Annotated in this window: 59 protein-coding genes (1 of these 59 cut by a window edge); 15 read left to right on the top strand and 44 right to left on the bottom strand. The window is 56.0% G+C overall.

The features are described 5' to 3' along the window. The 10 genes from KMP13_RS19185 to rpsM all read right to left on the bottom strand — a co-directional run. Positions 1-766: the 5' portion of a replication-associated recombination protein A gene (locus KMP13_RS19185; protein ID WP_215267618.1), read on the bottom strand. It extends 563 nt beyond the left edge of the window; 766 of the gene's 1,329 nt are visible here — the first part of the coding sequence; its start codon is at positions 764-766; its stop codon lies beyond the left edge, outside the window. A 16-nt stretch (positions 767-782) separates the two neighbouring features. After that, positions 783-2,177: a trypsin-like peptidase domain-containing protein gene (locus KMP13_RS19180; protein WP_215267617.1), complete on the bottom strand. Its 1,395-nt coding sequence runs from the start codon at positions 2,175-2,177 to the stop codon at positions 783-785. A gap of 164 nt (positions 2,178-2,341) precedes the next feature. Next, positions 2,342-3,424, bottom strand: a complete 1,083-nt coding sequence (locus KMP13_RS19175; RefSeq protein WP_215267615.1) for a 3-deoxy-7-phosphoheptulonate synthase — start codon at positions 3,422-3,424, stop codon at positions 2,342-2,344. A gap of 261 nt (positions 3,425-3,685) precedes the next feature. Beyond that, complete coding sequence (locus KMP13_RS19170; protein WP_215267614.1) at positions 3,686-4,288, bottom strand: YitT family protein; 603 nt, start codon at positions 4,286-4,288, stop codon at positions 3,686-3,688. Between the two features lie 131 nt (positions 4,289-4,419). Then, entirely contained in the window at positions 4,420-5,043 is a 624-nt protein-coding gene (locus tag KMP13_RS19165) for a YitT family protein (protein WP_215267612.1), read from the bottom strand. A 207-nt stretch (positions 5,044-5,250) separates the two neighbouring features. Then, complete coding sequence (locus KMP13_RS19160; RefSeq protein ID WP_215267610.1) at positions 5,251-6,402, bottom strand: sugar-transfer associated ATP-grasp domain-containing protein; 1,152 nt, start codon at positions 6,400-6,402, stop codon at positions 5,251-5,253. A 206-nt stretch (positions 6,403-6,608) separates the two neighbouring features. Further along, complete coding sequence (gene rplQ / locus KMP13_RS19155; RefSeq protein WP_215267609.1) at positions 6,609-7,031, bottom strand: 50S ribosomal protein L17; 423 nt, start codon at positions 7,029-7,031, stop codon at positions 6,609-6,611. Positions 7,032-7,171: 140 nt separating this feature from the next. Further along, on the bottom strand, positions 7,172-8,188 hold the full coding sequence (locus KMP13_RS19150; RefSeq protein ID WP_215267608.1) for a DNA-directed RNA polymerase subunit alpha: 1,017 nt from the start codon (positions 8,186-8,188) through the stop codon (positions 7,172-7,174). A 116-nt stretch (positions 8,189-8,304) separates the two neighbouring features. Further along, positions 8,305-8,694 carry a 30S ribosomal protein S11 gene (rpsK, locus tag KMP13_RS19145; RefSeq protein ID WP_215267606.1) on the bottom strand — a complete coding sequence of 130 codons (390 nt, stop codon included), beginning with the start codon at positions 8,692-8,694 and terminating at the stop codon, positions 8,305-8,307. Between the two features lie 15 nt (positions 8,695-8,709). After that, positions 8,710-9,078, bottom strand: a complete 369-nt coding sequence (gene rpsM / locus KMP13_RS19140; RefSeq protein WP_215267605.1) for a 30S ribosomal protein S13 — start codon at positions 9,076-9,078, stop codon at positions 8,710-8,712. 465 nt (positions 9,079-9,543) lie between these two features. On the opposite strand from rpsM, the gene KMP13_RS19135 reads away from it, so the two are divergent. Next, on the top strand, positions 9,544-9,918 hold the full coding sequence (locus KMP13_RS19135; protein ID WP_285895571.1) for a BLUF domain-containing protein: 375 nt from the start codon (positions 9,544-9,546) through the stop codon (positions 9,916-9,918). Positions 9,919-10,084: 166 nt separating this feature from the next. Continuing rightward, on the top strand, positions 10,085-10,516 hold the full coding sequence (locus KMP13_RS19130; RefSeq protein WP_215267603.1) for a BLUF domain-containing protein: 432 nt from the start codon (positions 10,085-10,087) through the stop codon (positions 10,514-10,516). Between the two features lie 25 nt (positions 10,517-10,541). On the opposite strand, the gene KMP13_RS19125 is transcribed toward KMP13_RS19130, so the two are convergent. The 3 genes from KMP13_RS19125 to rplO all read right to left on the bottom strand — a co-directional run bounded on the left by KMP13_RS19125 (position 10,542) and on the right by rplO (position 13,142). After that, positions 10,542-11,189: an adenylate kinase gene (locus KMP13_RS19125; RefSeq protein ID WP_215267602.1), complete on the bottom strand. Its 648-nt coding sequence runs from the start codon at positions 11,187-11,189 to the stop codon at positions 10,542-10,544. Next, positions 11,186-12,550 carry a preprotein translocase subunit SecY gene (gene secY / locus KMP13_RS19120; protein ID WP_215267601.1) on the bottom strand — a complete coding sequence of 455 codons (1,365 nt, stop codon included), beginning with the start codon at positions 12,548-12,550 and terminating at the stop codon, positions 11,186-11,188. Before secY ends, KMP13_RS19125 begins: the two co-directional genes overlap by 4 nt. A gap of 121 nt (positions 12,551-12,671) precedes the next feature. After that, positions 12,672-13,142, bottom strand: a complete 471-nt coding sequence (gene rplO, locus KMP13_RS19115; RefSeq protein ID WP_215267599.1) for a 50S ribosomal protein L15 — start codon at positions 13,140-13,142, stop codon at positions 12,672-12,674. A gap of 207 nt (positions 13,143-13,349) precedes the next feature. On the opposite strand from rplO, the gene KMP13_RS19110 reads away from it, so the two are divergent. Beyond that, the gene (locus KMP13_RS19110) at positions 13,350-13,781 is read left to right on the top strand and encodes an SMI1/KNR4 family protein (protein WP_215267598.1); all 432 of its coding nucleotides are present in this window, start codon (positions 13,350-13,352) and stop codon (positions 13,779-13,781) included. A gap of 318 nt (positions 13,782-14,099) precedes the next feature. Here the strand turns inward: KMP13_RS19110 and KMP13_RS19105 are convergent, their stop codons facing one another. Further along, a complete protein-coding gene (locus tag KMP13_RS19105; protein WP_215267597.1) occupies positions 14,100-14,645 on the bottom strand; it encodes a hypothetical protein in 546 nt (181 codons plus the stop codon). Between the two features lie 258 nt (positions 14,646-14,903). Beyond that, positions 14,904-15,119, bottom strand: a complete 216-nt coding sequence (locus tag KMP13_RS19100) for a DUF1127 domain-containing protein (protein WP_215267596.1) — start codon at positions 15,117-15,119, stop codon at positions 14,904-14,906. Positions 15,120-15,855: 736 nt separating this feature from the next. On the opposite strand from KMP13_RS19100, the gene KMP13_RS19095 reads away from it, so the two are divergent. From KMP13_RS19095 to KMP13_RS19075, 5 genes are all read left to right on the top strand, one after another. Continuing rightward, positions 15,856-16,389, top strand: coding sequence for a calcium-binding protein (locus KMP13_RS19095; RefSeq protein ID WP_215267595.1), 534 nt, complete (start codon positions 15,856-15,858; stop codon positions 16,387-16,389). 298 nt (positions 16,390-16,687) lie between these two features. After that, complete coding sequence (locus KMP13_RS19090) at positions 16,688-18,667, top strand: acyltransferase family protein (RefSeq protein ID WP_285895570.1); 1,980 nt, start codon at positions 16,688-16,690, stop codon at positions 18,665-18,667. A gap of 64 nt (positions 18,668-18,731) precedes the next feature. Next, positions 18,732-19,559, top strand: a complete 828-nt coding sequence (locus KMP13_RS19085) for a sulfotransferase family 2 domain-containing protein (RefSeq protein ID WP_215267592.1) — start codon at positions 18,732-18,734, stop codon at positions 19,557-19,559. Between the two features lie 52 nt (positions 19,560-19,611). Next, positions 19,612-20,937: an O-antigen ligase family protein gene (locus KMP13_RS19080; RefSeq protein ID WP_215267591.1), complete on the top strand. Its 1,326-nt coding sequence runs from the start codon at positions 19,612-19,614 to the stop codon at positions 20,935-20,937. A gap of 11 nt (positions 20,938-20,948) precedes the next feature. Further along, positions 20,949-22,148, top strand: a complete 1,200-nt coding sequence (locus KMP13_RS19075) for a polysaccharide biosynthesis/export family protein (RefSeq protein ID WP_215267590.1) — start codon at positions 20,949-20,951, stop codon at positions 22,146-22,148. Positions 22,149-22,234: 86 nt separating this feature from the next. Here the strand turns inward: KMP13_RS19075 and KMP13_RS19070 are convergent, their stop codons facing one another. The 8 genes from KMP13_RS19070 to KMP13_RS19035 form a co-directional block, all read right to left on the bottom strand. Next, entirely contained in the window at positions 22,235-23,077 is an 843-nt protein-coding gene (locus tag KMP13_RS19070) for a sulfotransferase family protein (protein ID WP_215267589.1), read from the bottom strand. Positions 23,078-23,102: 25 nt separating this feature from the next. Further along, complete coding sequence (locus tag KMP13_RS19065) at positions 23,103-24,137, bottom strand: acyltransferase family protein (protein WP_215267588.1); 1,035 nt, start codon at positions 24,135-24,137, stop codon at positions 23,103-23,105. After that, complete coding sequence (locus tag KMP13_RS19060) at positions 24,134-25,060, bottom strand: glycosyltransferase (protein ID WP_215267587.1); 927 nt, start codon at positions 25,058-25,060, stop codon at positions 24,134-24,136. The genes KMP13_RS19065 and KMP13_RS19060 overlap by 4 nt, the downstream gene beginning before the upstream one ends. Beyond that, the gene (locus KMP13_RS19055; RefSeq protein WP_215267586.1) at positions 25,057-26,079 is read right to left on the bottom strand and encodes a glycosyltransferase family 2 protein; all 1,023 of its coding nucleotides are present in this window, start codon (positions 26,077-26,079) and stop codon (positions 25,057-25,059) included. Before KMP13_RS19055 ends, KMP13_RS19060 begins: the two co-directional genes overlap by 4 nt. Further along, positions 26,079-27,269: a glycosyltransferase gene (locus KMP13_RS19050; RefSeq protein ID WP_251363959.1), complete on the bottom strand. Its 1,191-nt coding sequence runs from the start codon at positions 27,267-27,269 to the stop codon at positions 26,079-26,081. Before KMP13_RS19050 ends, KMP13_RS19055 begins: the two co-directional genes overlap by 1 nt. Further along, on the bottom strand, positions 27,256-28,311 hold the full coding sequence (locus tag KMP13_RS19045) for an acyltransferase family protein (protein WP_215267584.1): 1,056 nt from the start codon (positions 28,309-28,311) through the stop codon (positions 27,256-27,258). Before KMP13_RS19045 ends, KMP13_RS19050 begins: the two co-directional genes overlap by 14 nt. Positions 28,312-28,367: 56 nt before the next feature. Next, complete coding sequence (locus tag KMP13_RS21010) at positions 28,368-30,650, bottom strand: GumC family protein (RefSeq protein WP_215267583.1); 2,283 nt, start codon at positions 30,648-30,650, stop codon at positions 28,368-28,370. Between the two features lie 232 nt (positions 30,651-30,882). Then, on the bottom strand, positions 30,883-32,229 hold the full coding sequence (locus KMP13_RS19035; RefSeq protein ID WP_215267582.1) for a lipopolysaccharide biosynthesis protein: 1,347 nt from the start codon (positions 32,227-32,229) through the stop codon (positions 30,883-30,885). A gap of 81 nt (positions 32,230-32,310) precedes the next feature. Here KMP13_RS19035 and KMP13_RS19030 point away from each other — a divergent pair, with 81 nt between their 5' ends. Beyond that, a complete protein-coding gene (locus tag KMP13_RS19030; protein WP_353055733.1) occupies positions 32,311-34,413 on the top strand; it encodes a glycoside hydrolase family 16 protein in 2,103 nt (700 codons plus the stop codon). 67 nt (positions 34,414-34,480) lie between these two features. After that, on the top strand, positions 34,481-35,335 hold the full coding sequence (locus KMP13_RS19025; RefSeq protein ID WP_215267579.1) for a sulfotransferase domain-containing protein: 855 nt from the start codon (positions 34,481-34,483) through the stop codon (positions 35,333-35,335). 88 nt (positions 35,336-35,423) lie between these two features. On the opposite strand, the gene KMP13_RS19020 is transcribed toward KMP13_RS19025, so the two are convergent. The 14 genes from KMP13_RS19020 to rpmC form a co-directional block, all read right to left on the bottom strand. After that, positions 35,424-38,147 carry a S8 family serine peptidase gene (locus tag KMP13_RS19020; RefSeq protein WP_215267577.1) on the bottom strand — a complete coding sequence of 908 codons (2,724 nt, stop codon included), beginning with the start codon at positions 38,145-38,147 and terminating at the stop codon, positions 35,424-35,426. Positions 38,148-38,578: 431 nt separating this feature from the next. Then, positions 38,579-39,253 (bottom strand): sugar transferase, encoded by a 675-nt coding sequence (locus KMP13_RS19015; RefSeq protein WP_215267575.1) that lies wholly within the window; start codon positions 39,251-39,253, stop codon positions 38,579-38,581. Between the two features lie 453 nt (positions 39,254-39,706). Further along, positions 39,707-42,559 (bottom strand): family 16 glycosylhydrolase, encoded by a 2,853-nt coding sequence (locus KMP13_RS19010; RefSeq protein WP_215267573.1) that lies wholly within the window; start codon positions 42,557-42,559, stop codon positions 39,707-39,709. A gap of 435 nt (positions 42,560-42,994) precedes the next feature. Next, the gene (gene rpmD / locus KMP13_RS19005; protein ID WP_008559881.1) at positions 42,995-43,183 is read right to left on the bottom strand and encodes a 50S ribosomal protein L30; all 189 of its coding nucleotides are present in this window, start codon (positions 43,181-43,183) and stop codon (positions 42,995-42,997) included. Between the two features lie 12 nt (positions 43,184-43,195). Further along, entirely contained in the window at positions 43,196-43,774 is a 579-nt protein-coding gene (rpsE, locus tag KMP13_RS19000; RefSeq protein ID WP_215267571.1) for a 30S ribosomal protein S5, read from the bottom strand. A 154-nt stretch (positions 43,775-43,928) separates the two neighbouring features. Next, a complete protein-coding gene (rplR, locus tag KMP13_RS18995; RefSeq protein WP_215267570.1) occupies positions 43,929-44,288 on the bottom strand; it encodes a 50S ribosomal protein L18 in 360 nt (119 codons plus the stop codon). Between the two features lie 11 nt (positions 44,289-44,299). Then, the gene (rplF, locus tag KMP13_RS18990) at positions 44,300-44,833 is read right to left on the bottom strand and encodes a 50S ribosomal protein L6 (RefSeq protein WP_215267567.1); all 534 of its coding nucleotides are present in this window, start codon (positions 44,831-44,833) and stop codon (positions 44,300-44,302) included. 12 nt (positions 44,834-44,845) lie between these two features. Further along, on the bottom strand, positions 44,846-45,238 hold the full coding sequence (gene rpsH, locus KMP13_RS18985; protein WP_215267566.1) for a 30S ribosomal protein S8: 393 nt from the start codon (positions 45,236-45,238) through the stop codon (positions 44,846-44,848). Positions 45,239-45,250: 12 nt separating this feature from the next. After that, positions 45,251-45,556 (bottom strand): 30S ribosomal protein S14, encoded by a 306-nt coding sequence (rpsN, locus tag KMP13_RS18980; protein ID WP_153215346.1) that lies wholly within the window; start codon positions 45,554-45,556, stop codon positions 45,251-45,253. A gap of 20 nt (positions 45,557-45,576) precedes the next feature. After that, the gene (gene rplE, locus KMP13_RS18975; RefSeq protein WP_215267565.1) at positions 45,577-46,140 is read right to left on the bottom strand and encodes a 50S ribosomal protein L5; all 564 of its coding nucleotides are present in this window, start codon (positions 46,138-46,140) and stop codon (positions 45,577-45,579) included. Then, entirely contained in the window at positions 46,140-46,445 is a 306-nt protein-coding gene (gene rplX, locus KMP13_RS18970; RefSeq protein ID WP_215267563.1) for a 50S ribosomal protein L24, read from the bottom strand. The genes rplE and rplX overlap by 1 nt, the downstream gene beginning before the upstream one ends. 2 nt (positions 46,446-46,447) lie before the next feature. Continuing rightward, positions 46,448-46,816: a 50S ribosomal protein L14 gene (gene rplN, locus KMP13_RS18965; RefSeq protein WP_093325862.1), complete on the bottom strand. Its 369-nt coding sequence runs from the start codon at positions 46,814-46,816 to the stop codon at positions 46,448-46,450. A gap of 100 nt (positions 46,817-46,916) precedes the next feature. Further along, positions 46,917-47,147 carry a 30S ribosomal protein S17 gene (gene rpsQ, locus KMP13_RS18960; protein WP_215267561.1) on the bottom strand — a complete coding sequence of 77 codons (231 nt, stop codon included), beginning with the start codon at positions 47,145-47,147 and terminating at the stop codon, positions 46,917-46,919. Positions 47,148-47,159: 12 nt separating this feature from the next. Next, a complete protein-coding gene (gene rpmC / locus KMP13_RS18955; RefSeq protein WP_215267560.1) occupies positions 47,160-47,360 on the bottom strand; it encodes a 50S ribosomal protein L29 in 201 nt (66 codons plus the stop codon). A 421-nt stretch (positions 47,361-47,781) separates the two neighbouring features. Between rpmC and KMP13_RS18950 the strand changes: the two genes are divergently transcribed. Together KMP13_RS18950 and KMP13_RS18945 are read left to right on the top strand one after the other, a co-directional pair. Then, positions 47,782-48,162: a hypothetical protein gene (locus KMP13_RS18950; protein WP_215267559.1), complete on the top strand. Its 381-nt coding sequence runs from the start codon at positions 47,782-47,784 to the stop codon at positions 48,160-48,162. A 132-nt stretch (positions 48,163-48,294) separates the two neighbouring features. Next, entirely contained in the window at positions 48,295-48,624 is a 330-nt protein-coding gene (locus tag KMP13_RS18945) for a DUF2322 family protein (RefSeq protein WP_215267557.1), read from the top strand. Positions 48,625-48,795: 171 nt separating this feature from the next. On the opposite strand, the gene KMP13_RS18940 is transcribed toward KMP13_RS18945, so the two are convergent. Next, positions 48,796-49,419, bottom strand: a complete 624-nt coding sequence (locus KMP13_RS18940) for a sulfotransferase family 2 domain-containing protein (RefSeq protein WP_215267555.1) — start codon at positions 49,417-49,419, stop codon at positions 48,796-48,798. A 121-nt stretch (positions 49,420-49,540) separates the two neighbouring features. Further along, positions 49,541-50,161 (bottom strand): TIGR02466 family protein, encoded by a 621-nt coding sequence (locus KMP13_RS18935; protein ID WP_215267553.1) that lies wholly within the window; start codon positions 50,159-50,161, stop codon positions 49,541-49,543. Between the two features lie 155 nt (positions 50,162-50,316). Here KMP13_RS18935 and KMP13_RS18930 point away from each other — a divergent pair, with 155 nt between their 5' ends. Together KMP13_RS18930 and KMP13_RS18925 are read left to right on the top strand one after the other, a co-directional pair. After that, the gene (locus KMP13_RS18930) at positions 50,317-51,150 is read left to right on the top strand and encodes a DUF2189 domain-containing protein (protein ID WP_215267552.1); all 834 of its coding nucleotides are present in this window, start codon (positions 50,317-50,319) and stop codon (positions 51,148-51,150) included. A 54-nt stretch (positions 51,151-51,204) separates the two neighbouring features. Beyond that, the gene (locus KMP13_RS18925) at positions 51,205-51,681 is read left to right on the top strand and encodes a hypothetical protein (protein ID WP_215267551.1); all 477 of its coding nucleotides are present in this window, start codon (positions 51,205-51,207) and stop codon (positions 51,679-51,681) included. Between the two features lie 82 nt (positions 51,682-51,763). On the opposite strand, the gene rplP is transcribed toward KMP13_RS18925, so the two are convergent. The 5 genes from rplP to rplB are packed head-to-tail and all read right to left on the bottom strand — an operon-like array spanning position 51,764 to position 54,414. Beyond that, entirely contained in the window at positions 51,764-52,177 is a 414-nt protein-coding gene (gene rplP / locus KMP13_RS18920) for a 50S ribosomal protein L16 (protein WP_215267550.1), read from the bottom strand. Between the two features lie 12 nt (positions 52,178-52,189). After that, the gene (rpsC, locus tag KMP13_RS18915) at positions 52,190-52,906 is read right to left on the bottom strand and encodes a 30S ribosomal protein S3 (protein WP_215267549.1); all 717 of its coding nucleotides are present in this window, start codon (positions 52,904-52,906) and stop codon (positions 52,190-52,192) included. Next, on the bottom strand, positions 52,906-53,286 hold the full coding sequence (rplV, locus tag KMP13_RS18910; protein WP_215267548.1) for a 50S ribosomal protein L22: 381 nt from the start codon (positions 53,284-53,286) through the stop codon (positions 52,906-52,908). The genes rpsC and rplV overlap by 1 nt, the downstream gene beginning before the upstream one ends. A gap of 3 nt (positions 53,287-53,289) precedes the next feature. Then, positions 53,290-53,568: a 30S ribosomal protein S19 gene (rpsS, locus tag KMP13_RS18905; RefSeq protein ID WP_153215334.1), complete on the bottom strand. Its 279-nt coding sequence runs from the start codon at positions 53,566-53,568 to the stop codon at positions 53,290-53,292. A 3-nt stretch (positions 53,569-53,571) separates the two neighbouring features. Further along, the gene (gene rplB, locus KMP13_RS18900) at positions 53,572-54,414 is read right to left on the bottom strand and encodes a 50S ribosomal protein L2 (RefSeq protein ID WP_215267547.1); all 843 of its coding nucleotides are present in this window, start codon (positions 54,412-54,414) and stop codon (positions 53,572-53,574) included. 751 nt (positions 54,415-55,165) lie between these two features. Between rplB and KMP13_RS18895 the strand changes: the two genes are divergently transcribed. Further along, positions 55,166-55,453, top strand: a complete 288-nt coding sequence (locus KMP13_RS18895) for a hypothetical protein (protein ID WP_215267546.1) — start codon at positions 55,166-55,168, stop codon at positions 55,451-55,453. Positions 55,454-55,594 lie beyond the last annotated feature (141 nt).

The following is a 55,594-nucleotide window of genomic DNA, read 5'->3' as shown; positions in this document are numbered from 1 at the left end:
TGTAATGTTCATCACCGGATTTGTCGTATTTCGCCGCCCGTTTCATCAAGCGGCTCGACAGTTCTTCACGCCCCAGATCCGCGGCCGTGCGCCATGCAGCAACCTGTTCAATTAGATTAAGCAGCGCCCGCCCATCGCCATCTGCCATCGCGAGCAAAGCGCTGCGTGCATCTACAGTCAGCGGCAGGGCGCGGCCCAGTTCCGCCTCGGCGCGTAGGGTCAGATCTTCCAGATCACCCGTATCCAACCGCTCCAACACCAGAACCTGCGAGCGGGACAACACCGCCGCGTTCAGCTCGAAACTGGGATTTTCGGTGGTGGCCCCCACCAACAGGATGGTGCCGTCTTCCATATGTGGCAGGAACCCGTCCTGCTGCGCCTTGTTGAACCGGTGGATCTCATCCACGAACAACAGCGTGCCCTGCCCGTTCTGGCGGCGGATCTTGGCGGCCTCGAACACTTTGCGCAGCTCTGGCACGCCGGTGAATATAGCCGAGATCTGGACAAAATGCAGATCCGTCTCATCCGCCAGGAGCCGTGCGATGGTGGTCTTGCCCACACCGGGCGGCCCCCAAAAGATCAGCGACGACAGGGAGCCGGATGCGAGCATCACGCCCAAAGGTGCCTCTGGCCCCAACACCTGCGTCTGACCGATCACCTCATCCAGAGATTTCGGCCGCAAACGGTCCGCCAATGGGCGCGGCGGCTCGGGCCGGTCACGTTCAGGGATCCCTTCGGGGGGTGGGTTGTCAAACAGGTCTGCCATTGCGCACCATCATGGATCAGAGTCGGAAGCGAAGCACAACCCGTTGTCCACGGCGCATCAGTTCAACCTGCATCCAACGGGTCTTTTCCCGCAGCGCCCGGTCCACGTCCTTGGGGCGTTCAATCCCCTTTCCGTTGACCTGCACCAGAATGTCGCCGACCTGAATACCCGCGCGCGCCGCATAAGGACCCGGTGCCGTCACCACCACACCTGTCGCGGAAAAGGGCAAGCCCATACCGCTGACAACGGCTGGATTAATTCGCGCGATCTCTAACCCGGGAAAGACAGTGCGGTCCGCTAGCACCAATGCCTCGGCCGGGGGATCATTAGGGGCTGGCAGCAGCGCAACCTCAACCTCTTCGGCGACGCCATCCCGCACGCGGGTGAAGATGGCCGTCTGACCCAACCCAGCAACGCTCATACGAAACACCATTTCAGGAGGCGAATTCACCGGTTCGCCGTCCACCTGTGTCACCACATCACCCACCTGAAATCCTGCACGCATAAACGGGCTTTGCGGGTGCAGGTCGGAAATCATCATACCTTCCACCAGACCCAGACCCAGGCTTTCGGCAAGGTCCGCATCCATCGGCTGACCACTCATCCCCGCCCAGGGCCGTTGAAATGCCTCGGCACCGTCTTGGGCCTGACGAACAAATTCGCGCACCAGATTGGCGGGAATGGCAAAACCAATGCCGTTGGAGCCGCCAGACCGGCTGAGGATCCGCGTGTTGATCCCGATCAGATCACCGTTCACGTCGATCAAGGCACCGCCCGAGTTGCCCGGGTTAATCGGCGCATCGGTCTGGATGTAATAGCCGCGTCCAGCCCCCGTCGCAGTGCCGGATCGCGCAAGGCCCGAGATGATGCCCGAACTCACCGTCTGACCGACGCCAAAGGGGTTGCCGATCGCCAGCGCCAGCTCGCCCACCTCAACCCGGTCGCTGTCGCGCAGGGTCAAAAACGGCAGGTCTTCTGCATCATCCAACTGCAGGATCGCCAGATCCGAGGCCTCATCCGCCAGCACCACCCGCGCGTTGAACTCGCGCCGATCGGTGGTCACCACCCGAATTTCCGAAGCCGTGCCGACCACATGGTAATTCGACACCACATAGCCATCCGCCGACAGGATCACGCCAGACCCAAGCGAGTTCTGCACCCGTGGGCGGCGCTGTTGGCCAAACCCGCGAAACAGATCATCAAAAAACGGATCATTCATAAAGGGCGAGCGCACCTGCGTCTCGGTGATGATCTTGGCATAGATATTGACCACGGCCGGCGCGGCTTCCTTGACCAGCGGCGCAAATCCCAATGCAATCTCGGCCTGCGAGGCCGGCACCTGGGTCTCAGACCAAACAGGCGCAACACCTGCCAGAACAACGGCCAAGGCGGTCAAACACTTACGCAACATCACAGCTCCCCTAATATCGTGGCCCCAGATATGCTAAGCGCCGCGCCTGAATGCAAGGGGGAGACCCCGCAGCCTTTCCCAACAAAAAGAGCGCGCTTGTCAAAGCGCGCCCAAGGTGCCCCGGCTTACTAGGGGGGAGAAAAAACGTAGATCCACCTGATCCCTTACCCCGCCAGACGTGACACGGCGGCGCGGCGGGTGCGGACGGCTTGGGCCAGTTTGCGCAGCTCAACCTCGGTCGCGTCCCAGCCGATGCAGCCGTCGGTGATGGATTGGCCATAGGTCAGCTGCGACAGGTCGCCGTCTTTGGGCAGATCCTGACGTCCGGCCACCAGATGGCTTTCAACCATCACACCAGTAATGCGGGTATCACCGGCTGCGATCTGACCGCCAACATCCGCCAGAACTTCGGGCTGTTTCTCAGGGTCCTTGCTGGAATTCGCATGGCTTGCATCGATCATCACATGGCCGCGGATCCCGTCCTTTTCCGCGCGGCGACAGGTGGCATCCACCGAATCCGCGTCGAAATTGGTACCGCCGCCGCCGCGCAGGATCACATGGCAATCGGGGTTGCCTGCGGTGCCGCCAATCGCTGCCCGGCCAGAGGGCGCAAGCGCCATGAAATGATGCGGACGTGCCGCCGAACGCACAGCGTCAATTGCGATCTGTACATTGCCGCGGGTGCCGTTCTTGAACCCCACAGGGCACGAAAGGCCCGAAGCCATCTCACGGTGGATCTGGCTTTCGGTGGTGCGCGCGCCAATCGCGGCCCAAGCGATCAGATCGGCGATGTATTGCGGCACATGCGCGTCCAGGAATTCGGTTCCGACCGGCAGGCCCAAAGCGTTGATATCCTGGCACAATTGACGGGCGCGGTGCAGACCCAGATTGATGCGGAAGCTCTCATCCATGCCGGGATCGTTGATCATCCCCTTCCAGCCGCCAATGGTGCGTGGTTTCTCGAAGTAGACGCGCATAACGATCTCAAGCGCGTCGCCCAACTCGGCCCGCATCGGCGCCAGACGGCGGGCGTATTCCATCGCCGCCGGCACATCGTGGATCGAGCACGGCCCCGCCACAACCACCAACCGGTCATCGCGTCCATGCAGCACGTTTTGAATGGCGCGGCGGCTGTCGATCACCGTGGTCAAAGCGGGCGGCGTCGCGGGGATTGCTTCGGCCAACTCCTGGGGGGAGGCCAGTTCTTTCATCTTGGTGATCCGCAGATCCTGGGTTTGCTGTGTCATGTCGGGGCGTCCTTATTTCAGTGTGCGGAGCCTCGGGGACCTTGGGGCGGAAAACAAAAAAACCGCCTGCGGGTGCGAGGCGGTTTAGTGTGGATGTTGCGTTCTCTCTTAGGGTTTTAGAACGCGACAGATCCTCCGACCGCCATGTGGCGCGGATAATAAAAATACCAGAAGGTGGCGAAGGTCTGTGTCATGCCCGTGACGCTAGCGGAGATTCGCGGATCTGTCGACAGGAAATTTATCGTTTAAAATCAGCACCCCTTACGCGGTCGACTTGCCGCGCGTCTGGCTGATGTCGAAATTCCAGGCAATCAGCATATTGGTCACCGCTGCCCCCAGGAACGATACAATCAACAAATTCCACGGTAGAACAAAGGCCGCACCGAGGAAAATCGCCGCATCCACACACAGCTGAAACCACCCGGCCTTGAACCCGGTTTTCTGCTCCACCACCAGCGCCAGAATTGTGCCGCCGCCAGCGGATGCCTTGTGGCGGAACAGGGCGATCACCCCGATGCTGCCACAGGCGCCGCCAACGGCCGCAGCAATGATCGGCTCCAGACTGTCAAAGGTAATGAACCGCGCGAGTTGTGGCGCCAAAAGCGAGATCCCGACCACGGCGGCAATGGTGCGCAGGGTAAAACCCGGTCCGCGTTTGAACCAGGCCAGAACAAAAAACGGCAGGCTGACCAACAGGAACAACGCGCCAAAATTGAGGTTGGCCACATAGGACAAGAGCAGCGCCAAACCAGCCAATTGCCCGGTCACTAGCCCCGCAGATTTGAGGAACAGCATCGCCAGGGAACACATTAAAACGCCAAAGGAGATGCCTTGGACATCGTAAAACGAAATCGGAGAACGCATGATATGCCTCATGTTGAAACAGGAAGTCGGTGGGGGATAGGAGTAGGCTCTAGGTCTCTCCAAAGTGTTGACTTGTCAACAGTTGTCGGTGCTTTTCACCAATTATGCCGCAGATTTCCGCACGGCGCGCCTCAGGAACCGGCGTTGTCTTCGACCAACGGCCCGCCGCTGCGCGCCTGTCGGATGTCGAAATTCCAGATGATGATCAGGTTCATCAACCCCGCCGCCACAAAGGAGTAAAACACTTGCCCCGGCGCCAGAACAAAACAGGCCGCCAAAAAGATCAGAGCGTCGACGCCCAACTGCACCCAACCGGCTTTGATCCCGGTCTTCTCTTCAATCACCAGCGACAGGATCGACAGCCCGCCAGCGGATGCATTGTGGCGAAAGACCGAGAGCACACCGATGCCAATCAAGATGCCCCCCAACAGCGCCGCTAGGGGGCGTCCGTGGTCGGCGATCATCACCACACGGCCCAAGGCCTCCACCGCGAGGGAGATGCCGATGACAACGATCAACGTGCGAAATGTGAACACCCGCCCGCGCCTGCGCCAGGCCAGCACCAGAAACGGCGCGCTGACGGCAAAGAAAGTCACGCCAAAGTCCCAGGGCAAGACATAGGATAACAGCAAGGCAAGGCCTGCCGCCTGCCCAGTAACCAAACCGGCCGATGTCAGAAATATGATCCCAAGCGAACAGAGGATGATGCCAATCGTAAGCCCCTGTACGTCAAAAATTCCACGTTGCGCGGTCATGGCTGATCCTTTGGAGGAGGAGGATTAGGTCAGCATTGTTGATATTTACTTACCGGGCAGCGGTGGAGAGCTCAAGTGCCACTCTGATATATTCACGCAAGAATGTTTGTCAGAGGCCATGCTGCTGTTTAATTCAGCGCGCCGTTAAGACACGAAAGCCCCGCCTGGATGTCAGACGGGGCATATCGCGCGGCTCTTTGCGGGCAACTAGAACAGTCCAAACCGTTTTTTCTTTTGCGTCTTGCCGGGGCTCGCATTCAAATCGACGCCGCAACTTTGGAAGAACGCGCAGACCTCAGGGGTCAGCATACCGCGCCCACTGGCATATTGAGGCAGGTCAAAACCGCCGCCATAGTTCAGTTCAACCACCACCGGCCCGTCGGGTGTAATCGCGATATCGGTGCTTTGATAACGGATCGGTGCAAAGATCCGGGCGGCGCGTTCGTTCAACGCCCTCAGTTCTGACCAGAAAGGCAATTGCAGCCCCATCAACCCCGCCACTGTCGGATGGTCCTCCAGGAACTCTGTCTCTACCCCGCGCAGGGCCACGGTTTGGATGCGGCCCGTTTCTGGATCAATGTCGCAAGCCAGATTGCCCGGACGCCAAAACGCATCTGCGATATTGTCGCCCTGCGGTAGCTTGATCACGGCCATCGGGCAGAACACATCGTCTGCACGCACCATATTGACCATCCGAACAGTGGCCAAAGCCGAGGTATACGGCGCAAAGTCTGCGTGATTATTCAGACGGCGCTGAACAACATAGGCGTTGTTGCCCACAAACTCCGACAGGAAGCTGCCATAGCTCATTGGCGGATGTCCGACACAGGCTATCTCGGTCTCAGTCCACGCATCGATCCGAAACGCACCGAAACTGACCATACCGTCGATGATTTTGCAAAAGAGCCCCTCGCCCACGTATTTGCCCAGCATGGCGCGCAGCGCGTCTTCGGTGTTGATCACCTCAAGCCCCGGAAACAGGCGGGGGGTTTTGCCCAGAATGGCAACACTCTGCGGCACGGCCACGCCTCCGGCCTGCAAGAGCGTTGCCGCCACCAACTTGTCCTCGGCAGTGCCTGCCCAGGCTTGATTGTTGCAGGTATGGGTGATGGGCCAATGCAGGTCGTTGGAGATAAAACGGCTGCGTTCTTCCCCGCTGTGGCGGGCCATATCATACAGGCCGTTGCGGATGTATTCGACCATGTTCAACCGGCTAGGCGGGCGCGCCATCGCCATGAATTCTTTTTGAATCTTAAAGGCCGACTGGCCGGTTTTTCGTGCCGCATAGGCCAACAGCTCCTTTGGGGAGCTGTCACGGGCTTGTAAATAGGCGGACTGGTCTGTTTCGGCCATCGACATGGGGCAACCTCTTAAACGGGATCAAAGCAACGGTTTCGATTACTCGAATTTCAGAAACAGATTGACCCGAAATTGAGGACAAACTGTGACGTGTCATAGCAAAAAACAGGGCAAAAATCATAGCAAACGGGCAATCCAAACACGAAAAACCCCCACTCGGTCGAACCGAACGGGGGTCAAAGGTGACCTAGAAAAGGTCAGCGTCTTTATTCGTCAGCAGCAACTTCTTCTGCAGCCAGGCGGGCTTTGTCGCCTGCGCCTTTGGCGTCCAGATCGCGGTCAACGAATTCGATGATCGCCATCGGTGCCATGTCGCCATAGCGGAAGCCTGCTTTCAGGATACGGACATAGCCGCCCTGACGGTCTTTGTAGCGCGGGCCAAGAATCTCGAACAGTTTCTCAACATACTGTTCCTGCTTCAGCTTGGACGCGGCCTGGCGACGTGCGTGCAGATCGCCACGCTTTGCCAGAGTGATCATCTTTTCGATGATCGGGCGCAGTTCTTTTGCTTTGGGCAGGGTTGTTTTGATTTGCTCGTGCTCGATCAGCGAGCCGGCCATGTTGGAAAACAGGGCTTTACGGTGCTCATGAGTACGGTTCAGGCGGCGGTAACCACGTGCGTGACGCATTGTCTAAATCCTTATCTTGCGTTTTTGCTTTGTCAGGCAGCTGATGCGTGTCAGCCACTCACCTTGGGGCAGATGCCCATATTGTCCCCGGCCAACCCCGGGAATTTGTGAAGGGGGCCATTGGCCCCCCTCGGATTGGATTAGAAGCTGTCTTCGAACTTCTTGGCCAGATCTTCGATATTGTCCGGCGGCCAGTCCTCGACGTCCATGCCAAGGTGCAGACCCATACCCGACAGCACTTCTTTGATTTCGTTCAAAGATTTGCGGCCAAAATTCGGGGTGCGCAGCATTTCTGCTTCGGTCTTTTGGATCAAATCGCCAATGTAGACGATGTTGTCGTTCTTCAGACAGTTTGCCGAACGGACAGACAGTTCCAGCTCGTCCACCTTCTTGAGCAGAAGCGGGTTGAACTCGAGACCATCGTCTTCGTCCTGGCGGCCAGCAGATTCAGGTTCGTCAAAGTTGACGAAGATCGACAGCTGGTCCTGAACGATACGCGCAGCAAACGCCAGCGCATCATCCGGAGAGATGGAACCATCGGTTTCCAACTTCAGTGTCAGCTTGTCATAGTCCAGAACCTGGCCTTCACGGGTCGGTTGAACGTCATAAGAGACCTTCTTGACCGGTGAATAGATCGCGTCGATCGGGATCAGACCGATAGGCGCATCTTCTGGCTTGTTCTTGTCGGCAGAGACATAACCTTTGCCGGTGTTTACGGTCAATTCCATGAACAAATCCGCACCATCATCCAGGTGGCAGATTACGTGTTCACGGTTCAGAACCTCAATGCCAGCGGTTTCGGCGATGTCACCTGCGGTCACAACGGCCGGGCCTTTGGCAGAAATCGACAGGCGCTTGGGCCCTTCAACTTCCATCCGCAGGGAAACCTGCTTGAGGTTCAAGATAATGTCGGTCACGTCTTCACGGACCCCAGCAACGCTGGAGAATTCATGCAGAACGTTGTCGATCTGTACGCTTGTGATAGCAGCACCTTGCAGGCTGCTCATCAGTACGCGACGCAGCGCGTTGCCAAGCGTCAGACCAAAGCCGCGTTCCAGCGGTTCGGCGACGATCGTGGCTTGACGTGCGGGGTCGTTGCCTGGCTTAATTTCAAGCTGCATCGGCTTGATAAGCTCTGCCCAGTTCTTATGGATCATGCATTCCCTCCATTCCTGTCCACCCCCCATGTCCCAATAGGGGCGGACGCCCGAGGTTTATGTGAAGCGCGTCAGGGCCCCGCAAAACGCAGGACCCCAACAGGTTGTTATAATTATTATACGCGACGGCGTTTCGGCGGGCGGCAGCCGTTGTGGGCCATCGGGGTTACATCACGGATCGAGGTGATGTTGAAACCGATTGCCGCCAGGGCGCGCAGTGCCGATTCACGTCCAGAGCCAGGGCCCTGCACTTCGACTTCCAGGGTTTTAACACCGTGTTCCTGCGCTTTTTTGCCTGCATCTTCTGCAGCCATCTGCGCGGCGTAAGGTGTAGATTTCCGCGAACCTTTGAAGCCCATCGAACCAGCCGAGGACCAAGAGATTGCGTTACCCTGAACGTCAGAGATCAGAATTCTGGTGTTGTTGAACGAAGAGTTCACGTGAGCAACACCGGTGGCGATGTTCTTACGTTCTTTGCGCTTTGCGCGAGTCTTTTCACGAGCCATTGGTCGAACCCTCCCTTACTTCTTCTTACCAGCGATGGCCTTTGCGGGGCCTTTGCGGGTACGAGCGTTGGTGTGAGTACGCTGACCGCGAACGGGCAGATTACGGCGGTGACGCAGGCCACGGTAGCAGCCCAGGTCCATCAAACGTTTGATGTTCATCTGAACTTCACGACGCAGGTCGCCTTCTACGGTGTAGTTGGCGTCGATGTGCTCGCGGATGGCAAGAACTTCAGCGTCGGACAGCTCGTTTACACGGCGCGTTGCGTCGATGTTAACGGCTTCGCAGATAGCTTTGGCAGAAGTGTTACCAATACCGGTGATATATGTGAGGGCGATTGGTACCCGCTTTGCAGTCGGGATGTTTACGCCGGCGATACGTGCCACGTTATACGTTCCTTTTTCAGTTGCGGTTCCGTAGCTCCAGAACCTTTTTTCACAACATAAGCCCGAATGCGTCCTGCGTCCGGGCCTAACGAATCTCTGCTGGCTCTCCAAATGGATCCGAGTTGCCAGATCAAGATGATTCTCATTGAGGAATTCTGCTTAGGAGGTTCCGGATAGCCCGTCAAGGGCGAACTCTCCAGTGGGTTTTTTGAACCCAAAATCCCCAGATCGCAACTCATTTACCGATAGAACTGCTCACAAAGTGACATCACTTTCGAAAACATGAATGTGACGCCAATTAACGTCGGTTTTTCATTGAGCCGCAACACAACTTGCAGTAGTTCTACTCGACAGTAAGTAAGCTAACGAAGTTTTCTCGGTCCAACGGACGGTATTTAAGTGATTAGGTCGTTTTTCAAAGCAAAAGCACGATTTCCGATATTTTCGGTCAGTGACTTAGAGATTATGCGCACGGCAATGCGAAACAATGAGCGAGACGGTATTACCGGATATCTGCTGCGCGATAACAATACCTATTTGAATGTCGTCGAAGGGCCAACCGCGGCCGTAGAAGCCATGCTGCGCCGGGTGGCCAAGGATTCGCGCGCTTTTGATTTTCAGATTTTCTCATTGATGCCGACGCAGGAACGGCAGTACCCGGCCTGGTGCATGGGCTATCATGAACACGCAGAAAGCCAGGTTAAAGCCTGCCCCATAAATACATTTTTAGCGACGCCAGCGGCCCAGTCGGTGGGGCCGGTGTTGGAGGCGATGCAGATGTTGGGTTTGCGCCAAATTAGCAATGACCGGCGCGTAACGCAGCGCACAGCCAGCTCGTGACACTGATTTGATCGCACGGAACCGGCTGAAGGCGTGATGGGTCGCCGGAAAATCAAGGCATAAAGGTAAAGAATTGCCTATTGACAGGGCTTTGCGCATGAATTGCGGCACATGAATAGATTTAGCGTTACAGTAATGCGCAGTATCATATCTATAGTTGGTTCCAATGTTCTTTCGCCTTTTGTACCGGGCAAAGGCGAACTACCCGCCTTTTACCTTTCACGATCTGGAAATTCTGCGCACAGCATTTGCCCGAAACCCGAAGCTGGGCATCACCGGATTTCTGCTGCGCGGCGAGACAGAGTACTTTCAAATCCTGGAAGGTCCACGTGGGCAGGTCGAAACTCTGGCGGACAGTATTCGGGCTGATGGCCGGGTCTATTGCTATATTCCCATTTGGTCCGGCCCGGTTGACGTGCGGTTGTTTGGCCCTTGGACGATGGGGTTCCATGTCTTTGACAACCACGGCGATGGGCTGTTGCAACGTCTGTCCCGGCTCACAGACGACACGCCAACGTCCTTTAAACAGCAGGCCATTCGCGATGTGGCGCAATTGGCTTTGGACGAACACAAAAGGGCCGCCAATGGCAGCCCTTGATCGCAGTCAAACATGACGCTTTGGTTTATTTACCCAAAATCCAGGCGATAGATTTCTGTACATCGTCGATGGAGGCAAGCCCATCAATCCGCTGCAGCGTGCCTTTGGCGTAGTAGTAGCCGATCAGCGGTGAGGTCTTTTTGTAGTATTCCATCAGACGGGTTTTGAGGCTTTCCTCATTGTCGTCTGCGCGGCGCTTGACCTCGGTTGAGCCACAGTTGGAGCACGCCCCGTCTGCAGGCCAAGGTTTGGTGACATCATGATAGACCTCACCACAGCCACCACAGGTCGAACGGCCGGTGACACGCGCAACCAGCGCCTCGTCGTCGACTTGCATTTCGACCACGGCGTCCAGCTTGAGCTCCATTTCCAACAGCAGCTTTTGCAGCGCATCTGCCTGCGGCAGGGTGCGTGGGAAACCGTCAAAGATGAAACCGCCCTCAGAGCCTACCAGAAGCTTTTCGCGGATCAGCCCGATGACGATCTGGTCGGTGACCAGTTTGCCTTCGGCCATGATCGCGGCAACTTTCTTGCCCATTTCGGTCCCAGAGGACTGCGCATCCCGCAACATATCGCCAGTGCTCAGCTGCGTCATACCGCGCGTTTCAACCAGGTGACGCGCCTGCGTCCCCTTGCCCGCACCGGGCGGGCCCAAGAGAATAATGTTTGTCATCGACGTGCTGGTCCCCGTCTAGTCCGTTTTTTGTTTCGCCCACGCAGCTGGCTTTTCTCAATCAGCCCTTCGTATTGATGCGCCAGCAGATGGCTCTGCACCTGTTGGATCGTGTCCATAGTTACCGAAACTACGATCAGAACCGAAGTGCCACCAAAGTAGAACGGAATTGTAAACTGACTACGCAAAATCTCTGGCAAGAGACACACAATGGCCAGATAGGCGGAGCCCAGAACCAGAACACGGTTCACAACATATTCGAGATACTCAGCGGTCTTTGCACCAGGGCGGATGCCGGGCACAAAACCGTTCTGGTTCTTCAGATTATTCGCCACATCCTCGGGCTTAAACGCCACGTTGAAGGTGTAGAAATACGCAAAGAACACGATCATCGACACAAAGAACAGCAGGTACAGCGGCTGACCGGGGCCAAAGTTCGCCAGAAGCCAGGACATCACCGGACCCGTCGCCGCATCGGTTGAGAAGGTCGCGATTGTGGTCGGCAGCAACAGCAGCGAAGAGGCAAAGATCGCCGGGATAACGCCTGCTGGGTTCACTTTGACTGGCAAGTGCGAAGACCCACCGTCATAGACTTTCATGCCCACCTGACGGCGCGGATACTGGATATGGATCTTGCGCAGGGCACGTTCCATAAAGACCACGAACATGATGATCCCAACGACCATCAAGATGACCCCAACAATCACAGCCGGGCTCAGCGCGCCGGAGCGGCCAGAGGCAAAGAACTGTGCCAGCGCCGAGGGAACTTCGGCGATAATACCCACAAAGATGATCAGCGAGATACCGTTTCCGATGCCGCGGTTGGTGATTTGCTCACCCAGCCACATCAGGAACATGGTGCCGCCCACCAGGGTAATCATACAGGCAAGGCGGAAATACATCCCCGGATCAAAGGCGAGATCGCCCGATTCCAACGATACGGCCAGGCCATAGGCCTGAACGGTGGCCAGGGCCACGGTGCCGTAGCGGGTATATTGGTTGATTTTCTTACGACCCTGCTCGCCCTCTTTCTTGAGCTGCTCAAGCGCGGGGACCATGGAGGTCAACAACTGCACAATAATCGAGGCCGAGATGTAAGGCATAATGCCAAGGGCAAAGATCCCCATCCGTCCCAGCGCGCCGCCGGTGAACATGGAAACCATGCCGCCGATGCCCGCGCCTGCGGATTCCATAAATTGACGCAGGGCCGTTGCGTCGATGCCGGGGACCGGAATGAATGTGCCGAGGCGGTAAACAATCAAAAGGCCAATGGTGAACAGGATGCGATTACGCAGATCTGTGGCCTTGCCCAAGGCGGCCCAGCTGGTGTTCGCCGCCATTTGTTCAGCTGCTGATACCATGAAATTGGTCTCTTCTTGCAAAAACGCCGCCCAGAACCATTTCCCGGCTCGGACGGCGTGATGGAAAACTCAATGCCCTATGTAAGCGGCATTAACGCCGCTAACAAGGTCATAAGCCGGTTCACTCGGCCGCAGCCACGGTTGCTACAGTCAGAGCACCGCCAGCTTTTTCAACAGCCTCAACAGCAGCTTTGGAAGCGCCGGTGACCGAGATGGTTGCTTTTGCGGTGATTTCACCTTTGGCGAGGACGCGTACACCGTCCAGCTTGCGACGGATCAGACCGGATTCGATCAGAGTGTCTTCGGTGACGTTTGCAGCGTCCAGCTTGCCCGCGTCGATGAATTTCTGGATCAGGCCCAGGTTCACAACGGCAAAAGACTTGCGGTTCGGTTTGTTAAAGCCACGCTTTGGCAAACGTTGGTACAAAGGCATTTGGCCGCCTTCGTAGCCGTTGATCGAAACACCCGAACGGGATTTCTGACCTTTGATACCACGGCCACCCATTTTACCTTTGCCAGAACCAGGACCACGGCCCACACGGGTCCGTTTCTTGGTGGCGCCGGGATTGTCGCGCAATTCATTCAGTTTCATATCGCTTCTCCATTGCCGGATGTGACCCTTAGAAGCGTACCCAGGTCAACCACGGCTTTTCTTGCTTGTTGATTCTGCGGTGTCGGGACACCACCGGGGGCGTATAGACGGGATGCGGGATTGGATCAAGGTCTGTGGGTTGCAAAGATATTTGACTGATTGTTCGGCCCCGCTCATGATGGACCCCTATTTCCAGAAAAGTGCTTTATGATGCATTCACTTGAAAAGCTTCAGACAGCCTGGGGCACACAGGGTTACTCGCCCACACAGGTGCCCGACGCGGACTTGGCTGCGCTTGAACAGGCTATGAATTTCGGTTTTCCCAAGAGTTATCGCGGTCAGGTGGTTGCCTTCGGCCTTCCGCGAATCAAGACAAAGCTTTGGGACTGGCTGACAGATCGCGAAGATACTGCAATTGCACGATATGGATTCACCCTGGCTTTGATGTTCAAGCCCTCGCCACCGCATCTGAGTAATTTTTTTACACCGAACGAGATACAGGAAGCACTATCTTGGCGCGATCTTGGTCTGCCAGAGCATCTATTGCCCTTTGCCTATGACAGTTCTGGAAATTTGTTTTGCTTCGTCCTGACTATTCTAGGCGCGTCACCCGGCGCACAATCACCGGTCTATTACTGAGATCACGATTTTCAGGACGTCAGTAAGCTGGCGAAGACGTTTGATCGTTTTGTCAGCCTTTACCTGCCGCGGGGCGCATGGCTGTGACCCGCGACGCCCTCTGGGAGCGCGCGGTCTGTTCCGGTGATGCTGTGCCGTTGATCCGAAGCGCTGTTAATAATGGGAGGCGGCGCCGCCGGGTGGATGGTGGGATGGGGTCAACCATCGCAAAAGACGTCTTTTGACATCCCGACGTGCCAAACCGGGATCCGTATCCGATGACCGGGGGTGTCAGGCCCGGTCGATGTTCATGAACACGCCTACCCTAGTCGTGGCACTTTAATACTTGGAAAAGCCTGCGCGCGCATAGGACGCAACGGGTGGTTCGCGCATCTCCTGCACTAGGCTCAACGCGTTTTCCTTGCACTGACAACACACACACCAGTTTGAGTGACTGGCCAGATCCTGCGTCGGCTCGGCGGTGTACCAGACACCATCAATGCCAATGCGCAGACATTGCGAACAGCGCGTCAGGTCATTTGCGGCATAGGACACCAGTTGTGGTGGCGAGGCATTGCGGCGCTCCGGATCGTGGGCAACCAAAAGCCCGCCCTGCTGCAACGGTTCAATACGCATGCGGAAATGCGAATTTTCGCCTATCCCGTCCAGTTGATACGGCAATGTGATGTCTCTCCGCTTGCTGCGCGCCAGAAAGAACATCGCTCGCAGGAACCTTTGCGTCTCATCCCCGACCACAAACTCCCAAATCGGCCTGTACCGAATGGCTTCAAACATATTGCCCGGAACATTCGCGGCTGCCGACAACGCATCCCAATTGTTGCTGACCGCCACAAACCGGTCATTCACGTCTAACTCATACCACATAATGGCCTCTCCCAATCCAAGTGTAGATTTACACGGATTTCGAGAGCTGCAAATAGTACCGAAGTTGTTTAATGTGTAAATTGTGCAATTTATGGCTGTTTTACTTATTTACCAACCAGTTTTCAACGACTTAAGCGCCGCAGGATGGTCAAAAAGAAACGCCCTAGCGATGAACCAGGGCGCATATGCCAAAGCTTGTTTTGGCAGACGTATATAAGGTCAGCGCTAAGGCGCACGTTTATCCCGTTTCTACAGGTCTTAACCTTTGAGTGCAGCGTGTTCACGTGCGATAGCTGTGACGTCAGAGCGGCGAATTCCGATGTCATCCAACTCGCGATTGGTGAGCGACTGCAGCTCACGACGCACTTCGTTATAGATGCGCCGCTTTGCGATAAAAGCGGAGATCTGATCGGCAACAGCTTGAAAACGAGAAACTGGAGCAGCGGTGTTTGCATTAAAGATTGCAGTGGTCATTGTGACTTACCTTTCGTTTCAGGCCCGGACCCGTTCCGGCGCCTCGCGTCAGGCTCCCTAACTGACATTTACAATGTAGCCGTCACCTCTAGCGCTAACAATTGTCACTTCGGACTGCCCGTTATGCACCTGCAGCATAGTTAAGTACACGCTTTTTTCACTTTCGCAGGGGGCGCCAATAGTCAGGGTGGTTCAGCTCAAGTCACTCGGCTCTCATTTGATCGGACCATGTGCCCAAGATGTTCCGACGATTCTTCAAATGCGCCCTAAATGATACTTTCAAACCGCGCCAAGTCGCGATAAATCACACACACGACGTTCGATTTACCCATGTTCTGCAGCCTGCCCATTGCCTGGTTGCTTCCAACGCGCGAATTAGCAGTTCAGATAGAAAACTGCCTAAAGAATACACATTTCAAAAAAATGAAATGGTTAGCGCAAAACCATGGGAACAATCTATTGCCTTTCCCCTAGATTATTTCTACAAGCTGGCTAAATCGGGCGGTTTTACGGCCGTATTGCGAGAAATTTGTGACATATTCGGTTTTTGAGTTATTTCCCGCCACTATTAACGATGCCCCAACGCAAAGCAGAGTCCGCTTTGCGACTACGTATTTTTATGAAGCCCCTTTACGATAGAATTTAAAAAAGATAATTGAATACTGTTATAAGTGAAAACAGCGCAGATTCGCGCTAACTTGTAATCAATTTGTTGAGTTTGCTTGGGGGCAAAAAAATGACGATTATCACTTCAGACAACGGCGACAACATCATCGTCGGCAACAACGACGACTCCGCTGTAAATGGCGCGGGCGGCAACGACGTAATCCTGGGTGCTGGTGGAGACGACTACTCCAAAGGCGGCACAGGTAACGACTTCGTCAAAGGCGGCACAGGCGATGATACCCTGTCCGGCGGCGAAGGCAACGACACTCTGTCCGGCGGTGACGGCGGCGACAAACTGGCGGGCGGCGAAGGCAATGACCGTCTGGCTGGCGGTAACGGAGAAGACACGCTGTACGGCGGCGAAGGCAACAACAAGCTCTTCGGTGGCGCAGACGCAGACACATTTGTGTTCGGCGACGAAAGCACCGGCGACAACCGCATCATGGACTTCGACATCCTCGAAGACATCATCCGCCTGGAAGACGGTATCTCCGTTCTGGAAATCACCGACACAGCAAAAGGTGCAGTCATCGAACTGGACACCGGCGGAGAAATCCTGGTTGCAGACGTAACCGCGTCCGACCTGGAAGCATTGTTCGCCTAAGCGACACTGTTGCACAGAATGTGCGATGCGAGCCCCTCCTTGAACAAAGGGGGGGCTTAAATTTTGCCTATAACTGACGCTTGCAGCGCCGCAGAAAGGCGCGTATTTCAGCACCGATCGCGCTGGCGTGATAATTCTTCGGCAGATGTCTTAATTTCGTCAGCTTAGCCCGTTAACCCGCATAACGCGGCCCGTTTTACGCTCTATATTGGCTCCAGAATCAGTTTTCCCGGTGCCGGTCACGTTAACCCAGGTCTCTTTTTTACGATGACGACCATATCAAAGCGTTTTGCAACATATGTCTAACCCGAACCACGCCCTCGCCTATCGGCCGGAAATTGATGGCATGCGTGCTATCGCTGTTGTGTCGGTCATGATCTACCACCTCAAGATCTCGATCGGCGACACGACGCTGCTCAAAGGTGGGTTCCTTGGCGTTGACCTGTTCTTTGTCCTGTCGGGTTTCTTGATCACCCAGATTTTGATCCGCGAGTTCAACACCTCGGGTTCAATCAGCATCAGCCAGTTCTATTGGCGGCGGGCCAAACGGATTTTGCCGCCCTTGTTGGCCGTGATGCTGGTCTCACTGCCAGCCGCCTGGATCATCCTGCTGCCAAGCGAGTTGGAACGGTTCTCCCTATCACTGTTGAGCGCGCTTGCCTTTATCAGCAATGCGTTCTGGTTCTTTGAGTTGAGCGAATACGGGGCGCAATCCGGCCTATTGCAACCGTTTCTGCACACTTGGAGCCTGGCGATCGAAGAACAGTATTACATTGTTTTTCCACCACTTTTGATCCTGTTGATGCGCCGTTGGTCGCTGCGGTCTGCGCTATGGGTCATGGTTGCCGCCGCGTTGATCTCGCTCGTTGCCTCGGAAGTGCTGACCGAACTTCATTCGTCCTTGTCCTTTTATTCGCCAACCAGCCGAGCTTGGGAATTGTTGGCCGGCTCCATTCTGGCTGCACTGACCCTTTTGAACCCAACGGCGTTGCTTGGCGGCGTGTTGCAACGGATTGTGCCCGCCCTGTCGCTGGTGGTGTTTTTCGCCTGTCTGCTGACCTTTGATCTGGCCAAGCTGCCACATCCGGGCATTCTGACCCTGCCCGTTATCCTGGCCACCTGCGGTATGATCTGGTTCATGAAGCCCGGCGATCCGGTGACGGATGTGCTCGCATCGCGGCCTGTGGTCTATATCGGCAAACTGTCTTATTCGCTGTATCTGTGGCATTTCCCGGTCTTTGCCTTTGGCCGGTTGACCACACTCGGCTCGCCGCCGTTGTCTGACATGGTGCTTTGGGTTTTGGTGACCTTTGTCCTGTCGATCGCCAGCTATTATCTGGTGGAAAAACCGTTCCGGTTCAACGTGGCGCCGAAACGGTTTGCTCTGGCGCTCTGTGCTGCGCTGTTGCCGATTGTTGGGGGCATGGCCTTGATCGCCACCGGGAGCCTGTCGCAGACCGGTCGTATGCAGGCCCTCGCCGCGCTGTATGGTCAAAACGAGATGGACAATACCGTTCTGGCCAAGGCGACCTGGGGTCCGCTGGATGTGTTGACCCCGGATGAGGAGATCGGATCCTGGAACGCGCTGCGCCCATCAAACCATGAAAAAACCGGCCTTTGGTTCAAACGCGATGACAGCCGCAAGATGCTGATCATTGGCGACAGCCATTCCAAAGACCTGTTTAACGCGGTCACTTCAAACAGCGATCTGTTCCCGGAGTTTGAATTCGCGCGCTTCAATCTGCATCGCAAATCCCTGCAGGAAGATCTGGCGACCTTGGTCCAGACGCCGAATTTTGCGGCAGCGGATGTGGTAGTCATCGCTCCGCGATACTACCGTGAATACAAAGGGGCCGTGACCACGATCCTGGCTGCGGTCAAACCAAGTGGCAAAGATGTGGTCTTGCTGGGCCCGACAGCTGAATTTGACGTTGGCGGTGCACAGCCATTGTTTGATTGGTATCTGCAAAAAAGTGGTGCTGATGCCAATCTGGCCGATTTGAACGCGCTTGCCCCCAAGTTTGAGGACCCAGGCGTGAAACTGCGCGAAGAGACATTGCGCGAGATGGCCACGGAAGCACAGGTCACATTCTATTCGCGCCGGGACTTGATGTGCTCTTCCGCGCCAAAGTCCTGCACGGTTGTGACACCGGATGGGCTAAAGGCGATGTATGATGACACCCATTGGACGCTGGCGGGCGCAAAACTGTTTGGACAACGCGCCGCCGAAGCCGGATGGTTTTCGACCGAGCTGACGAATTTGACCCCAACCCAATAGAGCGTAACACCTGCGCGCCCCGCCGTTGGCGGGCGCAGGTTTTGAATAGTACAGGAACTACCACATGGCACGTAAAGCCCCGTTCAAAGAGCGTCTGACCCGACGGTTGTCCATTCTGGAGGGGCGCACACGCCGGACACTCCCCAACGCGGGGCCAAAACATCCGAGCGTGTATTTTCACATGCCCAAATGTGGTGGCACCTCCCTGTCTGAGGCCATGTACGCCACGGTGCCGTTCAATCATCGCATTGGGGTGATGGACGCGGTGTCGACTCGCCGCGCCGCCGCTATCAAACATTTCGGCAAGGACGACGCCTTTTTGTGCCATGAAGATATCGAAGCTGGTCAGCTGACATTTGATATGCGCGAAGACATGTTGTTGCAGCATATGGCCTGGGACACCAAGTTGATCCATGGTCACTGCCTCTGGTCTGAGAAGGCACATGAGTATTTTGGTGATACCTATAAATACGTGACCCTGATGCGGGACCCTGTTGCGCGTATGATCTCCAACTTCCGGATGACCCAACGGGCCGGTTTGGTGGGCAAGGACGTCGACGAATATCTGGAAAGCGACATCGCCCGCCGCCACGCGCAGGTGTTCCTACGCTACCTTTATGGTAAGAACGATATCGCCGCTGAGGACACGCAAACCGCAACAGAAACAGCAAAAGAGCGCCTGTCGTACTTTGCCTTGGTGGGCTTTCTTGACAACACGGACGCGTTCTTCGCAAGCTACAAGGACATCTTTGGTGTGACGTTGCGCATGGCAAAGCTGAATGCCGCGCCCAGCAAAAAGCCGGATTACACTGAAACGCAGCTTGACCGGTTCCGCGCGCTTTGTGCGCCTGATCTGGAGATCTTTGAATTTGCGAAGACCCTTAACCCGTGAATGTCGCCCTCATTTCTGCCAGATGCAGCACAGCCGGAGCTGACGCTTACGGATGAGCCTCGCTGCTGACATCATGCGCCAACCTGTGCCAAAATCGCAAAACCGCGCCGGGGCGTTTTGGCCCTTTGTGGATATGAGCCTGCTGTTTCTGGTGGTTCTGGCCAGTTCGGATGCCTTGGTGCATCTGGGATTTGGTCAGTCCCTGGTCTGGCTGTTGTGTTATGCGGTGACGCTTATGCGCGTGACCATGATGTGGCCAGTGATTTTCGAGATGTTGATGCGCAATCGGGTGATTTTGATCTACCCGGCGGCCTGTCTGGCCTCTGTTTTGTGGTCCTATACGCCGACCACAACGCTGTCCGGGGCCATCCAGATCTGCATGACCTTCCTGATCGCCGCCTACTTGGGCTGGCGCTATTCGCTGGAGGTGTTGGTCAAAACCGTCGCCTGTATTCTGATCGTCACCGTTGTCCTGTCGTTGATGCATTGGGCGACCGGGATTTTTCCGTGGCGCGTCTATAGTGATGCGGGCGGATTGGTGGGGGTCTTCTCCCACAAGAACATGCTGGGCCAGCGCGCCCTGTTCTGCGTGATTGCCATCATTGCCATCTTGATGATGCCGAAATGGCGCGCCTCTGGGCGGTTAAAGCTCTATGTGGCCGGCGGGCTGATGCTGACGATTATGGCCTTGTTCTTGTCGCGCTCCATGACTTCGGTTCTGCTGTTGTTTCCGGCTTTTGGGATGATGATGTTGTTTTGCCGCCGCCATGTTCCGCAGCATGTCTTTGTCGTTATGTGCACACTGGTTTTGGCTGCCGTGGCGCTTGGCCCCATCGCAATGAGCCTTGCCGGCATTGATCTGGTGAACGAAATTCTGGGCGCTGTTGGTAAGGACGCGACACTGACGGGACGTACGGAATTGTGGCACGTCGCCATGGAAGTCAGTCAGGAATATCCACTGTTTGGCGTCGGCTATGGTGCCTTTTGGCAAGCGCCCGAGTTCTCTTATCAACGGCTGTTGACCCAACATGCCGGTGCGGTAACCAGCGTGTCGTTCCACAACTTCTTTTTGGAGATCCTCGTGGGGACCGGCGTATTGGGTGCCATCGGTATCTTGGCCTTTGTCGGTGCCACCTTGCGTCGACTGATCACCCATCTGCGCGCCACCGGATCTGTGTCTTCGGCCTGCGGGCTGGTGTTCTGGTTCGCAATTATCTTGACTTCGCTTCTGGGCCCATCCTTGTATCGAGGCCATGAATTCATGTTTGTGTTGATGGTGATGTTCTTTGTCTCAGCCCAGGAAGACCTGATCGTGTCTGCCCGCCCCCGTCCCAAAGGGGCCCCGGTCGACGTTAATAATTATCCCCAGGATATCTAAATACGAGTGCCATGACCCAGAAACTTTTGAAAATCGCTTTGCTTGCCACTTTGGGCCTTGGATCTGCCGCCGCTGCGCAGAATTACCAGCTGACCATCGGCGACCGTCTGATCCTTGACTACAATTTTGTCGACAAGCCCAAGGAAATGGTGATCGACCTCGACGGCAACATTCGCTTGTCGGAACTGGGCAGTCTGACCGCGAATGGCCAGACGCTGGACGAGGTGGAAGAGCTGATCGAAAACCGGATGCTGGAAAGCGGGTTTTCTGGCATTCCTACCGTGTCGCTGGAAATCCAGGAATATGCACCGGTTGTGGTCACAGGCCTCGCGGAAAAGGGCGGCCAGTTCCAGTTCTTCCCCGGAATGACCGTTGGCGTCGCGCTTGCCATGGCGGGCGGCAGCAACAGTTTGCAGGCCTCTGGTCCGCAGGCCGAGGTGGCATCGATGGCCGCACAACGCAGATCGGTTGACTTTGCCAGCCAGATCGCAGCCACCGCCGTGCAGATCACACGTCTGATTGCAGATCGCGACGACAGCCCCCTGCCCCTGGTGATGGCGTCCACCCTGCGTGAGATCATCCCCGTATCGGATGCAACCAACCTGACGGCCCATCTCGAAGGGGAACAGGCGATTTTGGTCAATAATCGCGCCGCAGCACAGGAGTTGTTGGCGCAATGGGATAAGACGCTCGCCGATGGGCAAGATCAGATTGACCTGCTGGATGAACGTATCGTGCTCAAACAGGACCTGATCGAACAGCTGGAGATCGAGGTCGAAAAAACCAATGCCTTGAAACAACAAGGCCTTGCGACAAACACGCGTACGATCACAGCGGTCCAACGCCTAGCAGACGAGCGTGAAGATTTCCTGGCGCTGCAAACCACTAAGCTGACAATTGCCCGCGCGATTTCCCAGACCGAAATCAACCGCGCCAATTTCCTGAGCAGCCGCAAAAGCGACATTCTGGAGAGCCTGCAGGCGGCGCGTATCCGTATGGACTTCCTGCAGCAAAGCTATCGGCTGACGCTCAACGAAATGGCTATTCTTTATGGCAGCATCGACAACCTGTCTGCGGTCACCGGCGGCCCGGGTTTGAGCTTTGCTCTGGGCGGACCTCGCGCTGACAGGATCACTGCATCCGAGATCACCGAGGCAACCCCCTTGTTCCCCGGCGACATTCTGGTTGTCAAAACCGAGATTGGCAGCTGACGTCCAACCTTATCTAGAACCGAAAAAGAGCGCCTCATCTGGGCGCTCTTTTTTGTTGCGTCGATCAGCGGTCTATCTGGCGGGGATCACACCAGCCATTTGGAGAAATCTCTGCCGGTCAGCGCGCGGAACTGGTCGATATCGGTTGTCAGATCGGATTTCATCGCCTCCATCAGCGTGTCCGGAAACTTTGGTGGCTGGCGTTGTTTGCCACGCGCCAGCATGCCGCGCACTTTGTCGCGCATTTCACGTGAGACAAGCGCCGCCACCTGTTTGCCCAGCGGAGATTGCACAAACCGCAAGACCGGAGCCGGGATCTTGGACAGCTCATTACTGTCGTTTTGCGCGCCCAGATCGCTGATCTGCTGTCTGCTGACACCCACATGGTCAAAAACCTGATCCATCACCACCTGTGGGTCGGTAATCAGATCGTCGAAATCCAGCACCAACACCGCCTCTTTGGGGTAATATTCGTAAAACGCCTCAAGCTGGCGGGCATAATGGCTGGCGTCCATGATGTGGCTGTATTCATGCGTGCCGTGAAAGCTTTCGGGCTCCGCGTCCAAGGTGCCCAAAATGTAGCTGTGCTTGAACTGCGACACCGCTCGTTTCACCGGATCGCGCACGATATAGATCAGTTTGGCATCAGGAACCAATTGCGCCATACGCTCGGGCACGCCAGGGAAATCACGCGATTTGGTGTAATTCGGGCTCGCCTCGCCACGCACCTTGTCCTCACCGGTGAACTGCGCAGCATACCAGTTCAACCCGTTTTGCCAGGTCTTCTCTTCGACAAAGAAATCCGTCTCTTTGTCGCGTGACATGTCCACATCCGGATGCAGGTCCAAATAGCGGTACAGCGAGGTTGTCCCCGATTTCATCGCGCCGATGATGATAAAATGCGGCAGGGTCAGTGTGGTGTCGGTCATTTCACAAATCTCATCTCTGGGCGCATCACGTGCTGGCACGCGCCGTCAGTTTCGGCTTGAACGCATTCATCAGGGGTTTTTCCACATAGGCATGCACCACCACGCCGACCAAGGTGACCAGACAGGTGATCAAGGCGAGCATGGCAAGGGGGGGCAAAACCTCATGCACGCCGGCTTTGCGCAGGGCCACAGCGGCGATTGTCATTGTCGGCATATGCACCAGGTAGATCGAATAGGACGCATCCCCCAGATAGGCCAACCAACGCGGGGCAGGCAGCTCCGCTCTGGCAAGGCCCAGGATGACCAGCGTCGCCGACAGACCGTATCCCAGTGGGATCCAGTCTTTGGGCAGCGCCAGCCCCGCCAACGTTTCCAGCATGCCCTGCCCCAAAAAGGAGGCGGAACCGATCCAGAAACACAAAACGGCGGTGTCGCGTGTGACCTTTGGCAGGATCTTCGCAGCAATAATGCCAAACACAAACAGCAAGTTATGGGATTTGAAGACCATATCAAATGGAAACGCCTGCAAACCACCGGTCAACAAAGCAAAGAGACAGCCCGTGATCCACAGCGCGCATAGCGCCATGCCCAGACGGATGTTCAACAAGAGCACCGAAAAGATCAGGTAGAACAGCATTTCATGCTGCAGAGTCCAGGCCACCCGCAGGATCGGCTCCTCCGCCGGAAGTGGCAGTAACAGGTAGGAGGCCATGATCGATTGCGTGTCGCGCGCATTTTCAGGCCCGCTTCCGGGGGCCGCAAAATAGAGCAGGATCAACCCGGTCAAAATCACCCAGTAGATGGGGTAGATCCGGATGATGCGCTTTTTCAGGAACAAGACAGTGCGCGCGGGTTGGCCAAAGTCCTTGTCGTGGACATACATCATGATGAAGCCCGACAGAACAAAAAAGAATTCAACACCGGCATAGCCAAAGTTAAACACCGCCCCGGCCCCTTGCCCGTCATAGAATTTTGACGGCAGCAGGAACAGATTGGCGTGAAAAATCGCCACCATAAGCGCGGCAATGGCACGTCCGCATTGAAGTCCATCCAGTCTCAAAGCGCGTTCTCCTGCTTCACCGTATTTTGCGGGGCTGTATCGCCATAAAGCGCACGTTGGCTGAGGCCGAGACACCCAGCGCAGACCCCCGCATGCATGGTGCCGCGCATCAACCAGAACGCCTTGCGGTCGGCCTGCCCCAGAGCTGGAACCGCGCGCAAAAAGCAATAGCCCGCCTTAACCGACGCCAGCACAAAGAGTTTCACCCGCTCCACGCTGGACGCCGCATGGGCCGAATAGCTTTGCCCGATCCGATAGCGACGGCGCAGCAGCCATTGCAGGCTCAACCGGCTGGGCGGCACTTCTTCGTGGACGATCGAATTGTCGGCAATCACGAACAATGCACCGGCCTCGCGCATGCGAAAGAAAAACTCGGTGTCTTCGCCGCCAGACTTCCCGCGTGCCAGATCAAATCGCACATCCTGCCAAGAGGTACCGGACCAGCGGACCAGCGCATTGCAGGTATGGCCGGTCTCGACCTCACCACCGCGCATCACCGCAAACTGAGAGTGAAAATCACCTTTGACGATCCAGTCAGGCGCGTTCTTGTCGTAATCGGCGCGGCTGTGGCCAAAGACGGCATCGGCGTTGGTCTCATTTTGGCGCGCAAACAGATTGGTCAGCCAGTCCGGTGTCACCAGTTCATCGTCATCCAGAAAGGCAACCCAATCCGCCGTGGCCGTATCCAGTCCCGCATTGCGCGCGATGGAGATATTGCGACCCGGCACATGTTGATAGAACACTGGGATCGTCATGGATTTAGCTGTGTTTTCAACCAGCTCCTGGGCGCTGGGGTCATCGTCATTGTCCGTCACGATGATGCGCACATCATGGCCTTGCGGCATCTCGGCAGCTTCAATGGACAACAACGTATCGGCGATATGGGCGCGGCGGAAGGTACAGATGCAGATATCGACGCTCATGACTTTCCCCTGTTCATAATCATATGGCTGAGGAACCCGGCCCCCCAGGCCTGATGCATGGCCAACAGCGCAGGCCCGGCCCAGATGCCACAAAGGCTTTTGTTTTTGACCATCAAAAGCGCCGAGGTGGCGGCCAGCAGCATCAAATAGGCCAGTGGCAACAACAGCAAAACCGGCGCAAAAGGCGCCAAAAGGATCGAGACCAGATTGACCACCAAGATCACCGGCGGGATCATCTGGCGCGGGCGCGGTTTCATCTTGTGGCGCAGGATCGTCTGCGCCCGCCCCTTGCCATAGCGCCAATATTGCTTCGCCAATTTGCCAAGCGAGCCGCGCATCACATAGTCCAATCGGATCGTCGTATCGAGCCAGATGCGCCCGCCCGCCTCATTCACCCGGTGATCAAATTCAGCATCCTCATTGGCCACAAAGCCCGTATCGTAACCGCCGACCTTGCGATACATCTCCAGATCAAACCCGGCGTGATGGCCGTGATCCACATAGCCCGAGGTCGTGCCACCGCGATGACCCGAGCCACCGGAGCCGATTTTGGTCTCCATCGCCCAGGCCGAGCCGCGCTGAAAACAGGTGGAGCCAACAGAATCCATAACCGTCGCCAGACCTGCGGCCGCATGCGTCACAAGGCTTTGGGCCACCTTCAGCACGTAATCCGGTGGGTAATGCGCATGGGCATCCACCCGCACCATGATATTGTGATGTGGTTCCGCGCAGTCCGCCACCACCTTGTTCACCGCGGCGGCCTGAATGCGGTCCGGATTGTCGATCAGGTGGATATTCGGGTACCTTTCGCCAAGCGCGCGCACAATCTCGCAGGTGCGATCGGTGCTGCCGCCATCGGCCACAACGATTTTGACCGCCGCCATCTCCGGCGTCTCACCAAGGATGGCTGCAATCGTCTCGGCGATATGGGCCTCTTCGTTCAGCGTCGGGATCGCCACCAGGATCGAGCTGGCATCCACGGCTGGGTTGTTTTGCAAATCACGGTCAGGGGCTGTCATCAGGACACAGGCTCCTTTTGCGGGCAAACCGCATCAATAACGTCCTGGATTTCACCATAGGATTGGACGAAATCCGTATCGGGCCGGTCCAGCAACGCCTGCCCTTTGACTGTTACCTGTTCCGGCATCACCTGTGCGATCAGATCCGACAAAGCGGCGGCTGTGGGCTCGGCAATGGTCCAGCCGAGGCCATCGTCGTCAATGCGGCGACCCGTTTCGGTCTGCGCGACCGCAATGCTTGGACAACCGGCCCAGCTGGCCTCGTAAATGCGATTGGGCAGCAGCCAGTCGGAATTGTTGCCGCGCTGCCAAAGATCCTGCGCCCAGACCACATCGCAGTCCTGATAGATCCGCGCCAGATCATCCGGATAGGCATATCCGCCGCTGTAGGTGATATTGTGATGGGCTGCGACCTGTTCGTCAAAACCGTCAATCGCGTGACGGTGGACGATGCCATGGATCACGATCTCCACTTGATCCGGCAGCGTTGCGGCAATCCCGGTCAAGATCTCGAGGCTTTCGGTGCAACGAATGGTCCCAACCCAGCCGATCCGCAATGGACGCCCATGTGCAATGGGCGCGCGGGTTTTGGGGCGATCCGGCAAGGTGCTGCCAGCGGCCAGCTTGTTCTCCCACAGGGCAGTGGGGCCCGTGTAGCCTTGGGTGGGTTCAAAAAACTCGCGCAGGAAGCCCGGTGAGGACACCACCAGCATCTGGACCCGCCGCAGCAGGAACCGTTCAGCGGCGCGCATCAGATCGCCCTTTTTGCCCGAACGACACAGCGCACCGTTGATATCCAGACATTCATAAACCAGCGGCGTTTTATGCGCGCCAGCCATGAACCGCGCGGCCCAGGCGATGGCTAACATGTCCAGATTGCGGGCAAAAATCGCGTCGGCCTCTTTTACCTTGGCGCGGTGACCAGCCATTTTGACAATGGATTTGAGAACCACAGCGACGCGTTTGGGCAGGTTTTCGTTTTCGGTGTCAAACAGGTGAGTATTGGGCCATTCCGGTTCGAACCCTTGGTTCATATTGTCCCGGCGCATGGTGAAGCTGTGGACCTGGTGCCCCAAGGCCGTCATGGCGCGGATGCGGCGGATCTGGGAGATTTCAGCCACATCAAATCCAAAGACCACGACGCGGCGCGGCGCGGGCATACGGCCCTGTTTGGAGTCATCTTTTGGCATAGGTGCCACCTTTGGATAAAATTGCAATCCCGCCCATCAACACACGATGAAGCGGGCGTTCGACGGCGCGAAACAGCCACAATCCAATGACGCTGATCAGCACAAGGAAGCCCACAATCAGGGTCGCAGCTGTGGCCGTATTGTGCAGACCAGGCACCATGTTCCAGACCTGCATCACCACGCTCAGGATCAGGACGTGAAAGACGTAGATCGCAAAACTTGCATCGCCCAAACGTTCCAGCAGCGGCCAATGCGGGATAATGGGGCTGATGCCAATGGTGCCCATCAGGATCAACGCGGCCGGCAAGCCAAAGCCCAAGACCCGTCCCCAGGTGTCGGCTTCGTCCACATGCGGCGCCAACAGGACAAAGGCCAGAACGCCCGCAACCAGCACAACCGCATTGCGCACAATACCGCCCGGAAATCTGCGCCACAGCTCGGCGACCACACAACCGGCACCAAATTCCAGCAACAAGGGGCTGGTGTACGTCTTGCCAATCGCGCTCTCTGGCGACAGCAACAGCCCCGCCGCGACCAGGATGCCAAGCGCGCCCCCCATGCCCACAAGGCGCAGCGCCTTGGGCAAGGCGAGGCTCAGCCCGAACAGGAAGTAAAAGAACATCTCATAATTCAGGGTCCAGCCGGGGACGAGCACGGGCCAGACCTGTTCTGAAAATGTGGCGCTGTAATGCGGGATGAACAGCAGGGACTGTAACAAAAAGACCGCCTCTACCTTCATCCAGGCATATCCGGCGGCAATGGCAAAGGCGGCCCAAGACAGGCTTGCCAGCCAATACAGCGGCGCGACGCGGACAAACCGGCGCAGGAAAAAATCACCCGGTGATTGCGTGGTTTCACGGCCGATGTACCACATGATAAAGCCGCTGATCACAAAGAACAAATCCACGCCCGCGTGACCCAAATGCAGCGCATGGATCACCCCATCCGGCAGATGCGCCTCAACACGGTTGCTGGCGTGCAGGGCAACCACCGAAAGGGCCGCCACCGCGCGCAGATACTGGATGGAGTAAAGTCGCTGCATAACTGTGCTGCACCTTTGCACTGGTACTCGGCGTCTGTTTGCACAGACGAGACTAATCAATATGTATAAGTATCGTGACCATTGTGATTTTCGTAAGACTTGACGCGCACTTGCGAGAAGATTGCGCCGATGAATTTACCACGTGCCCCTTCGAGTTGCTTAAGTGCTGACAAAACTTGCGGTCGACGGGTGTGGCCCCAGCGAATGACATAGACCAGGCCGTCACAGATCTTGCCTAGGAATTGCGTCTCGGCAACGCCGTGAACTGGGGGCAGATCTACCACCACATAGTCAAATTCTTGCGACAAGGTCAGCAGCGCATGGGCGATGGCATAGGAATGCTGCGGTCCCACATTGGCAAGATCTTCGAAATTGCCCACCACCGTCAGGTTTGGCGTGCCTGACACCGGCTCCAACGTTGGTGTTACCGCTGCCGGATCTTCCAGCAGGGTGCGCAGACCGTTGTGCGTGGACAGCGTCGCCTTCAGCGCGCGGGAGGTGCCGCGGGCGATAATGTCGAGGTCCACCAGAACGGTTTTCTTGCCCTGGCTGGCCAGGAAAGTGGCAAAGTTGATCGAGGTGCTCGTCTTGCCCTCTTCTTTGACAGATGAGGTGATGCCCACGACATATCCGCGCCCGTCATTGCCCCGTTGATCACGGCCCATTGTCATATTCACATGGATCGACCGCATCGTCTCAGCAAAGATCGACACCGGGTTTGAGGCCGCAAAATCAAGCCACTGCCCCGACTTGCCCAGCTTCGCCCAAGGTCCGCCACGCAAGCTGAGCGGCTTCCATCCCGAAGGGCGGAACCGCGATTTCTTGTCCGATCCAAACACCGGAGAGATCCCCAGGAAGGACAGGCCCAAATCCCGCGAGATATCGCTGTGCAGGCGGAAGGTGTCATCCAGCGCTTCCAGCAGAACGATCAATGCGATGGCAAGGACGATCCCGGCAAACACAGCCAGAATGACCGTCTGTTTGGATTTTGGCGATGACTTGGTGTCCGGCGGCACCGCCCAGGCAATCACCCGTGCCGATGTGGCGTCAAAACTGACCAGCTGCGACGCGCTGTTATACTGCGCCAACAGATGTTCGTATTGGTCGCGTGATGCGGCGGCTTCCAATTCCAAGCTGCGCAGCTCAACCGATTTCTGCGCGTCAACGCCCAGCTCTGCTTCCAGCTCGGCTATAAGCGTTTCGGTTGCTTGCACTTGGCGACCCAAGGCCGCGCTTTGTGACCGCAGGCGTTCCAGGATTTGACCGTATTCGGCGATGATCAGATCCTGCACCTGGCTCATCTGATTGCGCAGGTTCTGCACAATAGGTGAGGTTTCACTGCGGTTTACCAACGCCTCCAGCACTTGCTGCTGCAAGGCGTCATAGCTTGCGTTCAGTTGATCCAACGTGCTGGTGCGATCCTCTGGGTCGACCTGAACCACATCAGGATTGCCCGAGCGGACCCCTTCTTCCAGCTGCTGGATGTGCACGTCCAGCGCCAATGATTCACTGCGCAGATCCACAAGCTGGGTAATGGCCGACGTCATGGCAACTTCGGATGGCAAAGGCGAGCCTTCGGGGACCAACAGATTGTTTGTCTGACGAAAATTCGCAACCGCGCTTTCACCGGCACGCACTTCCTGGCGCAGCTCGCCGATACGTGTGGACAGCCAGCCGCGATTGCGCTCGACCTTGTTCACATGCTCTTCGCGCGACAACGACAGGTATTCTTCGATAATCGTGTTCACCGCCTGGGCCGAGAATTCGATATCCGGCGACGTATAGGCGATATCAATCACAAAGCTTTCGCCCGAGCGGCGGATTTTCAGGCCACGCACGAATTGCTTGCGCAGAACTTCGGTGCGCCGCGCCTCGGCCGCGCTTGCCGACAGGTTCGACGTTGTCGTGACGGTACCGTCTGCTTGGGTGTCGCCGGAACTGCCAGTCAGCAGAGCCTTTAGGCGTTGCACCATCGACGGATCACCCGCCGGAGCGTGGCTCAACTCCAGCGTTTGGATAACGCGTTTCGTCATCTCGCGAGAGGCCATCACGCGCAGTTCACTGTCGACTGTCAACGCGTCCGACATCAGCAGTCCCGGCATAAGCTGGCTGGTCTGATCCGGGTTTTGCCCATAACGCGGGTCGATCAGGATGGATCCATTTGCGGTATACTGCGGCGTCGCAGTCGCCACGTAATAAATCGACGCAATTGCCGTCATACAAACCGCAAAGGCCAACAAATGCCATCTGCGCCGAATTTTCTGCCAGATATCGCGAATGACATCTCCAAGCGTTACTTCGGGTAAAAATCGATCACGCTCGGTTACTTCAAGGCGCACGAGAGGCTCTCCACCAAGTTATTCATTAAATACTACACCGTATCAAAGCACATACGCCTTAAGACACGTTTCTTACAGCTCTGCAAAGATCGAAGATAAAACGTATCGCACGGTGCACTTTCTATCTCATTCCAAATCATTGTCCAAACGGTATGGCGGGCAATGATCCATTCCCCGCGCATATTCGGCACAAAAACACGCATCCTGCTGCCACGGTAATCATTTCTACCGTTCAAACAGTGGTCTTGGGCGCGGGTTGTAGCAGTCCCAATATCGACGTTTGCACCCCAACCACCCGATTGGCGATCAGGCACAATATCCCTTGTTGCATCATGTAGCTGAGGCCTGCGCCAGCCGAGGCACCGACAGCGCCTGCCAGCCAGCCACCCGCAGCCGTTGCCCCCACCAAAATGGCGGCGCTGAGGCCGGCCACCGCAAAGATCTTGCGCTGTTGGCCACTCACGTTCAGCACGATTTGCGCCGGTCCCCAAATCGCATCCGCCGCCGGGATCAGCATCACCGCCATCAACGGTGCCCAGGCGGCAATATAGTCGTCACCAAACAGCCCCAGGATCCAACCTCCGGCCGCCGCAAGAGCTACGATCCCCATCGCAACCACGGCCACTTTCAGCTTGGCCGCGACTTTGATCAGCTGCGCCACCCGAGGTTTGTTGCCCCCCTGACACGCGCTAGAGAGTTGAGGGCTAAGGGAAATATCGACGGCTTTTACCGCAAAATAGAGCAAACTCATGATCGACAGCGCCAATGCCACAAGGCCCACGTCCTCAGCGGCCAGGGCAAGGCCGGCGCTGGCGACGATCACATGTTTCAGGTTGTCACGAATGACCAAAAGCGGTGCCATCATCACACCGGTTTCGATCCATTTGAACTTGTCCGAGAAATCGCGCGGCGCATCTTTGAGGAAGGCAAACGTGTCCCGCAGCAGCCAGTATTGCAGCAGTGCAGTTGCGACAAAGCCCACCAGGATCAATGCCAGCAATTGCACGGCAGACGGTTCCAACCCCAACAACCAGACCGCGCCAACCAGGACAAAGATAACGGCTGGGCGGGCAAACATGATCGGCACACCGCCGCGCAAAACCTGCCCCAATGCGGTGGCATGGCGCGCATAAACGCGGGTCACTGCAACAACCGGCGCCGCAAGGCAGGCCAAAAGAAAGATCTGAACGCCCTGGCTGCTCCAATCGGCAAGACCAGTGGCCAGAACGGCCGCCAGACCCAGCGCCAAAAGCACAGAAACGCTGGTTATGATTATTCTGTTAAACCGAACAAAACCGGCTGCATGCGCGTTTTGTTCATCTTCGCGGTATTTTACCAGGAATCGGATCGAACCCGATTCGACGTTGAGCGCAAAACCAATGGACAAAAGCATCGCCCAGGAGAAGCCGGACATCACCAATCCGAATTCGGCCGGCGTGGCCAAACGGGACAGGATCAATGTGTAGCCAAGTGTTAAGAGGTTGCCTGCGACTCGAGCGCCTAACAGCGAAACAGCCTTTTTAAACAGCGTCCTCAGCAAAGATCCGCCGGAAACGTCGGCGCGATTTTCCGCCTGCATAGTCAAACCCAACTCGTATAATACCCTAAGCGCGCTCCCGTCTAATGACAGAGCGGCAAAGCCAATGCTAGTGGTTTGGACGTGATTCTTCTCGCTGGCGGATGTTCCGGGGTTGGGCTCTATGTTTTGGGCGAAAAACCGACCATTTGGGACGTCAAAGGACACAAAGGTAGCAGTGTGGTTATTCGGTTTTTTACATGTATGGCGCTTTTGATCGCGCCGCCCGCCTTCGCAGCCCCCGCGCTGGACGGCACGATTCCAATTCTAGAAGAGCGATTTGAAAACGGCCTGGACCGCTATGATGGCACCCGTGGCCTGTGGTCCACCCTGCCGCGTCGCGGGCAGTTGATGACAAACGCCGCGCAAAGCGTGTTTCTGGACTACGGCGTGCTGGGTGATGCGGCGGATGCGGTTCTTCCTGAATTGCATGAGGTCACAAAAGACGGGCTGATCCTGCGCAGCGCCCCCGTGCCCGAGGCGGCACTGGGCCCCTTGCGCCAGTACATGCAGCAGACCGGCCAGGGCAAACGCGCCGACGCGATCCGGTACGCCGTTGGTGAGATCACCACCGCCCATACCTGGTCGCAGAAATATGGCTACTTCGAAGTGGAGGCCCGCCTGCCACGGGGCAAAGGGCGCTGGCCTGCGTTCTGGATGACCTTTGCTGGATTGGGTTGGCCGCCCGAGATTGACGTGATGGAGGCCTATGGCGCGGGGATCTATACGCCCACCAAAAAGGACAACGCCGTCAACACGGCCGTCTATTTTGACCGACTCAATCACGACCGGGAACCGGTGCATGAGGTTGAGATCACCAACCCCTTTGGCAGAACACCCGACGAGATCGTTCCAAAGTCCAAGGAGCGCGGCAAGAACACCGTCTATAACTTCAAGCGCACCTTTGACGCGCTGGCCGAATACGACAGCAATATCTATGACGATTTCCATACATATGCCGCCCTCTGGACGCCCGAGCATGTGATCTTTTACTTCGGGAAAACGCGCGACAGCCTGCAAGAGGTTTACCGCACGCCGACCCCTGACGATGTGCATGAACCGATGTTTGTGATTGCCAATGATCAATTCACCGCCCGTGGCGGGTTCTGGTCACCGCAGAAAAATGCGATCGAGGCGGTGCTGGACCCTGAAAACGCCTATCGCATTCGCAGCATCACGGTACGGGCGCTTGAACCGCAGTTGGCCTTGGATCTGAACCAGGGCGATGATCTGTTTGATGCCCGTGACAGCGTGATCCACGACACCAAAGGCGACGACGTTATCGCGCCGGGGGCCGGGTTTGATATCATCCACCTCAGCGGCGGCGCCGACCGGATCCTGTTGACGCGGGACAAAGAGCAAAAAGTCATCGCAGGCTTTGGCCGCGACGATCAGATCCAGCTGGAAGGCTATCCGGTCATAGACGCCAAGGATGCCATGTCCCGTCTGACCCAAGTGGGCGATGACGTTTGGCTTCCAACCGGCGCCGATCCCGCCTGGCCGCATACAATTGTTTTTCGCGACACCAAAGTGTCTGCCTTTCGGGCCAAGCAGTTTGATGTGAAATGGCCGGTGGCCCGTGATTTGTGGCGTGCTGAGGCCGTGCGTCCCAATCGACCCGAAACTGACCAGGACGGCGATGGCGTTCTGGTTGGCGCGCAACCCGGTGCTTGGCTGAACGATATGGCAAACCCCGTCCGCATGACCGGAACCGCGCTAAGCGACCGCTATGTCGTCGCCCATGCCCGCACCATGCTGGACGAGCCAACGGAAGGCGGCATCGACACCATTTGGGCGCGGGTCAATTACACTCTGCCTGAAACGGTCGAGGTTGGCATTTTGCAGAAGTCCAAGGCGCAAATGCGGGCCTCCCAGCGTGGTGCGCGCCTTGAAGCCGGTGCGAACTACGTGATTTTGGAAGGCGGCGGTGGCGACGATCTGTTCGTCATCAACCCCAACAGCCGCAACTGCGCTATCAAGATCAATGCAGGCGGCGGCCACGACCATCTTCGCGGATTTCACAGCGATCATCGTCTGGCGTTGGACCAAAAGCTGCTGGCGTCCCAGGGCAATTGGACCATTACCAAGGCCCCGCAGGGCACTTTGATCGCCTTTTCCGACACCCAGACATTGCTGATCGAAGGCCTTGCTCCCGAGCAGGTGCAACAGATTTTGATCAACGGCTAAGGGGCTCCTCCCCCTTGGCTCACTCACTGGCCGCACGCGGCGCCCATCAAACCAAATGGAAACAGATATGCGAGAATTTCAGGCAACCTTCGTTGGGATTGGCGCGCAGAAATGTGCCTCAACCTGGCTTTACGGCGTTCTGCAACAATGCGGCGAAGTCAAAGTCAGCGACATCAAGGAAGTGGATTTCTTCAGCTACTACTTTGATCGCGGCTACGAATGGTATGAGCGAAACCTCCAAGATGAGGTCCCGGTGACCCATCGCGGCGATATCTCCCCCTCTTACTTTATCCACCCTGATGCAGCGGCCCGTGCGGCGGCGTATAACCCGGATATGCAGGTCTTTGTCACGCTGCGCGACCCAATCAAACGGGCCTTTTCAAACCACATGCATGAGGTCCGCAAAGAACACATCTCGGGCGACAATCTGGTCTTTGAAACCGCGATGGCCAACAATCCGCTGTACAAGGATCAGGGTCGTTACGCGCACCATCTGGCGCGTTGGTATGATCATTTCCCAAAGGAACAGATCCACATCTGGTTCCAAGAGGAAATCCACAAGGACCGCGAAGCCTCGGCCCTGCGGGTGACCGAAGCACTGAAGCTGCCGAAACTGGACGACTTCCTGGACCTGCGCGCAAATGAAAGCGTGCGCTATCGCAATGCCGCCGTCGGGGAGACCCTGTGGAAGGTCGGCAATTTTGCCCGCCAAAACGGCATGGGACGGCTGATCGAAACCGTAAAAACCGCACCCGGCGTCAAGCAATTGCGCGACGCGAACCGGGAGCCCGTCCGCGATGTCGTGGACGCCATGCAAGACGACACCGAAAAAGCACTGACTGAGTTTTACAGCGACGATGTGGCCGCATTGACCAAATTGATCAGCCGCACCCCGCCGTGGGAGCGGTTCACGGCCGGCTGACTGACGAACGTCCCCGACGTATTGAAAACGAAAAACCCCTGCGGACCAAATGGCACGCAGGGGTTTTTTGATATTGTTTTGTTGCGCCTTAGAACAGGAAGGCTGAGGTGTCGCCTGAACCCATTTCCACGGTCAGATCGTCGTCCTGGAAATCCACCAGTTTGGCCAAACGCGTCGTCTCGCCGTTGACCTCGGCCTCCAGGAAGACAGAGCCGTTGTCTTTGAACAGCAGATCAAACGTGACATCGTCATCACCGTCCAGACCTTCGACGACGATCGTGTCGCCCTCTTCGCTGCTAAAGCCAAAGAGAACATCCAGCGTGTCGGCATCTTCGAGGTCAAACACATAGGTGTCCGCCCCTTCGTCACCGCGCAACACATCACGACCGGCACCGCCAACCAACGTGTCATTGCCTTCGTGGCCGATCAGTTTGTCGTTGTCCGCACCACCTTCGAGCAAGTCGTCGCCTGCCCCACCAAACAGCGCATCGCTACCGTCTTCGCCGCGCAGAATGTCATTGTCATCTCCGCCTTTGATACGGTCATCGCCCTCGCCGCCGACCAGCAGATCATCACCGGCAAAGCCAAAGATAATGTCGTTGCCTTCCGCGCCGTTCACATCGTCGTTCAACGAACTGCCGCGCAATGTGTCCGCCGCCGCGGTGCCGTTGTAGATCTCGTCGTAGACAACAGTCTCTTCGACCGGCTCAGTCGGAGGCTCATCAACCGGATCTGGTGTTTCTTCTTCCTCGGCCGGGGGTTCGGTGCCGCCCTCGTCTGCAGGCTCATCCACCGGAGCAGGCTCGTCGGGCACGTCGTCCTCAGACCCCAAACGCTCGGTCAGTTCCGCAAGGCTGTAGGTGACGTCATAGAAGGAGAAGCTTTCGACCCCGGCCACCGTCGACAGACCAAAGTCCACCACGCCGAGGAACAGCGTCTGCGCATCCGAGATATAGCCGTAGACATCCGCGAACTTGAAATCAAAATGGACCGTATCCTCGCCCGCACCACCGTCCAGAACGTCCTGACCGGCGCTAAAGACCAGCATATCATTGCCGCGTCCCGCCGACAGCACGTTGTCTGCAGCGCTGCCAACCAGGTAATCCCATCCGTCGCCGGTGTAAGCGTTCTCAATATTGGACGGCGTGTCCAGTTGCAGTTCAACGCCTGCAATGATGGTCGCGCTTTCGCCGCTCAGATCGATCAGGCTGCTGCTTGTGACAGCTGCGGCGTTGATCGTATCGGTGCCGCCATCGGTATCTGACAGCGCGCTGCGTTCCGCGAGGTCGTCCCCCTCATAAAGACTGCCGAATTCGTCGGTGTAATAGTACGTGTCATCTGCCAGATCGTCCGCTTCACCGTGAATGGTCAACGACGCGCTGGCGAGGGTGCCAGTCATCGGAGTGCCGTCACTGTTGGTCGCGCTGGGGTCACGGTTGTAGATATCGATGGTCCATTCACCGTCGGACAACTCCCCCATGGAGGCCACAGACGTCAGGCTGAAATTGCTCAAACCACCGATATAGCTCGCATCCGGGGAATCATAGACCAGGCGCACCGTGGTGCCGTCCGGGCTGGTCAGATAGATGTCCAGGTCACCGTTATTGGTCCATTTCAGACCCATCGAGACCTGCACATGTTCGACCTTTACGGTCTCGTCCACTGTGAACGTAGCTTGGATGTGATCGGTTGTCCCGGCTTCCATCGCCAGGTCAAAGTCCTGCTCCTGTACAAGCGTGTCGCGGTTTTCGGTGGTCTGTTGCAGGTCCCAAGTTTCTGCCAGGCGCACCGCGTTGTGAACGTTCAGGAAACCATATCCGAAGGCATCGCTAAAGTGCATGCCGCCACCGTTCATATTGGTGGCCCCGTTGGTCAACCAACCGTCACCCGCCAATGGGTCGTCAGACAGGCCTTCACGGGTAGCGCTGAGCGCAAGGATCTGCTGAATGTCGCGGTAGCCAAGATCCGGGTTCGCCTCGAGCATCAGCGCAATGGCACCCGACACCTGTGGCGCGGCAAAGGACGTGCCGGATGGCAGGGCGTAGCGATCATTGGAATAGGTGGTCACCGCCTGATGGCCAGCGGCGGACAACAGCACATTGGCGCCAAGGCTGGTGCCATCCCAGGCTTCGCCCGAACGTTCCACCGCGCCAACTGCAATGGTGTAGGGTGAGTTTTGGAAGTTGTGGTAGTTGGAGGAGCCTTCGATCCCGCTGTTGCCAGCAGAGAAGACAACCGCCGTTCCCAATCCGTCACGGCCTGTTTCGGCCACGAACTCAAGCGCTTCGCCATAAGCGGAATAGCTCGACAGGGCAAAATTGTCCCGGAAATTCGCGGTAAAGCTCCAGCTGTTGTTCACAACATCCAGTGCGGCGGATGCTTTCAACGCATCAATCACCTGGCTGCCCACATCCGAGCTGGAATAGTTGATGGCCAGGCCCACCAGCGTCGCATCCGGAGAGATCCCGACACTGCCAACGCCGTTGCCGCCTTCAGCTGCGATCATGCCGGCTACCATCGTGCCGTGGTGATCGGTCATATATTTGGAATTGATCGAGATATCGGACGTGTCTTGGTCGAAATCGTAATCAAGCGTCTCATCATATGCGCGGGACAAGTCGACGTGATTAAAGTCGATCTGCGAGTCGATCACACCAACGGTGACATCCTGACCCGTGTATTCTTCCCAAATTTGTTCGATTTCAATGCTCAGCGCAGACCGGTCTGAACTTTCCAAATACCAACTGTCATTGATCCGCGGATCTTCTAGAAATTCTTGTACGCGGCTCGTGTTCGGCTCGACCTGCGACATTACTTCACCCTTCAGACTTTGAACAAACGCAAAGCACCAAGCAGACCAAATGTGGTGATCCGAATAGCTTGTGCTGGTTTTGCGTTTAAAACGTTAACCCCAGTAATCTTCGTTAACTGTTTGCCAACGAAATGGGGCCGAGGTGTGTCAGGTTTCCAGCAATTGCATGACGGGAGCCGCAATTTTTAACTTATTTAACCGGGTATTAACGGGTTTTCGCCGATCAACGCTCGCCATTGGTAACGACCGTTAACTCTGCTTATCGTTGGGAATCATCGCAAAGTTACCGTAAGTTCATGATCAAGCGGGCACCGTAGAAACCGATGCAGATACAAAAAGAGCCGCCGGTTTGCACCAGGCGGCTCTTTGATGTGTCTCTTCTTGTCTCGGCCGTAATTTGCCGGATTCTTTGTTTGTGCCCCCGGGCCGCGTTAGCGTCCGGTTTTGTCTACCACTGCCAGACCGGTCTTTGCGATGATACGCAGGTCCAGCAGCAAAGAGCGTGTCTTGAGGTAGGTCACGTCAAGCTCAACACGCTCGTCGTAAGAGATATCGTTGCGGCCGGAAACTTGCCACAGGCCGGTGATACCGGGTTTCTGTTGCAGATAGCTGCCGACGGATGCGCCGTATTTCTCCAGCTCTGCCTCGACCACGGGGCGTGGACCGACAAATGTCATCTCGCCTTTCAGGACGTTCCAGATCTGGGGCAGCTCATCCAAGCTGGTTGCCCGCAGCACATGGCCCACTTTATTGATACGTGGATCTTCGGTCAGTTTGTGGTCGCGCGCCCATTCGGCTGCGGCCTCTGGGTTCTCGGCCAGATACTCCTTCAACTTGGCTTCGGCGTCCACAACCATGGTCCGCACTTTCCAACATTTGAAAGGTTTACCATTCTGTCCAACTCGGGTGTGACCAAAGAAGCTGGGGCCACCATCGCGGCGCACCAGGAAGGCCAGAACCAGGATAACTGGTGCCAAAATTGGCAGGATCAGTACTGCGAGAAACAGATCAAAAACCCGCTTGCCGAAGCTGATGTAGAACCCGTTCTTGTTCGTCTCAACCGCCGTCGCGCTTAGGTGTACGGAGTCCGCTGCAAAATGCTGCATAGCAAAAGTACCCTCTTTAACAATCGTTCAAATATCGACCAATGTCTCGTGGCACGCTTCGGTGTGCCGGTTGGCTCTAAAACCCTTTTTAGTGATAATTTTCTACAGCGGAACTGCTGTCTTTGGGTGAACCCGTGAAACCACCGGCAAGAAGTTGCCAAATCACCGTAAAGCATTAACTTCAAACAGAATTTTTATTTAATCACATGCGGTTTTTTGCATTTAAAATGGATTTTCCATTCAACAATTGAGTAATTTACCACCCATTAAGCATGGCTCATGGACAATAAATGCAAAGGGAACAAACATGTGAAAAGAATCGCAAAACCGTGAACGCAGTGTTGGTACTGATTCGAGATGCCGCGGCGCAGAAAAATCGTGCTGCATTCGCGATACAAAGCGATTGCTACTGCAATTTCAGAGCGAGTTCAAACGCTACGCCGGGTAAAGCCGTCATAAAAGTTCAACGTCCGTTAAATCTACGTTACTCACTCGGATCTCCACCTCAGTATCTGCCGTGAGATGACGCAGCGTGAGCCACCTGTCCGAAACGGTAACTTCGTAACTCAAAGGATTATCCGCGACGTGAATTTCGATTAGGTCGTCGTCGCCGAAATCCCGAATGACGTCGCGATCAACTTCATCAAACTCAAATACAAAAAGATCGCTGCCCGCGCCGCCGATTAGGATGTCACGCCCACTCCCGCCGTCCAGCGTGTCGTCACCTTCTCCTGCGTGCAGCGTATCGCGGCCAGCGCCGCCCCGTAGATCATCACGACCCGCGCTGCCAAGCACCAGGTCTCGCCCATCACCACCACCAAGTGTGTCATCGCCGCCGCTCCCCTTGACCACGTCATCCCCTGCACCCGCCACAATCACATCGGCGCCGGCCGCGCCGATCAACGTGTCTTGCCCGGTGCCACCGATCAGGGAGTCATCGCTTCCTTTGCCTTTGACATAGTCATCGCCGGCACCACCATCCAGCGCATCGCCATCTGAACTGGCAAACAGGCTGTCGTCACCGTCGCCGCCAAACAGGAAATCCCAACCGCGACCGCCGATCAGGTGATCATCCCCGGCCTCCCCCATCAGGCGATCACCGGCCTCATCGCCACTGTCGGTCAACGTGTCATTACCGTTCCAACCATAAAGGTCATCCACACCATCGCCGCCATCCAACTGGTCGTCGCCATCCATCCCGATCAGCGTATCATCACCGCCGGCCCCAAGGATCGTGTCATTGTGCAGAGTTCCGGAGCTGGTGTTGGCGTCATCGTCTCCGTGCAGGAACAGCCCGCCGGTCAAATCCCAAACCGTGCCATCCGCAAAGACGAGGCGTTCGATGTAACTACCCAGATCCGTGCCACCGATCGCGGGAGTCACTTTGACCGACACATAGACAGGGCCGCTTTCGCCATCGAACACAATATGCCAGCGGGCCCAGTCGATGAAACTGCGGATATCGCCCGGCACCATGTCGGGTAGGTACAGGGTGTCATAGCCTTGGCCGGGTTGTTCCAGGATCAGCTCAAACGACCGCGTGTCAGAACCATCTGTCCGGCGGATGACATATGTATCATCGCCAAACCCGCCAACCAACGTGTCCTGCCCTGTTCCGCCATCCAGCGTGTCATCGCCATCTTCACCGATCAGATAGTCATCGCCGTCAGCCCCGCTGAGAAGATCATTGCCGGACTTACCGTTCAAAACCGTCCCAAGCGCATTCCCAGTCAGTACATTATCAAAGGCATTACCGACCAAGGTGGCGGCGCTCCCGTCCTCCAACGGGGCAAGGCTCGCCGTCGGATCGTCGCTGTCCAACCGACGCACATCATCGCCATAAAGATCCAGCTGGCTAAATTCACTTGTGTTGAGAATGCCGGCGTCTGCATCGACAAAGGCGCTCATGTCCGAGTTTTGCGGCAGATCGCTCAACCCCGGAATCTCATAGGCGCGGACGTAATCGACGTCAAAACTGGCGTCGTCCGGGGTCGTTTCATCCGGATCGCCATCCCAACCGCCAATCGCCAGGTTCAATCGCAGCGCATGGGGAACGTGCATACCTGTCGGCGTGGCAGTCTCCAACATGACCCGGCCATCAAAGGTATAGGTCAGCGTTTCCGGCGTCCACAAAAGCCCATAGGTGTGAAACTCTTCTGCGGTGTCTGGCACCAACCAGGAGTCCGCCACTGTGACCTTGTCGCCCCAAAACTCAGCATGGGTCGCCGCGCGGTAAATGTCGCTCTGGCTGCCCAAAATTTCCAACACGTCGGCTTCGGGCGGCCAGGAAAAATCGGCCGGCATCAACCAGAACGCAGGCCAGAACCCTTGACCGGACGGCGTTTTGGCCCGCATTTCAAAATAACCGTAGGTTTGTTCAAACGTCCCGTGGGTTTCCAACAGACCGGACAGCCACGGTTCCAAATCGTTTGCAAGCGGCTCGGGCGTCCGGGTTGCGGTGATCGACAAGACCCCATCCTGAAAGCTAAACGGGTCAACACTAATCGTCTCACCATCTTCTGTCGTCGAATCGGCATCCACATAGGTGTGAAAGCGGCTGCCCCGTGCTGCAGCTGCGGTCACGGGATGCCCGTTGCTGGGCATGGTGTTCCACAGACCACTGTCCAACGATGCCGCACTGTCGAAGGTATCCTCAAACGTCACTGTCGCGCCGTCCAGAAAGTCCAGCGACAGCTGCTGCAGCGGCAGGTCAGATGATGTTAGTTCTACGCCGAACACCCCAGCCAGCAGGATCGACTGGCCCTCGCTTAACGTGATCAAATACCCATCATCTGTATCCGCACCGTATAAACGCAGCGTATCAAGCGTCTCAATCCCCACATCCCAGAATGTCAGATTGTCGGTCCCGGGCGTGTAGTCGGTGATGATGTCATGTCCGCTACCAGTCTCGAAGTTAAAGGTATCAATGCCTTCGCCGCCGGTGATCGTGTCATCCCCGCCGCCGCCGGAAATTGCCTGTTCTCCCTCTCCCGCGATTATCAGATTATCCAGCGCATTCCCGCGAATTGCATGCCAATCTGACATGCGCTTAAAGACAAGGTCCTCGACATTGTCGGGCATCATAACGTGATCATAGGCCCAGATGATGTCATGCCCGCCATCCGCGTCCTCGACAATCGTCGTCTTTGCATTGAACAATCGGTAATGGTCGTTGCCAGCGCCGCCGACCAAAGTGGTGCCTTCGGCGTTGTTAAAGATAAAGTCATTGCCGCCCAACGCGTAGACGACGTCTCCATCGACCTCCGCATTGAGCGTATCGTTTTCATTGGTTCCTGTAATCGTCATAGTAAAATCTCTCTACCAAAAATCGCGTGAACTTCCGAGGCACCGTTCAGCCCGCGCCACAGAAACCGTTTCAAATGTGAACCGACTCAAATACGGCCGAGCCCGCACTCTTTCTCTCAAACATACGTCGCAATCTTCAGCTATAGATTTCAATGTATTAATAATGCGAATCCTATAGGTAACTCACTTTTAGGTGGACGACCTCAAGCTTGCGCCACGGAGTCAAAAACCACACAAGTATCTAATTTAAAACGAAATTATCCACTCTATCGCACTACATAGTTACACAGCGCTGTGCTCGAAAGTCAGGAAACGGACTATTTACACAGCCTTTTTGGGCGCACAATCGCTTACAGGGGATTCAATTTAGGCAAAAAAACACCCCCCGCGAAACTGCGAGGGGTGCTCCTTAAGACTTGGTCTCACAAAAGAGGCTTAGTCGCGCTCTTCGATGATCTCAACCAGATGCGGGATCTTGTTGACCATGCCGCGAACCGAAGGAGTATCTTCCAGCTCACGGGTTTTGTGCATCTTGTTCAGGCCCAGACCTACCAGAGTAGCGCGCTGGTCGGCGGGGCGACGGATCGGGGAACCGATCTGTTTGACGACGATGGTTTTAGCCATGGATCAGTCTCCTTACGCTTCTGCGGATTCAGCAGCGGCAGGTGCCGGTGCTTCGTCGCGTTTGCCCAGGATGTCAGCAACCTTTTTGCCACGACGCTGTGCAACGGAACGGGGGCTGGATTCTTTTTTCAGCCCGTCGATGGTTGCGCGGATCATGTTGTAAGGGTTCTGAGTGCCGATCGACTTGGACACAACGTCCTTGATGCCCAGCATTTCGAATACGGCACGCATTGGACCACCGGCGATGATACCGGTACCTTCTGGTGCTGTACGCATAACAACTTTGCCTGCGCCGTGACGGCCGTGCATGTCGTGGTGCAGGGTGCGGCCTTCTTTCAGAGGGACGCGGATCATCTGGCGCTTGGCTTGCTCAGTCGCTTTGCGGATCGCCTCAGGTACTTCTTTTGCTTTACCTTTGCCGAAGCCGACGCGGCCTTTTTGGTCGCCAACAACAACCAGGGCTGCAAAACCAAAGCGCTTACCGCCTTTTACAGTTTTGGAGACGCGGTTGATCGCAACCAAGCGATCTGCGAATTCCGGAGTTTCATCGCGGTCGCGACGGTTGCCCCGGCGGTTATCACGTTCTGCCATTTGGCATTCCTTTCGAACGAAAGATGTGACGGATCACATCCTGTTTTCCAATCCTGGTGATAGGGTTGCCCCTGTCCCGGATCATCGGGGCGTACCACTGGCACACCCACAGTATAAGAACCTGGGCGCACCGCAGTCGGAGCGCCCAAGTGCCTTAGATCTTCAAGCCACCTTCACGCGCAGCGTCGGCCAGGGCCTTCACTTTGCCATGATACAGGAAGCCACCGCGGTCGAAGTATGCTTCGGAAACGCCTGCCGCCTTTGCGCGTTCGGCGATAACCGAACCCACTTTGGAGGCTGCGTCGATGTTGTTCTTGCCAACAAAACCCAAGTCTTTTTCCAGGGTCGAAGCTGCTGCCAGAGTCACGCCACGTACGTCGTCGATCAATTGAACAGAGATGTTCTTGTTCGAGCGGTGCACGGACAGACGCGGGCGGCCTGCGTTTACTTTGCGGAGTTTGTTCCGAACGCGCAGGCGGCGTTTCAGAAACAGTGTACGTTTGCTGTTTGCCATGTTGAGCGTCCTTACTTCTTCTTGCCTTCTTTGCGGAAGATGAACTCGTCTTTGTACTTGATACCTTTGCCTTTGTAGGGCTCAGGAGCACGCCATTTGCGGATATTTGCCGCGACTTGGCCAACGAGTTGCTGGTCGATACCTTCCACAATGATTTCAGTCTGCTTCGGCGCAGTGATGGTGACACCATCAGGCGCAGTAAAGTCGACATCGTGGCTGTAGCCCAGGTTCAGCTTCAGGGTGTTGCCCTGCATCTGTGCCCGGTAACCAACACCATTGATCTCCAACTCTTTTTTGAAGCCGGTCGTGACACCAACAACACAGTTTTCGATCATTGTGCGGGCCATGCCCCACTGCTGACGAGCGCGTTTGGACGTACCGCGCGGCTCGACTTTCACAATGTTTTCTTCAACAGCAAGCGTGACGTCGTCTGTTGCACTGAAGGTCCGGGCGCCTTTCGGGCCCTTCACTTCGATGGTCTGACCAGACACAGAGGCGGAAACGCCGCTGGGTAGGGTCACTGGTTTCTTACCAATACGAGACATCGAATACCTCCCTTAGAAGACGGTGCAGAGCACTTCGCCGCCAACATTGGCTGCACGTGCATTTACATCCGACATCACACCCCGAGGAGTGGAGACAATCGACACACCCAGGCCCTGACGGACGGATGGGATGTCACTGACGCCCATGTATACGCGACGACCGGGTTTGGAGACCCGCTTCAGTTCACGAATAACAGGTTCGCCTTCGTAGTACTTCAGGCTGATTTCAATCGCCGGATGACCATCTGAACCAGTGGTCTTCTCGTAGCCGCGAATGTAACCCTCGTCCATCAGCACATCCAGAACCCATGCGCGCAGTTTGGACGCAGGGGTTTCAACGATGGACTTGCCACGCATTTGAGCGTTGCGGATACGGGTCAGCATATCACCGATAGGATCGTTCATTATGCTCTCTCCTTACCAGCTCGATTTGACCATACCTGGGATCTGACCAGCAGAACCCAGTTCGCGCAGCGCAATACGGCTGATCTTCAGCTTACGATAGTAAGCGTGAGGACGGCCGGTCAGCTGGCAACGGTTGTGAAGACGGGTCGCCGAGGAGTTCCGCGGCAGCTTCGCCAGTTTCAGACGCGCTTTGAAACGCTCTTCCATCGGCTTGCTTTCGTCGTTTGCGATTTCTTTCAGCTCGGCGCGTTTGGCAGCGTATTTGGCCACCAGGCGCTCACGCTTCTTCTCGCGTGCGATCATGCTTTTCTTAGCCATGTCTCTATCCTTCCCGCGCTTTAGCTGTTGAAGGGCATGTTGAAAGCTTTCAACAGTGCCTTTGCTTCAGCGTCGGATTTCGCGTTGGTGGCAATTACGATGTCCATGCCCCAGGGCTCGTCGATCTTGTCGAATTCGATCTCTGGGAACACCATGTGCTCTTTCAGACCCATGGCATAGTTGCCACGGCCGTCAAAAGAGGCGCCCGATACGCCGCGGAAGTCGCGGATACGAGGCATCGCAATGGTGATCAGGCGGTCCAGGAATTCAAACATCCGGTCGCCACGCAGGGTCACTTTTGCACCCATCGGCATGCCTTCACGAACGCGGAAGCCAGCGATTGAGTTCTTGGCAACGGTTGTCAGAGCTTTTTGACCAGAAATCAAGGTCAGGTCAGCCTGTGCGGATTTCGCTTTTTTGCTGTCTTTAACAGCAGCGCGGCCGCAACCGATGTTCAGAACGATCTTGTCCAGCTTAGGGATCTGCATCTCGTTCTTGTAGCCGAACTCTTCCATCAGACCGGCGCGGATGGTTTCCGCATACAGGGCCTTCAGGCGCGGGGTGTAGTTTGCATCATCCAGCATCAGACAGTCTCCCCGGTGGTTTTCGCGAAACGCACTTTCTTGCCGTCTTCCTCACGGAAGCCAACGCGCGTCGCTTTGCCATTTGAATCCAGCAGAGCCAGGTTCGACAGTTGGATCGGCATTGCCTTGGGCAAGCGACCACCTTGGTCTGTCTGGGTCTGACGCGTGTGACGGATGGCGATGTTCACACCTTCGACAACTGCTTTGCCAGCGGATGGGTTCACAGAGGCGATGGTGCCCTCTTTACCCTTATCCTTGCCAGCCAGGACGATCACTTTATCGCCTTTACGGAGTTTAGCGGCCATGGTTACAGCACCTCCGGAGCGAGCGAGATGATTTTCATGAAGTTTTTCGCACGCAGTTCACGAACAACTGGGCCAAAGATACGTGTACCTACGGGCTCATTGCTGTTGTTCAGGATAACGGCAGCATTGCGATCAAAGCGGATCGCGGTACCGTCTTCGCGGCGAACTTCTTTGGCGGTGCGTACGACAACGGCCTTACGGACGTCACCTTTTTTCACGCGGCCGCGCGGGATGGCTTCTTTAACCGAGACGACGATAACGTCGCCAACGGAAGCGTATTTACGCTTGGAGCCACCCAGAACCTTGATGCACTGAACTCGGCGAGCGCCAGAGTTGTCAGCAACATCCAGGTTTGTTTGCATCTGGATCATGTGGTTTCTCCCGACCTTTGGGGCAGCGATGCGTGCTGTGGTCCCCAGGGTTTCGACTGACTGTTAAGTCTAGTCGCCAGGAGCCTGAATTATCAGGCTCTTAGGCTTCCAGAACTTCCCAGCGTTTCGTTTTCGACTTAGGTGCGCATTCGATGATGCGGACTTTGTCGCCAACCTTGAATGAGTTCTGCTCATCGTGGGCCCGGTATTTTTTGGACTTACGGATGGTTTTCTTCAGAACGGGGTGCGTGAAGCGACGTTCAACCGAAACTGTTACGGTTTGAGCGTTTGCGTCGGAGGTCACGACGCCTTGCAGGATACGTTTGGGCATCTCGAGGGCTCCTTATTCAGCTGCCTGAGCAGCTTTTTCGTTCAGGATGGTGTTCACACGGGCGGCGTTGCGGCGTGCCGCACGAATACCCGAAGTGTTTTCCAACTGACCGGTTGCCTGCTGAAAGCGCAGGTTGAAGCTCTCTTTTTTGTAAGAAGCGAGCAGATCGCGGAGCTCATCCACGGTCTTGTCGCGAAGATCCTTGGCGTTCATCGCCTTTCGTTCCTTTCCTTGGCACCAGAGAGCCCCTTGTGGCGGGTAACTCTTGACCCTGGTGGGTTATGTAAATCTCGGTTTTACCCCAAAGGGTTAGCCCCGAAAAAATATATCGCCCAAAGAGATTCGCATGGCGAACCTCAAGAGCGATGTGTTCCTATAGGGGTTTGCGGGGGTGGAGGCAAGGGAAAGTTGGAGACTGTCAGGCCTCTATACATGCCCTTCTGTATCTCCGTTGGCTGTGCTCTACCGACGCTTACAGAATGTGTAAAAGAAAGAAACCTTTTGGTTTGGGCGCAGGACACTTCATGCTGCGGGGGACAGACACCAAGATTGAGATGTTGCCCTCGGTGATTTGACACGGACATCTGAGCGTTCGAATGGATTAACTTTGTGGGCAGCTATTTAGGGATTTAACATGACATCAAAACTTATTCGATTTTTCGTATTGTCGATTTTAGCAGTGAGCATTTGCTCACCGGGCAGTGCCCAACAGCACCTACTGGATCTTGAAAAGGAAATTCGCAAACGCTTTGACGAAAAGACAGCGAACAATGCGGCTACATGCACGAAGGCCAGAAAAGAACTGCGAAGGATGAAGCGCAGTGGAAAGTACGAGCCTTACCACTTTGTTTTTGCCGGACGCAAAGATAATACCATTACAGGAATATTTGGCTGCGGCTATGCTTGGAACGTCAGCTTGGAAGCTGCACAGGTGCTCTCGATGGCTCGTTGCCGCAAATGGGAGAGAGAACTGGGTGTGGGCAATGGTGAAAAAACATGCCGCTACCTGGACTAAACTGACCGCGCAACGGCGCAGAGCGTAACTCCAACTTAATATCCTTGTCAGCTTTTGAGTGGTTCCCAGCAATCTTGGAAGGTACCACAGCAAGCGAGCCAGTACACGGACCACCCATCAAAGGACAAGACCATGATCCAGCCCACCGCCGCATTCAAAGACAATCTCGCCCTCCTGCCCGCCATCGACGGCCTGACCCGGATCGAGCTGCTGGATGCAAGTGAGGCTGTTGTGGCCACGATTGAGAACATGCCCGGCAAGCAAGGATCCCTGGCGGTGTATCAATACCTCGCGCAAAGCTTTGATGCGTTGGATGCTGAGGCCGCCGACCATGGGCTAGATGTGTTTGCAGAACATACCGAGGACGCCAAAAACCGCCCCGGTGCGCATCCAAACATCGATCTCCTGCTCGCAATCCTTGAAGGTGGTGCGCCGCTGACGATCCGGGTTCTGGCTGTATGATCACAAACGCGTGGCGCATAACAGTTCGAGTCGTTGGGTAACCGGGTGTTGGCGCAATATGCTGGGCTCCATAAGCCCTCGACCGAACGATGACACACCGAAATCCGGCGCAACTGGGCAAAAGCCATTCCTCGATGGTTCCAAGTGACGCTTTGCCGGTTTGCTGACCGGTTAAATCCGATCGTATCCCAGAGCCGCAAAATCTATTTCAAAATAGGATTCGATGATCGCTTTGTTTTCATCACTCAAAGCACTGACCGAGTTATGCGCCTTTGCAATTGTCGTGTTTTTTCGAGGCAACGGTGCGTCACAACCAGTGAATTTCTGAATTTTGTGCCAATCCTTGTCGATTTCCTCCAACCGGACGATCAACTTAACAGGCGTCTCACCATTGTCGTCAACCAACCAATCACAAGCTGGTTGATACCAAACATCGTTCTCGGAACGCGGCGTTTTGAAACTGCTATAAATCCATTCATTTAGACCAGCAGCGCATCTGCCTGGCTCAATGTAATTATTCTCCTCACTGTATCGGTACAGCGAGCACACACGTTCGTAAGGTCGACGAACGATCGAGAATGCGCGTTTGGCGGTTAGAAAACCTGGTCCGAACAATTTAGTCATTTGCTTGACTGAAGCATGGGACTTCGTCAAGCCAAGCGCCGACGAGACAGATGTCCCTCCACACTTGTTAATATGAACAAAGCAGTACGGGCGCGACAACATGGCCTCCACCGCCCGCAGCGATTGGAGGACTTGTGGATCCGCAGCGACCGTCGGTTTGTCATGCAACATGTCAACGCCTTATCTCTAAACCAAAGAGTCTTTGGTATCATAGACTTACAAAAATTTCCTGAATCCGTGGCCGAAAACGCGCGCCTTTGGCGTTTTGATACAATCACATCTAAGGAACCGCTTACTCCCAGCGATAATTAAACGAGACTGAGATCCGCTCTTCTTCGGACATGTTCAGCGGCACTTCGTGGCGGATGAAGCTCTCCCACAGCAGCACATCGCCGACCTTTGGCGTCTGGTAGACAAAGCTGCGCAGCTCTTGGCGGGCGTCTTTGATCCGGGGGGGATGTGCCATCATCATCGCGTGGCGCGGATCTTCGAGTTTGAGCGCCGACGCCCCATCGGGCATCGCCACATAGGTGGTGCCCGAAATCACCGAATGCGGGTGAATGTGGCTGGCGTGGGTGCCGCCTTCGGGCAGGATATTGATCCACAGATCCTCCAGAACCAAGGCGCGCCCATCCAGGTTCAGCTCCAGATCCTCGGCAAAGGCCGCGACATGGGCATCCAGCGATGTGACCAGATCCTTAAAGATCGGGAACCGCCAAGGCAGGTCCGTCAGCGACGCATAGGACGTATATCCGGGATAGCCGTTTTCCTCGCACCAATCCTGGCCGGCCTCATCATCGCCCGCGATGACAAGGCATGAATTTTCCATCTCGGCCGGGTCAACGGTGGGACCATGTTCCGAGAGGGCTGCGCGGTAAAACCGGGTGACGAAGAGGGAATCGATCTGTGCCATGTCCCTCTCATATCGCACCACTTCCCAACTGGCGAGAGGCGTTAAACATGCAATCCGCCTGCATAAAAGCCCCCAAGCCGTCGACAGCGCGACGATCCATGATACGCTAGACGCGGGAAACGCGCGCTGTCTCTCTTGAGGAGGAGGAAACGGCGATGCAACAACACAACGAACGCGCGCCAGAACTTGGCGCCCCCGATCTCGCCCCCGTGACCACCGCATTGCTGCGCGAGGCAATGCGGCGGGGCTGGCGCGACTTGACCCGTGCGCCCTTGTTTGCGCTGACGATTGCTGGGATTTACGTGCTGATCGGCTGGACCCTGGTTTGGATCACCCGCGCCACCGGTCAAAGCTACTGGCTGGTGCTAGCGGTGGTGGGGTTCCCGCTGTTTTCCCCCTTTGCCGCCGTGGGGTTTTACGATGTCAGCCGCCGCTTTGCCCGTGGCGCGCCGATGGATATGGGCAAGACCCTGACCGTGGCCTTACGCCAGTCCAAACGCCAGCTGCCGTCGCTGTGCGCCATCATTGTGGTGATGTTCCTGTTCTGGTTCTTTCTGGCGCATATGGTCTTTGCCCTGTTTCTGGGGCACGCCGCGATGACCAATATCTCGTCATCACTCGAGGTCTATGCGACGCTGCAAGGGGTCAAAATGCTCGCCTTTGGCACGGTGATCGGCGCGGCCTTTGCGCTGCTGTTGTACATGATCACTGTGATCGCCCTGCCCCTGTTGTTGGACCGAGAAGTGGATTTTGTCACCGCGATGATCACCAGCTTTACCTATGTGCAGCTCCACCCTGGCGTGATGCTGCCCTGGGGCCTGTTCATTGCGGTGCTGACCTTTGTGTCGATGCTTCCAGGGTTCTTTGGCCTGCTGATCACCCTGCCGCTGCTGGGGCATGCGACCTGGCACCTTTATGATATGATCGCATATGGGCACGTCAAACACCCGCAGACCGCAGCCGAAATCTACGGCAAGGATGTTTTCTGATACTTTTACGAATAACCACGAGGAGGTGGCCGTTTTCAAAAAGGGGGAGTGACGATGTTTGGAGTAACACGTGGCCTTGCAGTTCTGGCCGTTTTGACAGGCACATCAGCCTGGGCGGAAACCCATGATGTGACAGGGATCGGCATGGGCAATGTCCTGTCCAAAGTGACAGAGATCAGCCCGACGCTGACCCTCGTCGAAGCCCACACGGATTACACCGGCTTCGCAGGCGGCAATGGCGACAACCCCATGGCCAGCGCCACCGGCCCCTGTGTTGGCACCGTTTTGGTCAATGCGGGCCAGCCAACCGGCAATGGGCTGTGCAATTTTGCGGATAAAGACGGTGACACGCTTGTTGTGGGCTGGAGCGCTCGCGCGATGAGCCAGGATGGGTGCATGCACGGCACCTGGACGGTCGAGGGCGGCACCGGGAAGTGGGACAAGGCCAGCGGCGGCGGTGCCTTTAACTCCGGGGTCAATGCCACCGGGAAATACACCAATATGATCTCAGGCGCGGCGGTCCTGCCCTGATCCCGAACAGACCGGTTTGAACATAAGAAAACCCCCGCAGATTGCTCTGCGGGGGTTTTTATCTTGTCTCGAAAAGCTGGGATTACCAGTCTTCGCGAACCACAACGCGGGTTTTGATCGGCAGTTTCATCGCTGCCAGGCGCAGGGCCTCGCGGGCGATGTCTTCGTCGACACCGTCGATTTCGAACATTACGCGGCCAGGTTTAACCTTGCACGCCCAATAGTCGACGGAACCTTTACCTTTACCCATACGCACTTCGGTTGGTTTTGACGTAACCGGAGTATCTGGGAAGATACGGATCCAAACACGACCCTGACGTTTCATGTGGCGGGTCATCGCACGACGAGCAGCTTCGATCTGGCGCGCGGTCACACGCTCGGGCTGAAGAGCTTTCAGTCCGAATGTGCCGAAGTTCAGATCAGAGCCGCCTTTTGCCAGACCGGAGATCCGGCCTTTGTGCATCTTGCGGAATTTTGTACGCTTTGGCTGAAGCATTGTATCTTCTCCTTAGCGGTCGCGACGGTTGCCGCCTGCACCGCGAGGTGCCGGGCCGTCTTGGACTTCTTGCGATTTACGATCATGCGCCTGCGGATCGTGCTCCATGATTTCGCCTTTGAAGATCCATGTCTTGATCCCGATGATACCATAGGGGGTCATGGCTTCAGAGTGTGCGTAATCGATGTCTGCACGCAGGGTGTGCAACGGCACGCGGCCTTCACGGTACCATTCGGTACGCGCGATTTCAGCACCACCCAGACGACCAGCGACGTTCACCCGGATACCCAGGGCGCCCATACGCATTGCGTTCTGTACGGCGCGCTTCATCGCACGACGGAAAGACACACGGCGTTCCAGCTGCTGAGCGATGGACTCGCCAACCAGCTGCGCGTCAAGCTCAGGCTTGCGCACTTCAACGATGTTGAGGTGCAGCTCAGATTCGGTCATCGAGGCAAGTTTCTTGCGCAGAACTTCAATGTCTGCACCTTTCTTACCAATGATAACACCCGGACGTGCGGTGTTGATCGTAACGCGGCACTTTTTGTGCGGACGTTCGATGATCACACGTGCAACACCAGCTTGTTTGCACTCGACCTTGATGAAGTCGCGGATCTTGATGTCTTCCAGCAGAAGATCACCGTAATCCTTGGTGTTGGCGTACCAGCGGCTATCCCAGGTGCGGTTGACCTGGAGGCGCATGCCGATCGGATTGACTTTATGTCCCATTACGCTTGCTCCTCAACTTGACGCACCTTGATGGTGAGCTCCGAGAACGGCTTTAGGATTTTACCGTAACGACCACGAGCCCGCGGACGACCGCGCTTCATGACCAGGTTTTTACCCACATAGGCCTCGGCAACGATCAGCTCGTCAACGTCCAGGTTGTGGTTGTTTTCAGCATTCGCAATAGCGGACTGAAGGCATTTCTTCACGTCCTGTGCGACCCGTTTGTTGGAGAAAGTCAGGTCGGTCAAAGCCTTCTCAACTTTCTTGCCACGGATCATTGCGGCTACCAGGTTCAGTTTTTGCGGGCTGGTGCGAAGCATGCGCAGTTTTGCCATTGCTTCGTTTTCGGCCACGCGGCGGGGGTTCTTTTCCTTGCCCATGACTTACTTCCGCTTCGCTTTTTTGTCTGCTGCGTGACCGTAATAGGTACGAGTCGGTGCATATTCACCGAACTTCTGACCGATCATGTCTTCCGAGACGTTGACTGGGATGTGCTTCTGACCGTTGTACACACCAAATGTCAGACCCACGAACTGGGGCAGGATGGTGGAACGACGGGACCAGATTTTGATCACTTCATTGCGGCCCGATTCACGTGCAGCTTCGGCCTTTTTCAGGACGTAGCTGTCAACGAAAGGACCCTTCCAAACAGAGCGAGACATAGATTAACGCCCTTTCTTCTTGGCGTGACGCGAGCGGATAATAAGCTTTTGCGACGCTTTGTTTTTGTTACGGGTACGCTTACCTTTGGTGTCCTTACCCCAGGGTGTAACCGGAGTACGACCACCCGAAGTACGACCTTCACCACCACCGTGAGGGTGGTCGATCGGGTTCATCGCAACACCACGAACCGAGGGACGTTTGCCTTTGTGGCGCATACGACCGGCTTTACCGTAGTCTTGGTTCGAGTTGTCGGGGTTGGATACCGCACCAACGGTTGCCATGCATTCCTGACGGACCATGCGCAGTTCACCGCTGCTCAGACGGATCTGAGCGTAGCCACCGTCACGACCTACGAATTGTGCGTAGGTACCGGCTGCACGGGCGATCTGGCCGCCTTTGCCCGGTTTCATTTCGATGTTGTGAACAATGGTACCGATTGGCATGCCCGAGAACGGCATTGCGTTGCCCGGCTTGATGTCGGCCTTGCTGGAGGCGATGACCTTGTCACCAACTGCCAGACGTTGCGGAGCCAGGATATACGCCTGCTCGCCGTCTTCGTACTTCACCAATGCGATGAAGGCAGTCCGGTTAGGGTCATATTCGATGCGCTCAACAGTGGCGGCAACATCAAACTTGTTCCGTTTGAAGTCAACGATCCGGTAGAGACGCTTTGCGCCACCGCCACGGCGGCGTGAAGTGATCCGTCCGGTGTTGTTCCGGCCGCCCGATTTGGTCAAACCCTCAGTGAGAGATTTAACCGGACGCCCTTTCCAAAGCTCCGAACGGTCGATCAGAACCAGCCCACGCTGGCCCGGCGTAGTCGGTTTATACGACTTGAGTGCCATGCTTTCTGTCTTCCGTTTAGCGTGCGATACCCTGGGAAGAACTGGATACCGCTATGTGAAAGCCCCCTGCCTTGCTGCGCTTAAATCGTGGCGCGACGGGTTCAGGTGACCAAGTGTCTAGGGCCCCGAAGGTCCCCGATTCCAAAATATCAGAGGCCCCGGAACGAATCCGAGGCCACAGAATGAGCGGGATATAGCGGAAGTGGTGGGAGGTGGCAATGGGGGAGTGAGTCAGAGATGCAACAACTCGTGATTGGCTAAAACGAGACACTAAACTATTTGTATGTTGCGTCCTTAAGCTGACGTTGATAGATGCCCGCCATCATATCATGGGTCAGTCAAGAGGCGTGGCCGCGCCTTAAGACGGATAACTCCGGCAATGGGACACCACTGTCTCCCAACGCCCATGCCGAAACCGGCGATACGAACGAACGCGTACCGGTTTCGGCCAACAACAACTTGTCATTGGCTTTCTCCTTTTTCACGACGTTAGGAAAAAGCCTAACTCTCGTGAAAACCCTAATTTGGTCTTCACCTTTGAAGCCTAAAGGAGGGGGGAAGCGATGACGGGCATCCGACCGCCAGACAACAACTTTTGTGCTATTACGTCAACAAATAATCTTCTTAAGCGAGCACTCCAGTAATATATTGTTAAAGGGCTGCTTCGATACTACATAGAGTCCCAGAGAGTCAAAATTTTCTTTGCGCAACTCATCAAACATGTAAGTGTGTTCGCATTGGGAGACACAAAATGCAAATTCCAGAGAGAGTACGCGCGGACATTGAAGCCGTTGTTCATGCTGCGTTTCCGGAAGACCTTATTGAAGAAGTTCACATTGAGGATGTCACTGTTGATACTGAGGCACGCGAAATTCGGATTACCTTGGTAGTGAGCACCGCAGTAAATCCGACTCAATTCGCGGAGAGTTACTTTGGCCTCACCGGGAAAGTCCGCCGCTTTCTTGCTGGCGAAAACGACACGTGGCGTCGTTTCTTCCCCATCATTACTCCGTCTGTTGGACACGGGGTACATGCCTGACGAACATCTGGCTGAAAGCCTGATATCAACTGCGCAGAAACTCTTGCCAGAAAATGTTGAAGACATTCCGCAAGCCGATTTGCGTAGGGCAGTTAGCACTGCGTATTTCGCTGTCTTTCATGTGACCTGAGCCCCTAAAAC

The organism is Epibacterium ulvae, from assembly GCF_018678075.1.
Taxonomy (GTDB): Bacteria; Pseudomonadota; Alphaproteobacteria; order Rhodobacterales; family Rhodobacteraceae; genus Epibacterium; species Epibacterium ulvae_A.
Note: the sequence above shows the minus strand (reverse complement) of the source record. Positions and strands in the feature narration are given on the sequence as shown.

What these genes read in the sequence shown, in the direction of transcription:
- rpmC (WP_215267560.1), bottom strand. Translation starts at nt 47,360, where the DNA reads ATGAACGCCAAGGATCTTCGCGACAAGACCGTGGATGAGCTCCGCGAT.
- KMP13_RS19160 (WP_215267610.1), bottom strand. Translation starts at nt 6,402, where the DNA reads ATGTCGATGGCCGAAACAGACCAGTCCGCCTATTTACAAGCCCGTGAC.
- rpsN (WP_153215346.1), bottom strand. Translation starts at nt 45,556, where the DNA reads ATGGCTAAGAAAAGCATGATCGCACGCGAGAAGAAGCGTGAGCGCCTG.
- KMP13_RS19080 (WP_215267591.1), top strand. Translation starts at nt 19,612, where the DNA reads ATGAGCCTCGCTGCTGACATCATGCGCCAACCTGTGCCAAAATCGCAA.
- rpsS (WP_153215334.1), bottom strand. Translation starts at nt 53,568, where the DNA reads ATGTCTCGCTCTGTTTGGAAGGGTCCTTTCGTTGACAGCTACGTCCTG.
- rpsH (WP_215267566.1), bottom strand. Translation starts at nt 45,238, where the DNA reads ATGAACGATCCTATCGGTGATATGCTGACCCGTATCCGCAACGCTCAA.
- rplV (WP_215267548.1), bottom strand. Translation starts at nt 53,286, where the DNA reads ATGGGCAAGGAAAAGAACCCCCGCCGCGTGGCCGAAAACGAAGCAATG.
- rplF (WP_215267567.1), bottom strand. Translation starts at nt 44,833, where the DNA reads ATGTCTCGTATTGGTAAGAAACCAGTGACCCTACCCAGCGGCGTTTCC.
- KMP13_RS19090 (WP_285895570.1), top strand. Translation starts at nt 16,688, where the DNA reads ATGTCTAACCCGAACCACGCCCTCGCCTATCGGCCGGAAATTGATGGC.
- KMP13_RS19015 (WP_215267575.1), bottom strand. Translation starts at nt 39,253, where the DNA reads ATGCAGCATTTTGCAGCGGACTCCGTACACCTAAGCGCGACGGCGGTT.
- KMP13_RS19180 (WP_215267617.1), bottom strand. Translation starts at nt 2,177, where the DNA reads ATGTTGCGTAAGTGTTTGACCGCCTTGGCCGTTGTTCTGGCAGGTGTT.
- KMP13_RS19010 (WP_215267573.1), bottom strand. Translation starts at nt 42,559, where the DNA reads ATGACGATTACAGGAACCAATGAAAACGATACGCTCAATGCGGAGGTC.
- KMP13_RS19050 (WP_251363959.1), bottom strand. Translation starts at nt 27,269, where the DNA reads ATGCCAAAAGATGACTCCAAACAGGGCCGTATGCCCGCGCCGCGCCGC.
- KMP13_RS19025 (WP_215267579.1), top strand. Translation starts at nt 34,481, where the DNA reads ATGCGAGAATTTCAGGCAACCTTCGTTGGGATTGGCGCGCAGAAATGT.
- rpsC (WP_215267549.1), bottom strand. Translation starts at nt 52,906, where the DNA reads ATGGGACATAAAGTCAATCCGATCGGCATGCGCCTCCAGGTCAACCGC.
- KMP13_RS19085 (WP_215267592.1), top strand. Translation starts at nt 18,732, where the DNA reads ATGGCACGTAAAGCCCCGTTCAAAGAGCGTCTGACCCGACGGTTGTCC.
- KMP13_RS18935 (WP_215267553.1), bottom strand. Translation starts at nt 50,161, where the DNA reads ATGGCACAGATCGATTCCCTCTTCGTCACCCGGTTTTACCGCGCAGCC.
- KMP13_RS18945 (WP_215267557.1), top strand. Translation starts at nt 48,295, where the DNA reads ATGATCCAGCCCACCGCCGCATTCAAAGACAATCTCGCCCTCCTGCCC.
- KMP13_RS19105 (WP_215267597.1), bottom strand. Translation starts at nt 14,645, where the DNA reads ATGTGGTATGAGTTAGACGTGAATGACCGGTTTGTGGCGGTCAGCAAC.
- KMP13_RS19075 (WP_215267590.1), top strand. Translation starts at nt 20,949, where the DNA reads ATGACCCAGAAACTTTTGAAAATCGCTTTGCTTGCCACTTTGGGCCTT.
- rplR (WP_215267570.1), bottom strand. Translation starts at nt 44,288, where the DNA reads ATGGCAAACAGCAAACGTACACTGTTTCTGAAACGCCGCCTGCGCGTT.
- KMP13_RS18930 (WP_215267552.1), top strand. Translation starts at nt 50,317, where the DNA reads ATGCAACAACACAACGAACGCGCGCCAGAACTTGGCGCCCCCGATCTC.
- KMP13_RS18950 (WP_215267559.1), top strand. Translation starts at nt 47,782, where the DNA reads ATGACATCAAAACTTATTCGATTTTTCGTATTGTCGATTTTAGCAGTG.
- rplO (WP_215267599.1), bottom strand. Translation starts at nt 13,142, where the DNA reads ATGAAACTGAATGAATTGCGCGACAATCCCGGCGCCACCAAGAAACGG.
- rpsE (WP_215267571.1), bottom strand. Translation starts at nt 43,774, where the DNA reads ATGGCAGAACGTGATAACCGCCGGGGCAACCGTCGCGACCGCGATGAA.
- KMP13_RS19175 (WP_215267615.1), bottom strand. Translation starts at nt 3,424, where the DNA reads ATGACACAGCAAACCCAGGATCTGCGGATCACCAAGATGAAAGAACTG.
- KMP13_RS19020 (WP_215267577.1), bottom strand. Translation starts at nt 38,147, where the DNA reads ATGTCGCAGGTCGAGCCGAACACGAGCCGCGTACAAGAATTTCTAGAA.
- rplN (WP_093325862.1), bottom strand. Translation starts at nt 46,816, where the DNA reads ATGATCCAGATGCAAACAAACCTGGATGTTGCTGACAACTCTGGCGCT.
- rplB (WP_215267547.1), bottom strand. Translation starts at nt 54,414, where the DNA reads ATGGCACTCAAGTCGTATAAACCGACTACGCCGGGCCAGCGTGGGCTG.
- KMP13_RS19110 (WP_215267598.1), top strand. Translation starts at nt 13,350, where the DNA reads ATGATGCATTCACTTGAAAAGCTTCAGACAGCCTGGGGCACACAGGGT.
- KMP13_RS18925 (WP_215267551.1), top strand. Translation starts at nt 51,205, where the DNA reads ATGTTTGGAGTAACACGTGGCCTTGCAGTTCTGGCCGTTTTGACAGGC.
- KMP13_RS19170 (WP_215267614.1), bottom strand. Translation starts at nt 4,288, where the DNA reads ATGCGTTCTCCGATTTCGTTTTACGATGTCCAAGGCATCTCCTTTGGC.
- KMP13_RS19130 (WP_215267603.1), top strand. Translation starts at nt 10,085, where the DNA reads ATGTTCTTTCGCCTTTTGTACCGGGCAAAGGCGAACTACCCGCCTTTT.
- KMP13_RS18940 (WP_215267555.1), bottom strand. Translation starts at nt 49,419, where the DNA reads ATGTTGCATGACAAACCGACGGTCGCTGCGGATCCACAAGTCCTCCAA.
- KMP13_RS19060 (WP_215267587.1), bottom strand. Translation starts at nt 25,060, where the DNA reads ATGAGCGTCGATATCTGCATCTGTACCTTCCGCCGCGCCCATATCGCC.
- KMP13_RS19070 (WP_215267589.1), bottom strand. Translation starts at nt 23,077, where the DNA reads ATGACCGACACCACACTGACCCTGCCGCATTTTATCATCATCGGCGCG.
- KMP13_RS19055 (WP_215267586.1), bottom strand. Translation starts at nt 26,079, where the DNA reads ATGACAGCCCCTGACCGTGATTTGCAAAACAACCCAGCCGTGGATGCC.
- rplE (WP_215267565.1), bottom strand. Translation starts at nt 46,140, where the DNA reads ATGCTGGATGATGCAAACTACACCCCGCGCCTGAAGGCCCTGTATGCG.
- KMP13_RS18895 (WP_215267546.1), top strand. Translation starts at nt 55,166, where the DNA reads ATGCAAATTCCAGAGAGAGTACGCGCGGACATTGAAGCCGTTGTTCAT.
- rpmD (WP_008559881.1), bottom strand. Translation starts at nt 43,183, where the DNA reads ATGGCTAAAACCATCGTCGTCAAACAGATCGGTTCCCCGATCCGTCGC.
- KMP13_RS19135 (WP_285895571.1), top strand. Translation starts at nt 9,544, where the DNA reads ATGCGCACGGCAATGCGAAACAATGAGCGAGACGGTATTACCGGATAT.
- rpsQ (WP_215267561.1), bottom strand. Translation starts at nt 47,147, where the DNA reads ATGCCCAAACGTATCCTGCAAGGCGTCGTGACCTCCGACGCAAACGCT.
- KMP13_RS19150 (WP_215267608.1), bottom strand. Translation starts at nt 8,188, where the DNA reads ATGATCCATAAGAACTGGGCAGAGCTTATCAAGCCGATGCAGCTTGAA.
- secY (WP_215267601.1), bottom strand. Translation starts at nt 12,550, where the DNA reads ATGGTATCAGCAGCTGAACAAATGGCGGCGAACACCAGCTGGGCCGCC.
- KMP13_RS19100 (WP_215267596.1), bottom strand. Translation starts at nt 15,119, where the DNA reads ATGACCACTGCAATCTTTAATGCAAACACCGCTGCTCCAGTTTCTCGT.
- KMP13_RS19165 (WP_215267612.1), bottom strand. Translation starts at nt 5,043, where the DNA reads ATGACCGCGCAACGTGGAATTTTTGACGTACAGGGGCTTACGATTGGC.
- rplX (WP_215267563.1), bottom strand. Translation starts at nt 46,445, where the DNA reads ATGGCCGCTAAACTCCGTAAAGGCGATAAAGTGATCGTCCTGGCTGGC.
- rplP (WP_215267550.1), bottom strand. Translation starts at nt 52,177, where the DNA reads ATGCTTCAGCCAAAGCGTACAAAATTCCGCAAGATGCACAAAGGCCGG.
- rpsK (WP_215267606.1), bottom strand. Translation starts at nt 8,694, where the DNA reads ATGGCTCGTGAAAAGACTCGCGCAAAGCGCAAAGAACGTAAGAACATC.
- KMP13_RS19035 (WP_215267582.1), bottom strand. Translation starts at nt 32,229, where the DNA reads ATGCAGGCGGAAAATCGCGCCGACGTTTCCGGCGGATCTTTGCTGAGG.
- KMP13_RS19125 (WP_215267602.1), bottom strand. Translation starts at nt 11,189, where the DNA reads ATGACAAACATTATTCTCTTGGGCCCGCCCGGTGCGGGCAAGGGGACG.
- rplQ (WP_215267609.1), bottom strand. Translation starts at nt 7,031, where the DNA reads ATGCGTCACGCACGTGGTTACCGCCGCCTGAACCGTACTCATGAGCAC.
- KMP13_RS19045 (WP_215267584.1), bottom strand. Translation starts at nt 28,311, where the DNA reads ATGCAGCGACTTTACTCCATCCAGTATCTGCGCGCGGTGGCGGCCCTT.
- KMP13_RS19095 (WP_215267595.1), top strand. Translation starts at nt 15,856, where the DNA reads ATGACGATTATCACTTCAGACAACGGCGACAACATCATCGTCGGCAAC.